This is a genomic window from Leeuwenhoekiella parthenopeia, assembly GCF_020782115.1.
In the GTDB taxonomy this organism is placed as follows: Bacteria; Bacteroidota; Bacteroidia; order Flavobacteriales; family Flavobacteriaceae; genus Leeuwenhoekiella; species Leeuwenhoekiella parthenopeia.
This window is the reverse complement of the sequence record NZ_JAJGMW010000004.1, coordinates 115,343-173,013: the sequence shown is the minus strand read 5'-3', so window position 1 is coordinate 173,013 and position 57,671 is coordinate 115,343. Positions and strand designations below refer to the sequence as shown.

The 57,671-nt window shown below is 38.9% G+C and carries 36 protein-coding genes and 1 tRNA gene (1 of these 37 cut by a window edge); 19 read left to right on the top strand and 18 right to left on the bottom strand.

All coding sequences use genetic code 11. From position 1 onward, the window contains the following. The first annotated feature begins 82 nt into the window (after positions 1–82). The 3 genes from LLW17_RS04760 (at position 83) to LLW17_RS04750 (ending at position 3,613) form a co-directional block, all read left to right on the top strand. On the top strand, positions 83–1,780 hold the full coding sequence (locus LLW17_RS04760) for a sensor histidine kinase (protein ID WP_228229119.1): 1,698 nt from the start codon (positions 83–85) through the stop codon (positions 1,778–1,780). Between the two features lie 14 nt (positions 1,781–1,794). Further along, positions 1,795–2,460, top strand: coding sequence for a response regulator transcription factor (locus LLW17_RS04755; protein ID WP_228229118.1), 666 nt, complete (start codon positions 1,795–1,797; stop codon positions 2,458–2,460). A 106-nt stretch (positions 2,461–2,566) separates the two neighbouring features. Further along, complete coding sequence (locus LLW17_RS04750; RefSeq protein ID WP_228229117.1) at positions 2,567–3,613, top strand: type I restriction endonuclease; 1,047 nt, start codon at positions 2,567–2,569, stop codon at positions 3,611–3,613. A 76-nt stretch (positions 3,614–3,689) separates the two neighbouring features. Here the strand turns inward: LLW17_RS04750 and LLW17_RS04745 are convergent, their stop codons facing one another. Beyond that, positions 3,690–4,499, bottom strand: coding sequence for an endonuclease/exonuclease/phosphatase family protein (locus LLW17_RS04745; protein ID WP_228229116.1), 810 nt, complete (start codon positions 4,497–4,499; stop codon positions 3,690–3,692). 228 nt (positions 4,500–4,727) lie between these two features. Between LLW17_RS04745 and LLW17_RS18950 the strand changes: the two genes are divergently transcribed. The 8 genes from LLW17_RS18950 (at position 4,728) to LLW17_RS18945 (ending at position 12,429) form a co-directional block, all read left to right on the top strand. Continuing rightward, a complete protein-coding gene (locus LLW17_RS18950) occupies positions 4,728–5,006 on the top strand; it encodes a carboxypeptidase-like regulatory domain-containing protein (RefSeq protein ID WP_350355196.1) in 279 nt (92 codons plus the stop codon). An 18-nt stretch (positions 5,007–5,024) separates the two neighbouring features. Beyond that, positions 5,025–5,600, top strand: a complete 576-nt coding sequence (locus tag LLW17_RS04740) for a hypothetical protein (protein WP_228229115.1) — start codon at positions 5,025–5,027, stop codon at positions 5,598–5,600. 240 nt (positions 5,601–5,840) lie between these two features. Further along, positions 5,841–6,404 (top strand): helix-turn-helix domain-containing protein, encoded by a 564-nt coding sequence (locus LLW17_RS04735; RefSeq protein ID WP_228229114.1) that lies wholly within the window; start codon positions 5,841–5,843, stop codon positions 6,402–6,404. Positions 6,405–6,587: 183 nt separating this feature from the next. Then, positions 6,588–7,193: a hypothetical protein gene (locus tag LLW17_RS04730; protein ID WP_228229113.1), complete on the top strand. Its 606-nt coding sequence runs from the start codon at positions 6,588–6,590 to the stop codon at positions 7,191–7,193. An 803-nt stretch (positions 7,194–7,996) separates the two neighbouring features. Then, entirely contained in the window at positions 7,997–9,442 is a 1,446-nt protein-coding gene (locus LLW17_RS04725) for a S41 family peptidase (protein WP_228229112.1), read from the top strand. 388 nt (positions 9,443–9,830) lie between these two features. Beyond that, entirely contained in the window at positions 9,831–10,577 is a 747-nt protein-coding gene (locus LLW17_RS04720; protein WP_228229111.1) for a hypothetical protein, read from the top strand. 56 nt (positions 10,578–10,633) lie between these two features. Beyond that, a complete protein-coding gene (locus LLW17_RS04715) occupies positions 10,634–11,668 on the top strand; it encodes a sensor histidine kinase (RefSeq protein WP_228229110.1) in 1,035 nt (344 codons plus the stop codon). Continuing rightward, positions 11,665–12,429 carry a LytR/AlgR family response regulator transcription factor gene (locus LLW17_RS18945; RefSeq protein ID WP_228229109.1) on the top strand — a complete coding sequence of 255 codons (765 nt, stop codon included), beginning with the start codon at positions 11,665–11,667 and terminating at the stop codon, positions 12,427–12,429. The genes LLW17_RS04715 and LLW17_RS18945 overlap by 4 nt, the downstream gene beginning before the upstream one ends. Before the next feature lie 878 nt (positions 12,430–13,307). Here the strand turns inward: LLW17_RS18945 and LLW17_RS04705 are convergent. Further along, a complete protein-coding gene (locus LLW17_RS04705; RefSeq protein ID WP_228229108.1) occupies positions 13,308–16,220 on the bottom strand; it encodes a helix-turn-helix and ligand-binding sensor domain-containing protein in 2,913 nt (970 codons plus the stop codon). Between the two features lie 262 nt (positions 16,221–16,482). On the opposite strand from LLW17_RS04705, the gene LLW17_RS04700 reads away from it, so the two are divergent. The 6 genes from LLW17_RS04700 (at position 16,483) to LLW17_RS04675 (ending at position 26,460) form a co-directional block, all read left to right on the top strand. Beyond that, entirely contained in the window at positions 16,483–19,599 is a 3,117-nt protein-coding gene (locus tag LLW17_RS04700; protein WP_228229107.1) for a SusC/RagA family TonB-linked outer membrane protein, read from the top strand. An 11-nt stretch (positions 19,600–19,610) separates the two neighbouring features. After that, positions 19,611–21,125, top strand: a complete 1,515-nt coding sequence (locus tag LLW17_RS04695; protein WP_228229106.1) for a RagB/SusD family nutrient uptake outer membrane protein — start codon at positions 19,611–19,613, stop codon at positions 21,123–21,125. An 18-nt stretch (positions 21,126–21,143) separates the two neighbouring features. Further along, positions 21,144–22,010, top strand: a complete 867-nt coding sequence (locus LLW17_RS04690; RefSeq protein WP_228229105.1) for a hypothetical protein — start codon at positions 21,144–21,146, stop codon at positions 22,008–22,010. Between the two features lie 73 nt (positions 22,011–22,083). Continuing rightward, entirely contained in the window at positions 22,084–23,553 is a 1,470-nt protein-coding gene (locus LLW17_RS04685) for a glycoside hydrolase family 30 protein (protein WP_228229104.1), read from the top strand. A gap of 120 nt (positions 23,554–23,673) precedes the next feature. Continuing rightward, a complete protein-coding gene (locus tag LLW17_RS04680) occupies positions 23,674–25,002 on the top strand; it encodes a glycoside hydrolase family 30 protein (RefSeq protein WP_228229103.1) in 1,329 nt (442 codons plus the stop codon). A 12-nt stretch (positions 25,003–25,014) separates the two neighbouring features. Then, positions 25,015–26,460 carry a glycoside hydrolase family 30 protein gene (locus LLW17_RS04675; protein WP_228229102.1) on the top strand — a complete coding sequence of 482 codons (1,446 nt, stop codon included), beginning with the start codon at positions 25,015–25,017 and terminating at the stop codon, positions 26,458–26,460. A 1,789-nt stretch (positions 26,461–28,249) separates the two neighbouring features. Here LLW17_RS04675 and LLW17_RS04670 read toward each other — a convergent pair. The 9 genes from LLW17_RS04670 to LLW17_RS04630 all read right to left on the bottom strand — a co-directional run bounded on the left by LLW17_RS04670 (position 28,250) and on the right by LLW17_RS04630 (position 44,501). Beyond that, positions 28,250–28,963, bottom strand: coding sequence for a sialate O-acetylesterase (locus LLW17_RS04670; protein WP_228229101.1), 714 nt, complete (start codon positions 28,961–28,963; stop codon positions 28,250–28,252). A gap of 3 nt (positions 28,964–28,966) precedes the next feature. Next, positions 28,967–30,538, bottom strand: coding sequence for a sulfatase family protein (locus LLW17_RS04665; RefSeq protein ID WP_228229100.1), 1,572 nt, complete (start codon positions 30,536–30,538; stop codon positions 28,967–28,969). A 15-nt stretch (positions 30,539–30,553) separates the two neighbouring features. Then, a complete protein-coding gene (locus LLW17_RS04660; protein ID WP_228229099.1) occupies positions 30,554–31,957 on the bottom strand; it encodes a sulfatase in 1,404 nt (467 codons plus the stop codon). Between the two features lie 27 nt (positions 31,958–31,984). Then, positions 31,985–33,757: a right-handed parallel beta-helix repeat-containing protein gene (locus LLW17_RS04655; protein ID WP_228229098.1), complete on the bottom strand. Its 1,773-nt coding sequence runs from the start codon at positions 33,755–33,757 to the stop codon at positions 31,985–31,987. Positions 33,758–33,824: 67 nt separating this feature from the next. Then, positions 33,825–35,660, bottom strand: a complete 1,836-nt coding sequence (locus tag LLW17_RS04650) for a right-handed parallel beta-helix repeat-containing protein (RefSeq protein WP_228229097.1) — start codon at positions 35,658–35,660, stop codon at positions 33,825–33,827. 29 nt (positions 35,661–35,689) lie between these two features. Continuing rightward, positions 35,690–37,750: a hypothetical protein gene (locus LLW17_RS04645; protein WP_228229096.1), complete on the bottom strand. Its 2,061-nt coding sequence runs from the start codon at positions 37,748–37,750 to the stop codon at positions 35,690–35,692. Between the two features lie 69 nt (positions 37,751–37,819). After that, complete coding sequence (locus LLW17_RS04640; RefSeq protein WP_228229095.1) at positions 37,820–39,463, bottom strand: RagB/SusD family nutrient uptake outer membrane protein; 1,644 nt, start codon at positions 39,461–39,463, stop codon at positions 37,820–37,822. Between the two features lie 9 nt (positions 39,464–39,472). Then, positions 39,473–42,592, bottom strand: coding sequence for a SusC/RagA family TonB-linked outer membrane protein (locus tag LLW17_RS04635; protein ID WP_228229094.1), 3,120 nt, complete (start codon positions 42,590–42,592; stop codon positions 39,473–39,475). Positions 42,593–42,614: 22 nt separating this feature from the next. Beyond that, the gene (locus tag LLW17_RS04630; RefSeq protein ID WP_228229093.1) at positions 42,615–44,501 is read right to left on the bottom strand and encodes a right-handed parallel beta-helix repeat-containing protein; all 1,887 of its coding nucleotides are present in this window, start codon (positions 44,499–44,501) and stop codon (positions 42,615–42,617) included. Positions 44,502–44,701: 200 nt separating this feature from the next. On the opposite strand from LLW17_RS04630, the gene LLW17_RS04625 reads away from it, so the two are divergent. After that, positions 44,702–48,691 carry a hybrid sensor histidine kinase/response regulator transcription factor gene (locus LLW17_RS04625; RefSeq protein ID WP_228229092.1) on the top strand — a complete coding sequence of 1,330 codons (3,990 nt, stop codon included), beginning with the start codon at positions 44,702–44,704 and terminating at the stop codon, positions 48,689–48,691. Positions 48,692–48,709: 18 nt separating this feature from the next. Then, positions 48,710–50,269 carry a sulfatase family protein gene (locus LLW17_RS04620; protein WP_228229091.1) on the top strand — a complete coding sequence of 520 codons (1,560 nt, stop codon included), beginning with the start codon at positions 48,710–48,712 and terminating at the stop codon, positions 50,267–50,269. Between the two features lie 519 nt (positions 50,270–50,788). On the opposite strand, the gene LLW17_RS04615 is transcribed toward LLW17_RS04620, so the two are convergent. The 7 genes from LLW17_RS04615 to LLW17_RS04585 all read right to left on the bottom strand — a co-directional run. Beyond that, on the bottom strand, positions 50,789–52,018 hold the full coding sequence (locus tag LLW17_RS04615; RefSeq protein ID WP_228229090.1) for a site-specific integrase: 1,230 nt from the start codon (positions 52,016–52,018) through the stop codon (positions 50,789–50,791). 254 nt (positions 52,019–52,272) lie between these two features. Next, a tRNA-Asp gene (locus LLW17_RS04610) sits at positions 52,273–52,346 on the bottom strand. Between the two features lie 113 nt (positions 52,347–52,459). Continuing rightward, positions 52,460–53,392, bottom strand: a complete 933-nt coding sequence (locus LLW17_RS04605; RefSeq protein ID WP_228229089.1) for a DUF58 domain-containing protein — start codon at positions 53,390–53,392, stop codon at positions 52,460–52,462. A gap of 860 nt (positions 53,393–54,252) precedes the next feature. Then, positions 54,253–54,798: a ClpP family protease gene (locus LLW17_RS04600; RefSeq protein ID WP_228229088.1), complete on the bottom strand. Its 546-nt coding sequence runs from the start codon at positions 54,796–54,798 to the stop codon at positions 54,253–54,255. 277 nt (positions 54,799–55,075) lie between these two features. Beyond that, positions 55,076–55,393, bottom strand: coding sequence for a thioredoxin (trxA, locus tag LLW17_RS04595; protein ID WP_099645772.1), 318 nt, complete (start codon positions 55,391–55,393; stop codon positions 55,076–55,078). A gap of 264 nt (positions 55,394–55,657) precedes the next feature. Further along, entirely contained in the window at positions 55,658–57,460 is a 1,803-nt protein-coding gene (locus tag LLW17_RS04590) for an alpha-amylase family glycosyl hydrolase (protein ID WP_228229087.1), read from the bottom strand. A gap of 191 nt (positions 57,461–57,651) precedes the next feature. Then, positions 57,652–57,671, bottom strand: partial view of a choice-of-anchor I family protein gene (locus LLW17_RS04585; RefSeq protein ID WP_228229086.1) — the final stretch only. 1,534 nt of this gene lie beyond the right edge of the window; only the last 20 of its 1,554 coding nucleotides appear in the window; its start codon lies off the right edge, out of view; its stop codon occupies positions 57,652–57,654.

Genomic DNA, 57,671 nt, shown 5'->3' with positions numbered 1-57,671 from the left:
ATTTACCAATCAGGCACTTCAATCCTTAGAGAACCAAAAATCCGATTCTCTGTACCCAAAGCTCCTGTATCAAAAGAGTTGGTTGCAGTTTTCATTGGGGCAATACGACAGCCTTATAAAAAGTGACCGGCTCCTTCACGATACCGCTAATCCCACTGAGGCAGCAGCAATTTTGGGTATGCAGAATTATCTCATGGGGTATTATTTTGAGCAGGTGGTTCAGAAACCGGATAGTGCTTTTAAACGCTACAACAGATCCAGATTTTATTACAGAAAAAACAACGACAGCAGCTGGATTGGTAAAAACCTGCTGAATATGGCTAATATTCAACAAACTCAAAGTGATTTTTTTGGAAGTAAAGAAACGCTTACCGAGGCCATTCAATATATAGAAGCAGGGGAGGATCCTAACACGATTGCTTCGGTTTACAATAGTCTTGGCACCAATCACCGCAAACTATTTAACTATACTGATGCCCTTGATTACTACTTAGAGGCCATTAAAACTTCAGATGATAAAGCAGCCATTAGTACCTATAAAAATAACCTGGCTACGGTATATATAGATCTGAAATCCCTTGATAAAGCCCGGTCGATTTTAGAGGCGATCGCAGTTGATAGTCTGGACATGGCAGATACCCGGGCGCGCGTTTTGGATAACCTGGCCTATGCAAATTGGTTGTCTGGCAGAGTGGTTTCAGCTAATGCTTTTTTAGAGCCCCTGGGGTTGCGCAAACAGGAGCAGGACAAACGCGGATTATTAGCCAGTTACACACATCTTGGCGAATATTACAGCAAGACCCAACCGCAACGCGCGATGAGCTATTTAGATTCGGTTATTGATCTTTCTAAAGAGCTTAAAGCTCCCCGCGCAGAATATGACGCGCTTGGGTTTTTTATGAAACTCAAACCCAGCGATATGGGCATTCGGGACCGGTATATTCACCTGCAGGATAGTTTGTATAAGCAGGAGTTGAAGGTCAAAACCCAATTTGCCAAGTACAAGTATGACGACCGGCTTAAGGAAGAGTCTATACTAAGGCTTGAAAAGGAAAATGCCCACGCCGAGCTTGAAGCAATCCGGGAGCGCAACTACAGGTATTGGCTTCTGGCAGGTGTTATGGGGCTTGTTGCGTTAATTATACTGGGTTTTTATACGTATCAACAGCGCATTAAGCGCTTAAAAGCGCAAAATCGGGCAGATCGTCTGGAAGCATCCTATGCTAGCGAAGCGGCTTTATCCCAACGTTTGCACGATGATTTTGGGGCAGGTTTGCATCACGTAATGCTTCTGGTTCAAAGTAATGCCGATGCGGGGAAAGTACTTGACGAACTCGATAAACTCTATCAGCAAAGCCGAAACTTTTCGCGCGAAATCAATGCGGTTGACACCGGGGTAAACTTTAAAGAGGCCCTCTACGCTATGCTTGACCAGCATAAACCGGAAGAAACCCGCCTGCTTATTAGCGGGAGTAAAGAGGTTGCCTGGCAATCTTTGAGTAATGTGACCAAAATCACATTGTACAAAATATTACGCGAGTTGTTTATCAATATGAGCAAGCACAGCCGGGCGGGTTTGGTTACCTTAAATATGAAGCAGCACCCCGATAGACTTGAAATTTGGTACTCCGATAACGGTGTGGGAATTGATTCTTCTGTACGATTTGAGAAAAACGGTCTTTTGATTACAGAAAAGCGTATGGAAGCCATAGGAGGAACTATTATTTTTGAATCAGATCAGGGCAAAGGATTTAAGGCAGTGATCAGTATTCCAAATTAGTAAAGGGTTCTTTTATGTTTAAAAAAGTATTGATTGCAGAAGATTTTCAGGGGGATAACAAGAGTATTGTAGACACGCTTAAGGCCGAATTAAACATACCTCAGGTTCAGGAAGAGTTTTACTGTGATAAAGCCTACAACCGTATTCAGCTCACCCACAATACCCCCGAAGCTTTTGAGCTGCTCATTACAGATCTTTCCTTTAAAGAAAATCACACACCCCGAACCTTTACATCCGGAGTTGAATTGATTGAAGCTGCGCGAAAGCTTCAGCCCGACCTTAAGATCATCGTAAATTCTATGGAAGAGCAGGCGGTTAAGATAAAACCGCTTTTTGATACCTATCATATTAATGCCTATGTGTGTAAAGGCCGGCAAAGTCTTGACGAACTCGTAAAAGCGATTCAGGCAGTAGCTTCGGGTAACACCTATCTTTCACCACAAATTGACCTGAATACCGCCAGAAATGTTTTTGAACTGGATGAGGTTGATTTGTTTATTCTAAAACACCTTTCGGAAGGTTTTAACAAAAAGGAGATTCGCGACAAATTAAAATTGAAAGATTTAAGGCCCAACAGTGAAAGCTCTATTGACAAACGCGTGAGTAAATTATTTGATGAATTTGGCGCTAAAAATTCAACTGAACTGGTTGCAAAGCTTATTCGGGAAGGGTTGATTTAAAACTCAATATCATTTTAGTTAAAAAAAATCAATGCCTTACAGATATCTGTAAGGCATTGATTTTTAATAGCCTTAGGTTTGATTTTAATTTATTCAATATTAGCTTATGGAACTCAACAATCAACTTAAGGCACTCGCTGATAAGATAGATAGACTGAAAGATCAAATCGAAACAGAAGAGTCTACTAAACATGCTTTTGTCTTACCCTTTATTAATTTATTGGGCTATGATACCTTCAATCCCTTAGAAGTAGTACCCGAGTTTACAGCAGATCTTGGACTAAAAAAGGGCGAAAAAGTAGATTATGCGATTTTTCAGGACGGACAACCCATTATAATTATAGAATGTAAAAACTGGAAAGAGAAAATGGATCCACATAATTCTCAGTTGTTCCGTTATTTTCACGTTTCTAAAACCCGTTTTGCACTATTAACCAATGGCATCGAATATCGTTTTTACACTGATTTGGAGAACCCAAACAAAATGGATGAAAAGCCTTTTCTGGAATTTGATATTACCAGACTAAAGGAAAATGTGATTCCTGAGATAGCTAAATTTCATAAATCCAATTTTGATGTACATAAGATTGTAGATAACACAAGCTCTTTAAAATACACAAAAGAAATACGAAAGCTAATCTCGAGAGAAATACAAACTCCGTCTTTCAATTTTGTAAAACTTTTCGCGAGTGAGGTTTATAGTGGGAGGTTAACGGAAAAAGTTATGACTGAATTTACCGGTTTAGTTGAGAAGGCTTTTAGTCAGACAATTAGTGATCGAGTGAATGATCGTCTCAATGCCGCATTAAATAAAGAAGCTGAAGGGCAACACGAGGTTACGCCAGAACCTCAGGAAATAAGTAAAGTAGTTACCACAGAAGAGGAAATGGAAGGATACAGAATTGTGGTGGCTATTTTACGTCGTAAACTGGATGTAAGCCGAATCGTTCATCGGGACACTCAGTCTTATTTCGGAATTTTACTGGATGATAACAATCGTAAACCGCTATGCCGACTACATTTTAATGGAAGTACAAAATATTTGGGAATATTCGATGCAAAGAAAAATGAACATCGTCATGCCCTTGAATCTCTTGAAGATATATACCAATATGAAGAACAGCTTTTAGAAACCGCAGCTAATTATGAGTAATACCTTTTGTGATGGGATGGCTCATTAGAGTTTCTACTCTAAAAGAAAAGCTTATATTTTCATTTTACAGAAGAATTCAATTCAGGCTAAACCTGAAAAAAACCGGTAAGTGATCTGAAAGTTTACGCGCCTTTTCCAGTTGATCACAGGTTAATACAAAGTCGAGCACTCCGCTTTTCAGATATTTTAGATCCTTAGAATAGAAAATATTGTCAATCGCATAATTAAGATAGTCCACACCGGTACAGGTTTTTTTAAGGGTAGTCTTTTGGTCGATTAAAGCGGGAGTAAAGCCATTACTTTTTAGTTCATTAAATACCGGGTCTTCATTGGTAACATTGAAATCCCCGGCAAAAATCACGGAACCCTTCATAGCTTTGACCAGATGTTGGGATATGGCCTTTATCTCAGCCTGTGGATTTTGATTGTAAGGCCGGGAATGAAAGTTTACGATCTGTAAAACCTTTTGATCTAGATAAAAGTTAATTGCAAAGGGTTCACGATCTACTTTAGAATCCAGAGCGGCGATTAGCGCACCTCTGTTTTTTATTTTGATATTCGCGGTTTTCCAAATAAACGCATAACGCTCGGTCACGTATTTTGAACTATGGGTAGGATCGCTTATGACGTAGTCCCATTTAGAGCCTTTACGGTTTAGAATAGCAGCAAGTCTGGCCACGGCCTGAGCTCCCCCGTAACCCGCAACCACCTCCTGAATGGCGAGTATATCTGCGTCTCGTACAATTTCTGCAATTTGATCCAGTTCTTCGGCGCTTTTGGTCTTTCCAAAATCCCGAATATTCCAGGAAACCAGGGTGAGTTCGTGTTGTTGAGAAAAGCATGTTAAAGAACAGAGCAGTAAAAACAGGCGTAAGTAGGTTTGCATAGTTAAGTTGTGAGCTTTTGAAATTAAAAATACAGATAATGGGTGTAGCCTGCCTTACAGAAATCTGTACTTCAGGAATGTTTCGGGTCTTATGGTCAAACAGCACGCAGGAGCGCTAGTTGGATACTCATGGCGGTAAATATAGGCTTGATCTGCAACACATCCGCTGAATCGGGGTATTTCAGATAACATCAACAGCTTCCATGTTGCTGTATCTTAATATAAGCTATGAAAAAATTTTTACTCATCTTCTCCCTATTGGTAGTGTCTTATGTGGGTTTTTGTCAAAGCATGCAACTCACAGGCGAAGTGAAGAGTTCATCTACCAATCATTCTTTACCCTATGTAAATATTGGAATTTCAAATAAAACAGTAGGTACCGTATCAAACGAGAAGGGTGAATTTAGGCTGAATTTAAACGAAAAAGTCAGTCCCGGCGACACAATACTATTTTCCTATATCGGCTTTAAAACAGAGAAGTATCTGGTGTCCGACTTAAGTAATTAGGAAAAAGTTATTTTTTTAATGCCTCAAAGCACCGTACTGGATGAGGTTGTATTGAGTGCCCAAAAGCTTAAGTTAAAACCTAAGAGTATAGGCAGGTCGTCTAAAGGATTGGGTTTAATGCATTCCAATTTTTATTCTTACTACGAAAAAGATGTAGATGATCGCTTAAGCAAAGAGCGGGGGATGAAATTCAAGATCCGCCGTGCCTGTTATTTACAGGATTTAAATTTCAATATTACTTCTAACGACTTTAAATCTTTAAAATTCAGGGTCAACATATACAAAGTTGAAAATGGACTTCCCACAGATTTAATCATCAACCAAAACATCATTTTTGAAATCAGGGATACTTATTTGGGTTGGTTTAAAGTCGATCTGCAACCTTATGATATCTACATCAAAGACGGGATTGAAGAAATTGCGGTTACCATACAATGGCTTGAAAGTGTCAAGACCCGCGCGAACAGTAAATACTTTGCCCTGTCAACAGCCAGCTCGTTAACGCATACGGCTTACTTTAGAGATAAGGCAATGGATAGCTGGAAGGATGGCGGTCAAAATTTAAGTTTTTACCTGAATGCCATATGTGAGTAAGTTTATAACCATAGACTTATGGAGCTTGGGGCGGTAAAAGTAAAATCCGTTACCAGCTATTCTTCGGTTGCATCTGGAAACAGAAACGTTTAGTTTTGAGAAAGTCTGCCGTAGCTAATAGCTAAAAGTCTAACGAAATCAATAGCTTGACAAGTATGCCGTAAACATGTCGTAAATAAACCGTTATCAAAAGGATAGTTTCAGAAGTAGTTTTGTCAAAACAATAAACGAACATCCACTATGAACGAAATTGGAAAGAAAATTAGGGAAATACGAAAGAAAAGGGGACTATCTCAGGAGGAATTGGCTGAATCTGCAAAGGTAAATTTGCGAACAATTCAGCGAATCGAAAATAACGAAAGTGAACCTCGTGGAAGAACGTTGAATTTGATTTGCGAAGTTCTCGCTATTAATGCAGAAGAGCTTTTAGACTATGGTAAGGAACCGGATAAAGGTTACCTCACGATATTCCATCTTACGGTGCTAACTTTTTTGGCAATTCCTGTTGGAAACCTAATTATCCCGCTAATTATGTGGATGAATAAAAAGGATAAAATCGTGGGACTTAAAAAAGCAGGAGCAAATTTATTGAACTATCAGATAATCTGGTCTATTCTGGCTTTTACATCAATAAGTGCTTTTGCTTTTTTAAAAATTATGCATTACGGGCATTATCCCATTTTATTGTACTTATTCATTGCGCTTTATGCTTTGAATGTAATTTTACCAGTAGTTTTTGCGATTAAAACAAGTAAGGGAAAAACTCAAAACCTGTATCCGAATATAATAAAGCTGATAAAATAACTGCTGTCAATATGAGCCAGTGCGGTTGATGAAGGCTTTACGGTAGTATATGGGGAATCGAACCTGAAGTCTGTGTTGACTCAGCCGATTCTTAAGCGCACCTTCAAAACAGATTAAACTTTAAATTAGATTAGGTTCAGAAACTGGCAATCAAGAACTGTTATTAAAAACCTCGGGCGTAAAATGAAAAGCATCTGTTTACTTCTACTGTTTCTTCCTTTAGGATCATTTGCACAGGAACAGCACGTGTTATTGAAAGATAAACAGTTGATTTATACTCAACTTGTCGAACGTGTAATTGGACCTAAGGAATATTTGGTAAATGAAACGATTGCGTATTTCAAAAATTACGACTTAGATGGTAATTATGATAACTGGTTTCGTGCAGAATTTCCAGGTAATTCTATAGTATGCGTAGAGCCCGTGCAATATGAAAGTAATCCTTTAGATTTTCTCTTATCGGTTGATCCGGAATTCAAAGTCAAAAATCTTTTGGAACAGATAGCGCTTCAAAGTTTAGACCAGCTGGGTCGGTATATTGAATCAGACAGAATTATTAGCTATACAAAAGCACCTTTCAGGAATTCTGAATTTGGGAATCTGTTCAAAAAGAAAGAAGCTTTCGTACTCAGTACTATTTTAGGTGACTCTGATTTTGCTTTGGTGAAAATAGATAAAGTAGCAAAAGCCAAAAAGTTATCTGATAATAGTTCAAGAATAGTTATTCTCAAGCGTTTAAACTCAGACTGGGAAATTTTAAAAGTTATAGCTGCTAAAACTGGGGCGTAGCATTAATCGAAATCCAGATTTAGCATGTGCCCGACTTCCTCTAATCTTTTAAAGATTAAGCGCAAAATAGATTCGATATAAAGGCTTAGGGAACTGGTTGTCTATAACCCCTCCTGGAATAGCTGTACAAAGCTAATATTATCTGATTAAGCCTATTTCAAGTGGTTTTTACATCTATACTCCGCCTCCAAAAAGACCATTCAAAAGCCCTGATACCGCTATATGCTTTCTTGTTCACACCATTATGAAACTATGCTCACCCACTAAAAGTGTGGTAAAGTGTGGTTGGAGTGTGGTTTCACTGTGGTAGCAGTGTGGTTTTACCCGGTCGTTTCTGAGAAGCCTGGTATCTCTGGTCAGCTATCAAATCAGCACAATTCAGGTTTTCGGATTAAACTTAATCGGGTTCAGAAGAAAAGGATTTACTTGTTCTGATTACCTGACCACATGCAGTCAGTTGAGCCTCTCCCTTGGTAAAAGGTAGATTAAAAATGAACGCTCAGGATGATAGGAATTGTGGAATCATCTATTCTAAGGATCAACTACTTGTGCATATAATTGATTTTGGGGCAGACTTTTTAAGGAATTCTGTAAAAACGCCTCGATTCATTATGGGATTCTGTTAACTTCCTGTAAGACAAAAGCCTATTTTTATACGCGCAATGCTAACATGTTGATTTACTGATAATTTTGAGTAGGTCAGCAGCTGTTGAGTGTTGAATTAACGAGTTGGCACCAGGCTAAGCTTGCGTGCCGATTTATTTTGGAATACAACCTCAAATTAAACACGATAAAAGCGCTCTATGAAAACACCCTCTAAACCATTGCTCACGCTCGCTGTTTTAATATGGAGCATTTGCTATTCAAGGGCTCAGGAGTGTACCTGTGCCGAAACTTTCGAGCAGGTTGTTCAGGTTTATGAGCAAGATTATGCACTGTTTACTATAAAGGTTACCGAAGCTAATAGAGCACTTTATACGGCCAATAAAGACGTTTTCAGGAAAAAAGCCGCTAAGATTTCCGATTTGGAAGAGTGTCTTCCGGTACTGGAACACTGGTTGCAGTTTTTCAGAGATGGCCATAATTACATACGTTTTACAGGCAATAGTGCCGGTAAAGAAACCCGCAAAAGTATCGCGATTGATAAAGAAAGGTTTCTTGATGAATTAGACAGCATTAACAAGATAGAAGATAATATTCAAAATGATCTTTTAGGGATCTGGAAATATGGGGAGTATCAAGTGGGTATTCTGCCCAAAAAAGGGGCGGCTGAGGGCGAATTTATAGGTGTCGTTTTAGACATTAAGAATGTGGTTTGGAAGCCGGGAGACGTAAAATTTGAGCTTAGTCAGATTTATGGAAATGATTACGAGGTAGTTTATTACTTGAATGATAACACGAAAAGGAAGTTGAAGGGCAAACTTCAAAATGCTCAAAATTTAGAACTTGTAGATTTTAATAATTGGGTAAAGCTCTGGCCTTCCGATCCTAATGCAACAACTGCTACAGAAACAGATCTTTACGGCGATTTCCATATACGCCTGATAGATGAAAAAATACCCTACATACGTTTCCCGAATTTCTACGAAAAGGAACCTGCCTTTGTAGACAGCCTTATTAAATCGCATCATCAGGAATTGGTTAATGCAGAATTTTTTATTGTTGACGTGAGAGATAACAATGGGGGGAACGACGTGGTATACAAGCCTCTTTTCCCCTATATACTCTCCGGTCCAATAGAAACACCCAATTATGGCCTCTGGATTTCTGAAGGAAATATTGATATTTTTCTGGAGGGCAGAAATCCGGAAGAGCTGGATGAAGAGAGCAAAGCGGAATACGATTACCTCTCTTCATTGAAAGGAGCCTTATTCTGGCCCGATGGTGATCAATATGCCAGTACTTCAGTTCCCGACACCCTTTTTGCGCCAAATCAAAAAGTAGCCGTTCTTATGAATGAAAAAACCATCAGCTCCGGAGAAACCTTTGTCTACAGGACCAGGCAAAGCGAAAAGGTAGTGCTCTACGGCCAAAATACTGCAGGTATAATCGATGGGTTTAATGTGCTTACCCGAAAGATAAACTGTTTTGAATTGCATTATCCTTCTTCGGTAAGAGCAAAGGATGTTGCTGAAAATCCTATAGATCCTTATGGGATGCCACCGGATGTATACGTTGATGAAGATCTGGATGTGTTAAGATTCGCTATAGAACATATGACCCATCTGATCGATAACACCAAAAACTGAATACGTTCTTTTAAAACCCCGAATGGTAACAGCGTCTATTAGCACTGCTTATACAGGTTCTGGTCTTATTGATTCCCGGTCGTTCTAAGGATGCGTGATTTTTAGTTTAAGCCGGTACCTCGCTGGTCAACTATCAGGAGCATTAAAGTGGCTTGATGGTCTTGCTCCGGGACCTTCCTAACTAATATTGATTGGAGCATTCCTGATTCTTCCCCCTTTTACCTAGCCTTATACCTTATATAAGGTGCAACTAGATAATTTTCTTTTTCCACTCAAACCGGAATTTCCTTAGCTCATAAGCTTTTTTCCCTGACTCCGTGTTTTGTTGTTTAGTAGTGCGTGACCTTTAAATAGGTTTGCCTCATCAATAAGATAAATACTTAAAACCATGAAAAGAGAACTAATTTTTTTAAGAGCTTTTGCAGTAGCGACTGTAGCCGGAATGATTTTGATAAGCACTTCAGGTTTCCAGAAAAACGAGAATCAAAAATTCAGAGAAATTGATGTGGAAAGAATCAATATTGTAGAAGCAGATGGAACCGTAAAAATGATTATCACAAACGTGGAACGCTTTCCTAACGGAATGGATAAGATCAATGAAAGACCTACAAATGAAGAGCGCAAAAAACGTTCAGGCATGTTATTTTACAATGAAGATGGGATTGAATGTGGCGGATTTATTTATGATGGGCACAAAAATGGAAATGGCCACAGCTCAGGACTATCGCTTACTTATGACCAGTATGATGGGGATCAGGTGATGCAATTGCTGACTCAGGATTATCAAAAAGGCGATGAACGATTTGTGAGTAGCAGCCTGGCATTTAACGACCGTCCGGGTAAAGAGTCTCAAATCAAAACAGCGGCAATTATGAAGGAGTTACAAGAACTTCGTAAAAAAGACCCCGAGGCGATGCGTCAAAAACAAAAAGAATACGAAAATCAAGGTCTGATAGGGGGTGTTCCCCGAATAATGCTTGGAAAAACACGTAGTCAGAATAACGGTTTATTCCTTTTTGATGATAAGGGTATGCCCAGAGCGATGTTTTATGTTGATAAAGAAAACAATGCCAAACTCGATTTTTATGATGAGCAGGGAAACACGATTGCTTCGTTCCCGGAAAAAGAAAAATAATCAATCTCATAAAATAGCACTGTAGAGATATAGTGCTATTTTTAATTTTTGACGTGATGAAAAACCTGCTACATATTCTGAGTGCTAACCGATATTTTTTACTGTTTATTCTATTGTTTGCCTATTTTCAATCTATATACACGCGTATCGTAGGAAGAGGAGTTGTTGATGCCTATATTTTTACGCCAGAAGCGGCATTTGCAACGCTCATTTCAGTAAGTATCCTTTTTGTAATAATGCTTTTTTTTATCAGAAAACGGCACAAGTCTGTTGTTCTGGGAGTGCGTGAAATGTTTAAAATATTCAGTCTTTCGCTTCTTGCTTTTTTAATTGCTATGCATTTAATAGGCTTTGTGATAGCCTTCTCTTTTGATACTATTGAACGTAATTTTAATCAGGAAACGCTTACGTTATCTACGTTTTCTAATCTGTTAGACGGGATCATTTACGGAAGCTTTTTTCTAACCTATTACTATCACAAACAAAACAGAACGAAACAGGAGCAGCTTATGAGTTACCATAAGGCCATATCAGAAAGTAAAATCAACCAGCTTAAAACGCAACTCAACCCTCATTTTCTTTTCAATAATCTGAATGTATTGGATCAACTGATCGAGGAAGACAAAAACAAAGCATCCGATTTTTTAAATGAATTTGCAGAAATGTACAGATATGTTTTACAGGTCTCGGATCAAAAATTCATTAGCCTAAGCGAAGAATTGATCTTTGCCAAAAACTACTTTGAATTGATAAAACATAAATACGGCGATGCATATCAATTGCAAATTGAAAATCATAAAAGTGACGGATATATTGTTCCGCTTACCTTACAATTACTTATTGAAAATGCCATTCAACATAATTTGGGAACTGTAAAAAAGCCTATTAAGATTCAGATTACTATTGATGAAAACATCAGGGTAATCAACACGTATATGCCCAAACGAAATGCAAAATTGACTTCTGGAAGAGCTTTGAATAACTTAAAGGAGCAATATGAATTACTAACCAAAACTCCTATTAGCATTGAGCAAACTAACAGCATGTTTTCTGTAAAACTTCCTGTAATTAAAACATTAGACCCGTGGTGAAAATACTAATTATTGAAGACGAAATACCGGCAAGAAAAAAGCTGAAGCGTTTCTTACAGGATATGGATATCAAAACGGAAGTCGTAGCAGAACTTGATACTGTAGCAGAAGCAATTGACTTTCTTGATACGGCTGGCGTAGATCTTATTTTTTCGGATATCGAATTATTAGACGGTAATGCTTTTGAGATCTACAGAGAGGTTCAGGTTTTTTGTCCAATTATTTTCACCACAGCTTACGATCAGTTTTTGATGAATGCTTTTGAAACTAACGGAATAGCCTATTTGCTGAAGCCGTTTTCGAAAGATCGATTTCAAAACGCCTGGGATAAATTTTTACGTTTAAAAAAATCAGCTTCCGAAGAAAACCAGCAACTGAATAGAATTACAAATCTTATTCAACAAACGTTTGCAAAAAGGGCTTATAAAGAGCAGTTTACCATTCACGCCCAACAGGGAATTTATTTTTTAAAAACAGAACTGATCAGTTACTTTGAGGCTGATGAGGGTGTTATTTTCGCTTTTGATACAATGGGAAAGAAACACCTATTAAACGAGTCTTCCTTAAAAAGTGTTGAAGCCTATCTCAATCCGGATGACTTTTTTAGAATCAACCGCAGCGTGCTGTTAAAAAAGCACCACATTGAAAAAATAGAGCGCTACACCAAAAATACAGTAGCCATAAGCGTTAAAGGCACAAAAAACCACCTTAAAACCAGTCAAAGCAATACAGCCCCATTTATGCAGTGGATTGAAGTATAAAAGCAGGAACTTTTTTAGGAAGTATACCCCGACTGAAGTTAAGCAAGCAACTCTAATCTTACCCCGACCTACTTATTTTCCTGAGGCTTTTTTATCGTCTTAGGTTTTCATTGTGTTGGATGGCGTGAAGCTTTACCTATTGCACAGGTGCTCATTTACCCGGTTAATCCTGGGGAAGATAGGCGTCGTAATGAGTATTGGGTTGCTCGATTTGCAATAAATTCAGGCCTATTATTTATTCTGATTCGATAGGGTTGGCCCCAGGCAGGATAGTCAACGATTAAAACTACGTGCTTACTTATCAAAGCAAGGTATGGTTCAATTAAAACTTAGAAGAACTCTTTGGAAATGGGTGATCACTTTTCTCTAAATCCATTCATTCGTTTTTAAAACGCCAAAACCTTTATAGTCGGAATTTTAAGGCATTTTAAAAACGATTTTAAAATTTAAAGTGCACTTGCCTTAATTTTGTGATTTAAAGCCTAAAATGGCTTTAAACATGAATTAGAGCCTCATCTGAAATTCTTTTTGTCAAAGCCAATAGGCTAAACATATACATTTAGCCTATTGGCTTTTTAATGTTTGTGTTTTAAATGTTTATAGGTGCATAGAAGGTACCAATATTGGGACACTAGCGTAGCAGAACCAGTCTAAAATTGCGTACGTTGTGTACCATCTGAAGTCTACATCAGGTCCAGTACAGGGACCAGTACTGGGACGCAAAACGCATCAAATTTTAGGAGGCTATTTTCATTTATTTTGAGGGTATTTGAATGAGGGGTTCCTGTTGTTGTAAAGCTTCTCCTCGATAGTTTTAAAAAGATGTAACGTTGATAAGCCAAGTCCCCACTTGTGCAACGATTTAAAGCAAGTTAAATTCAGGAATCGTTGAGTGTTTCTAAATATACCTGAAAGCTTTCGTCGGTTACATTGAGTTTTTTGCGTATTCGGTAACGAGCCGTTTCAACTCCCCGGGTGGAAATGTTCAAGAGAGGTGCGATTTCCTTATTGGTAAGATTCATCTTAACAAACGCACACAACCTTAGCTCTCTCTTACTGATACCGGGATCTATATCTTTTAAACGGTTGAAGAAGTTGTGATGTACCTTTTCAAAATGTACATCAAACACATTGAGATATTCTTCCCCCATACGATGTTGATTGAGGTTGAATAATACTTCCTGAAGTCGCTTACGTGCAGCCTGAGTTTTTAAAGAATTTCTAAAATCTTTTAGGGCGTTGAATGTGTCACTAAAAATTTCCTTCTTTTTGACCAGCAACATCGTATAGTTTGCCAATTCTTTACTCTTGATAAGGCTTTCTTCTTCTAAAACTTCTTTAGCTCTTTTTATCTGAGCCTTATCTTTTTCTAATTTAAGCTGCTCTATCTCAAGCTCCAGGAGTTTTTTTGACTTTTGTGCAGCGAGTTTTTCTTTTAGTCGTTCCCTTTCAATTTTTTTATTGATGAGTTTAGTCAAAAGAATTATCAGAGATGTAACACCCAAAACATAGAGTATAAGAGCAAAAGTGCTTCTATACCAGGGATAGGGGATGCTTAAAGCGAAAGCAGCCTCGTCTGCTTTTTGACCTAACAGATTACGACTTCGTACTCTGAAGACATAATCGCCAGGAGCAGGATGGGTATATTCTTTAAATGCGTTTGCAGACCAGGACGACCATTCCTTGTCTGCCCCTTCCAATTTATACTGAAATTCTTTTTGAGAGGAAGGGGTTAGTGCGGGTGCTGCAAATTCAAACCGGAGCACATCTGGAGATAAGGGAGTCTCCAGATTTTGAATGATTGGCAGTTGAAACGTATTTTGCTGATCTTTCTGATACGTTAGGCGCGTGATTAAGGTTTTTGAAGAAGTTTTTGCTTTTTGATTATCTAAATTGTACAAAAACAAACCGTTTGTTGCGCCTATGAGAACCTGATCAGTAGTTATAGGTAGTATGCTTTCCAGGCCTCTGTTCAAATTACCTTTAAGGTTTAAAAAGAGGCTTTTATTTATTTTGATTTGACCCTTGTCTTCAATGAAATAGCCCGGTTCATCATCCTGCACAAACCAGGTTTTGTCAGCAACCTTCATCAATTTGCGGGTATTAAGTTCTGGGCTTAAAATGCTATTTAACGGGCGATAGGGTTCAAATTGAGATTGTTGTGCATTAAAGGTGTATATCCCTGTATTTGTGGTAAACACTACTTCCCCTTCGTATTCGGTTACATTCACATTAAAGGCTGATTGCAGGCCATTTGTATTGGTAAAATGTTCTAGAGCAAAGACCCGTTCTAAGTTTTTATCTATTTTCAAACGATAAATACCCTTATAACCATGGCAAACCCAATAGTCATTGCCCTGATCAATCTGTAAGATATCTCTGCTTGATTCATCAAAGCCTTTAATTTTTTGAGAAAGCCTCCAGTTTCCAGACTCATAATACAGCGGGTAAATGCCTGAATAACTGGTTGCAAGAAACGTATTTTCTTTACCGTCAACGGGTATAACTTTCCAAATCCCGTTGGGTATACCTATGCGTATGGGCATAAAGTCAATGAGTTCAAAAAGTCCTTTATCGTGCCCTACCAGAATACTACCCTCATGTTCCTTAACAGACCAGGCCTGACCCTCGAGATCAGGAACCTTTTTAAAGTTTAATGATTTAAGACTGTAGTTGCCACTGTCAAATGGAGCATAGAATACCCCGGTATTTGTGGTGAGGTAAAGTATGTTGTTATAAACGAGTATATCTGAGACCGATGCATTCTCAAAAATCTGGGAAACAGGAGAATCAAACTCGATAAGATCAATACCATTATTCAGCATTACCCAAATTCGGCTTTCTTCCTCCTGGGGATTTATACTTAGTATGGTTGAGCTTGAAAGGTTTTTAAAGAGGGAAGGATTCCGGTCTAATTCAAGTTCAGCATTCATCAGGATCATCTTCGATGTAAGTGTTCCCAGTAAATAAATCCCTTTGTAGGCTACCGCTGTTAATATTTCTTCCTGATCATTTTCTTTGAAAACAGATTTGATAAACCGAACCGTATTAAGGGTTCGGTTTGCCATATAGATGCCTCCCTGTTTGGTGATAATCAGTAATTCGTCCTTATTTTTTGCAGGTAAAAAGGCACAAATACTCTCCTCTGAGAATGTACTGTTAAATGCTTTTGTAAGGCTTGAGTTTTCGGGATTATATTCAAAAACTCCCAGATTTTGATCCTGTACATAAAAGTGATCATTTACAATACCTGAAAATATAAAGTTGGAACCAGAGTTTACGCGTTTGGCATTAGTGCCATTTACTACCGTGAGCTCTTTAAAGGAGCGGTAAATGATGTTACCCTTGAATTCGTGAACCTGCCACAAATTCTCCAGGTTTTCCGAGTCGAGTTGCAGGCTGTCATTTTGAGAGATAAAGTTGAAATTTCCCTGGATATCCTGCTTTACAATGCCAATTTCATTAAAGCCTCCGGCGTGGATTGTATTGTTTGAATCCCGTATCAGGCTGCGTACTCCAGAGTGATTGGGTAGCGTCACTTTTTCCCAGCGCTCCCCGTCAAAAACTAAAATCCCATCATTGTTTCCGAAGTAGAGCTTACCCTTTTCATCTTCAGTCATAGTCCAGAACTGCCCGTCAGCTTCAAAATCAGAACGGGTATAATGGGTGATTTTTGGAATTACTTTTTCAAATGCAGGTATCTGCTGCGCATACGAAACGGTTTGTATCAAAAACAGGACGAATACGTAAAAGAAGAAATGATTAATGCGCTTATCTGCTCTAGTGTGCATAAGGAAGTGAATATTTAATAAAATTAGCAAAATATTACCATATTAATGCATTGAAAATCAGTTGTATTTGGTTTTTGACGTAGTGCTGACGAATGGCTTTAACATTCTGGCGTAATGCAAGTGTAGTGTATTTTGAGAACTAAGCATTGTTAAATTATAGTTTTGGAGGATATTATCTTGACAAGAAAACGTTTTCGTCCTCCTTATTTTTAGGAATATGGTAATGAAGTTTTCTCAATTATTAACTAAATCTTTTCATTGAATGCGAGTTAAAAATTACTTACTAGCACTGAGCCTATTTATTTTTGGCTTTGCTCACGCCCAACTCAATACAATAAACGGAAACGTATTGGATTCAAATGGAATGCCATTGCCGGGTGCCAGCATCCTTGTTGAAGGAACCAACAGAGGAACCCAATCTGATTTTGACGGTAACTTTAGTATTGAAGCATCTGCTGAGGATATTCTACAAATTTCATACGTCGGTTTTACTACTCAGAAGGTCAACGTAGGGCAGCAAACCAATTTGAGGATTACCTTATCTGAAGATGCGGCGGCTCTTGATGAAGTAGTCGTAGTAGGTTATGGCACGCAAAAAAAGAGTGTGGTGACAGGGGCTATTTCCAGTGTAAAAGCCAGTGAGCTTGAAAGCTTACCCAACAACCGGATTGAGCAATCTTTACAGGGTAGAGCTTCAGGTATAACCATCGCTGCGAACTCTGGTCAGCCCGGCGCCTCATCCACTATACGTGTTAGAGGTATTACCAGTTTTGGGAACAACGAACCTCTTTGGGTTGTTGACGGGGTGATAGTAGATGCCGGGGGTATCGGGTATTTAAACCAGTCTGATATAGAATCTATTGAGGTGCTTAAAGATGCCGCTTCTCAGGCTATTTATGGTGCACGTGCTGCAGCTGGGGTTATTTTGGTCACAACCAAAAAAGGAAAACTTGGTAAACTTACCGTGAGTTATAATGGGTTTTCAGGAATTTCGGGCCCTGCGCGAAAGCTTGATCTCTTAAATGCCACAGAATATGCTACTTTATTTAACGAGAAGTACGCAAATGATTTCAATGGGTCTCCGCAGGATTTTTCATTACCCTTTTCCAATCCTCAGGAACTCGGTGCCGGGACAGACTGGCAGGATGTTATTTTTAATAGCAACGCAAAGAAAGAAAACCATGAGTTCAGCTTAAGCGGAGGGAATGATGTATCCACATTCTATATGTCTTTTGGATACTTTGATCAGGAGGGTATAGTTGCTAAAGATATATCAAAATACCGCAGACAGAACATCCGTCTCAATTCTACACACCATATAAATGACTTCCTTACACTTGGTGAAACTATTGGTTATTCTAACGAGAAAAGCACCGGTATTGGTAATACAAACAGTGAATTTGGCGGGCCCTTAAGTTCGGCTATAAATCTGGATCCTACCACCCCATTAATTATTACAGATCCGGCGGTTGCAAACTCTGGTCTGTATACAAACGAAGGTATTATAAGAGATCCCAATGGAAACCCCTATGGTATTTCAAATCTGGTAATTCAGGAAATGACCAATCCTTTGGCTTACATACAAACCCGATTGGGTAACTACGACTGGGCAGATAATTTTGTAGGTAATGTTTATTTAAATCTCGAACCCCTTGAAGGTTTAAACTTCAGAAGTACTCTGGGGGGTAAACTCGCGTACTACGGCTATGAAAGCTTTACACCGGTATCTTTTTTAAATACTTCTACGGTAACTGCTCAGAATAATATTTCAAGAGGTTCAAACAGAGGTTTTGGGTGGAATATTGAAAACACCCTGTCTTATACCAAACAATTAGGAGATCATGATTTTACGATACTTCTTGGTCAGGGTTCTTACACCGAAAATGATACCAAAGGGGAGACGGTTACTTACAATGATATTCCTGTAAATAGCCGGAAGGATGCGGCTTTTATTCAGGTGCCGGATGATCAAATTATTGCCAGTGCCTACATAGGCACCGAGCATCGCGTGACGTCACTTTTCTCTCGTGTAAGCTACAACTACAAAGAGAAATATTTATTTACCGGAATTATTCGTCGGGATGGTTCATCACGTTTTGGAGCAAATAATAAATACGGATACTTCCCCTCTTTTTCTTTAGGTTGGAATCCGTTGAAAGAGGGCTTCTGGAACGAGAATGACCTGGTAAATCAATTCAAGCTGCGAGGAGGTTATGGAGTGGTAGGAAGTGACGCCATTGGGGACTTCCGATACCTGTCAACGATAGGTGCTGGTCGCAATTACACCTTTGGGAATGTCTCTGCAGTGGTGATAGGTAATAGCCCTAATGCACCCGCAAACCCCGATTTAAAGTGGGAAGAAACCAGACAAAGCAACTTGGGTTTTGATGCCCGGTTTTTTAATGATCTCACCATGACTGTTGATTTTTACAATAAAAAAACCGTCGGAATTTTACAGGATGTGCGTCTTCCGGGATATGTGGGGGCGACCGGTAGCCCTGCTGCTAATGTTGCAGACATGGTAAATAAGGGATTTGATATTGAAATGTCCTATTCCAAACGCTTTGGCGAGTTGAACGCTTCTTTAAGGGGTAATTTTTCATACCTGCAAAATGAAGTGGTTTTCTTAGGAAATAATATTGATTTTCTTTCCGGCGGAGCAAGCTTTCAGTCGAGTACCTATCCCATTACCAGGACTGCAGTGGGGCAACCTTTAAACTCCTTTTTTGGCTTCCAGACTCAGGGTATATTTCAAAATCAGGAAGAGATCGACTCGTATGTAAATTCTGAAGGTGTTGTTATTCAGCCTAACGCTGTTCCGGGTGATTTTAGATATGCCGATTTAGATGATAGCGGTTCTATAAATGCAGATGACCGAAAATTTTTAGGAAGCTCAATACCTAAATACACGTTTGGCCTGACCCTAAATCTCGATTATAAGAATTTTGATCTTCTGGTGTTCTCTCAGGGAGCCGGTGGTAATAAGATTTTTCAGGGTCTTCGCAGACTTGATATAAGCAATGCCAATTACCAGACAGAGGCATTAAATCGCTGGACCGGGGAAGGAACATCAAACACCTTTCCCCGTTTGAGTAATATAGATGCCAACAACAACTTCACCAATCCTTCCGATTTTTATCTGGAAGATGGGGATTACTTCAGAATTAAGACGGTTCAGTTAGGCTATTCTTTGAACCAAAGCCTAATAGAAAAAATAGGTCTTACCCGTCTGCGCATCTATGTCACGGGAGAAAATCTGGTGACCTTCACACGGTATACCGGTTTTGATCCGGAAATAGGCGGAGGCATTTTTGGGATAGATCGTGGGTATTATCCACAGGCCAGAACCGGACTTTTAGGTGTTAACGTACAATTTTAAAAAATAGCGATATGAAACTAAAATCGATAATTTATTTAGCATTCGTGCTTTTGATAACAGGATCTTTATTTTCTTGTTCTAAAGACTTTATAGAGCTTGATCCATTAGGGCAACCTTTAGTAGACAATTACTATTCTAATGAAGATGAAGCGTTCAGTGGGTTAGTAGCTGCTTATGATATTATGGGTAAGCAGTCTAAAACTTTTGAAAACATGATTACCATGATGAACGCCGGTTCTGACGATCATTTCGCCGGAGGTGGCGGTCCGTCAGACGGTATAGGTATTCAGTCCTTTTCAAACTACAGTATTGATGAGTCTACAATCCCTCCCAGCTTTTGGAATGATTACTTTCAGGGAGTATTCCGCACCAATATTCTTCTTGAAAACCTTCCCGAAGTGCCTATGGACGATGCGCTGCGTGCGCGCTTTACCGCGGAGACTAAAATGTTGAGAGGGTATTACTACTTTGAACTGGTAAGACTGTTTAGAAATGTGCCTCTTTTTGACAAGCCTATACTTACCAGTGAAATTTACACTGTTGAGCAGGCGGCTCCTGAAGCTGTTTATGCTCAGATTGAAGCAGATCTTCTTGCAGCAATTCCAGATTTGCCGCCTACAATTACAGATCCTGACACTGAAGCCGGTCGCTTTACCCAGGGAGGAGCGCGTGCACTTTTGGGGAAAGTTTATTTGTATCAGGGTAAAAACCAGGAAGCATCTCAGCAATTGGCAGAAGTTAATGGCACACCCGGAGGAACCAGCCAATACGGCTACAGGTTACTGGATGACTTTGAAGCTCTTTTTGAAGTTAGTAACAAATTCAATTCGGAATCTATTATTGAAGTTGCGGCAACAAGCCAGGCAAATGTGAGCTACGATATCTGGGGTGGTGGTCAGAATGAAGGCAATACCGTGAATCAGATGGTAGGACCAAGAGGTTACTCGAGAACAGCCGGTTCAACTGCGCCGGATTATGCAGGCGGCTGGAGTTTTAATACTGTAACTCAGGGTTTATATGATGTTCTGAAAGATGACCCCAGATTTGATGCTACGATAGCAGATTTGAAGGCTCTGGAAGAAGCCGGTGAAGCCAGTTATACCCCAGGGAACAGGGATACGGGCTACTTCCTAAAGAAATTTATGCCGCTCAATGAAGATAAATCTACGGGTGGAGGAAATGTTGAGCTCAATTATACCCAAAGCGTTTATGTCATTAGACTTGCAGATACGTATTTAATGGAGGCTGAGGCACTGGGTGCTTCCGGAGCACGTGCTCAGGCCTTGCTTGACGCTGTGCGTGCCCGTGTTGGCCTTGATCCTGTGCCAGTAACTATGGATAATATTATGCTGGAGCGCAGACGTGAACTTGCAGGAGAAGGGCATCGCTGGTTTGATTTGGTTCGTACCGGAAGGGCTGCTTCTGCTCTCGCAGATCGTGGTTTTACAGCGGGTAAGAATGAAATTTTCCCAATACCACTTAACGAACTCGAAAATACACTCATAGTACAAAACCCTAATTATTAATCTTAAAAACGTTCTTATATGAAAGTCAATTTTAAATTCATAAACAGCGTTACGTATACGTTGCTAGGAGCAGTAATCCTTGCTGCTACTTCCTGTCAACCCGAAGAAGTTGAATCTGGAAACGGACTTACCGATCCCAATGTAGATGCTTCGTTTACAATTGAGACCATACCTGGTGAGCCCAATCGTTTTATGCTCAATGCCAATAGAGAAAATATTTTAAAATCTATGTGGAATATTGGCGATGGTTATTACACCGGGGTGCTTACAGAGGAAATCTTTTTGCCTGATGCAGGAGATTATACCATTTCTCATCAGGTCTTTGGAAGAGGAGGAAGTGTTACCGAAACTTCTCAGGAAATTAATGTAGCGGTTTCAGATCCTGAAGCAGGAAATCTTATTAAAGGCGGAAGTTTTATGACGACTGAAGATCAGGCTGAATGGACTATACTACAAATCAGTAACTCCGGGGCTAATTGGACTTTTAGTGAGGGTAGTGCTACCATAACCGGTTCAGGATATAACCAACAGGGAATCTATCAGGCAGTTGAAGTAGAAGCCGGTAAGGAATATACTCTGGATATGAAAGTATTTGGCAGCGGTTCAACCAACACCTGGTTTGAGGTTTATGCATCTCCCACAGCACCGGTTCAGAATCAGGACTATACTGCAGATGGCCGACGAATGGGTTTGAGCACCTGGGATGGCTGTGCTAATGGTCCTTTTGAAGGAAAACTTTCTAATGTAGGTTGTGTAGGATCTGGACGCACGGTGAGTTTTGACCAGTCAGGGACCGTGTATATAGTTATTAAAAGTGGGGGAGAGAACATTGGCTCAACGGGAATATCTGTTACTAATATTGAGTTTAGAGGGAAGCCCAATTAATTGCACCTAACAAATAGGTGCGGTGTCTGGTTTCTTTAGATAAGTCATATATCTATTTTAAAAATTGCTTGAGATGAAAAATTTAATGAACTACGTTTTGATAACGCTGTTATTCAGCTTTATACTTAGCTGTTCTCCTTCTTCAAATGATGAGGTAAGTGAAACTCCCAATCAACCCGAAAATCCGGAAACACCCGGCAATCCTTCTGGGAATACCAATGAGATGGACTTTTGGTTAACAAAAGGAGATCAAAGTGTTAAGCTGTCAAAGCAGTCGGGTAACTTAGTGTTTGGCACCAGCCCAAACAGCTACCAGACAATTGAAGTTGATGAAAGCAGAACGTTTCAGAGTGTTGATGGTTTTGGTTTTAGTCTGACGGGAGGCAGCGCACAGGTAATAAATAGCCTGCCTGAGGATGCAAAAACCAATCTTCTTAAGGAGTTGTTTGGAAAAGGAGCCAATGAAATTGGGATCAGTTATTTGAGAATTAGTGTGGGGGCATCTGATCTCAATGAAAGTCCGTTTACCTACAATGATATTCCTGAAGGGGAAACCGATGAAGATCTTTCGGAGTTTAGTATCGAAAAAGACCGGGAAGTCCTTGATTTATTAAAGCAGATTCTGGTTATAAATCCCAATATCAAGATAATGGCTTCACCCTGGACAGCCCCTGTATGGATGAAAGACAAAAACAGTTTTGTTGGTGGAAGCTTGAAACCGGAATATTATGGGGTATACGCAGATTACTGGCTAAAATACCTGCAGGCTATGAAGACTGAAGGCATCAAGATTGATGCGCTTACTCCACAAAATGAACCTTTACACGGGGGTAATAATCCAAGCATGGAAATGACGGCGCTGGAGCAGGCCGATTTTATTAAGAATCATCTGGGGCCCAGGCTTCAGAATTCTTCTGTAGAAACCAAAATCGTGATTTATGATCATAATTGTGACAATCCTCAATATCCGATTTCGATTCTGGATGATGCGCAGGCCCGCCCATTCATTGCCGGTTCAGCATTTCACCTCTATGCCGGAGATATAGCAGCCTTAACAACTGTGCACAATGCATTTCCTGATAAAGAGGTCTTTTTTACGGAGCAATATATCTCTTCCAATGACGACTTTGCCGGGACCTTAAAATGGCATCTTAGAAACGTAATCATAGGTTCGATGCGCAACTGGAGTAAAAATGCGCTTCAATGGAATTTAGCTAATGATGCAAGCTTTGGGCCTCATACTGATGGAGGTTGTACTACATGCAAAGGTGGCTTAACGATTAATGGTTCGACGATTACTCGTAATGTAGGTTATTACATAATGGCACACGCTTCAAAATTTGTACCGGCAGGGTCAGTTCGAATAGAAAGTAAAATCCCCGGAAGTTTGCAAAATGTTGCGTTTAAGACTCCCGACGGTAGTAAGGTGCTGATTGTTTTAAATGATGGCACAACTAATCTCCCCTTCAATATAAAATATAAAGGAAGGTGGGTTTCTACATCCTTAGATGCCGGTGCGGTGGGAACCTATAAATGGGAGTAAATCGCCAGAGCCTATCAGAAAATTCATCCCTAAGAATAACATTTCATGAAATTAGTTCAACACTTTTTTTGCCTTTTCGCAGTAGTCATATTTGTACTTGGCTGCGCTGAATCCCCTAAAATGTCAGATCCTGCGGTGATGTGGCTTACATCACCAGACCAGAAATCCTTACTGGAGAGACTTGAAATCTCAAGTCAGAATATCGACACCAATCGAATACAGGAAATAATAACTGTAAATGATACTTTAAGATATCAAACCATTGATGGCTTTGGATATACCCTTACGGGAGGCAGTGCTATGCATATTCATAAAATGAGTGATAGCGCGCGCAGCAGGCTTTTAGATGAATTATTTGCCAGAGAAGGGCTTGGAGTAAGCTATTTAAGAGTGAGTATTGGTGCCTCAGATCTTGATCAAGCCCCTTTCTCTTATAATGATATTCCTCCCGGAGAAACCGATCTGAATTTGGACAATTTTTCCCTGGCAAATGACACGATACATCTGGTGCCGGTATTAAAGGAAATTTTAAGTATAAATCCGGATCTGAAGATTTTAGGCTCTCCCTGGTCTCCCCCCGTTTGGATGAAAGATAATAAAGACACCAGAGGAGGTGAACTCTTACCTCAATTTGAGGAAGTATACGCTTCCTATTTTGTAAAATATCTGCAGGCGATGAAGGCAGAGGGTATATCCATTGATGCCGTAACTATTCAAAATGAACCCCTGCACCCCGGCAATAATCCCAGTTTACTTATGCTTCCCGACCAGCAGGCAGCTTTTATAAAAGAGCATCTGGGACCCGCGCTTAAACGTGAAGGCCTAAAGACGAAAATTATTATTTATGATCACAATGCAGATCGACCTGATTATCCTATAACCATACTAAGTGACCCGGAAGCGGCCCAGTACATTGACGGTTCAGCTTTTCATTTATATGGCGGTGAAATTGATGCATTGTCAGAAGTGCATCAGGCTTTCCCTGATAAGAATATTTACTTTACAGAGCAGTGGGTGGGTGCACCCGGTGATTTTGCGCAGGAAATCAGCTGGCACATGAATAATTTGATCATAGGCGCAACGCGTAATTGGGCTAAAACGGTTTTAGAATGGAATCTGGCTGCAGATGAAAATCAAGAGCCACATACAGACCGTGGAGGCTGTGACCGTTGTTTGGGTGCAGTGACTATTACCGGAGATGAGGTTATCCGTGAACCGGCGTATTACATCATAGGTCAGGCTTCAAAATTTGTACCTCCGGGATCTGTACGCATTGCCTCAACTATGTCTAATGATTTACCCAACGTGGCGTTTAAAACTCCGGAAGGAAAAACGGTATTGATCGTTCAAAATAGTTCTGAAGAAAAGAAATCAATCGCGATTGATGTAAATAATTCCAGAGTGCTACTCAGTCTGAATGCAGGCCACATTGGCACAGTTGTTCTTTAATTTTTTTACCAAATGAGATATCATATACGTTACACGGCTTTTTTAATTTGTTTTTTAAGTGTTCTTTCCGGCAAGGCTCAGGAGCGTGATTTTTTAAATCAAAAGCTTACGATGTATACTACTGCAAAAGATTCTCAATTACGTTTGGAAAAAGCAGGTGAGTATGTTTTTACAAAAGCAGATCAGCCGCTTGAAACTGAAATATCCATTTTTGTTAATCCCTCAAAAAAATACCAGCGCTTTTTGGGAGTTGGCGGTGCAATAACCGATGCCAGTGCTGTGGTTTTTGCATCACTTTCAAAAGAGAAACAGCAGCATCTGATAGATGCTTATTTTGATCCCAATACAGGTATAGGATATACGCTCTTAAGAACCACCATTCACAGTTCTGATTTTAGCCCTGAAAGCTACACCTATGTCGAGGAGGGCGATGCAGATTTAACCACATTTTCTATAGATCACGATAAACAGTATCGAATTCCTATGATTAAACGGGCGATGAACGCTGCAGGCAATAATCTTACATTTTACGTAAGTCCATGGAGTCCGCCTGCCTTTATGAAAACTAACGGCAGTATGTTAAAAGGAGGTAAAATTAAAAATGTGTTTCGTCAAAATTGGGCAAACTATTACGTCAGGTTTATTAAAGCTTATGAAGCCGAAGGATTACCCATTTGGGGTTTAACCATTCAAAATGAACCGATGGCCACTCAAACCTGGGAATCTTGTATTTATACCGCAGAGGAAGAACGTGATTTTCTGAAAGACTTTCTGGGGCCTACATTGGAGAAATCAGGCTTAGGCTCGAAAAATATTGTGGTTTGGGATCATAACAGGGACCTTATGGTTAATCGTGCTAATGTGATTTTTGAAGATCCAGAAGCATCAAAGTATGCCTGGGGTACGGGATTTCACTGGTACGAGACCTGGACGGGTGCAAATCCTCTCTATGAAAACGTGAATCGGGTTCAGGAGGCGTATCCTGATAAGAACCTGATGTTTACCGAAGGCTGTATCGAGAAGTTTGATGCTACCAGGTATCAGTTTTGGCCTAATGCGGAACGCTATGGAGAACAAATGATAAACGACTTTAATAATGGTACGGTTGCCTGGACCGATTGGAATATTCTTCTGGATCAAAATGGAGGACCTAATCACGTGGGTAACTTTTGCTTTGCTCCTGTGCATGCAGATTTACAAACTGGGGAATTGATTTTTACGCCTTCGTATTATTATATAGGCCATTTCTCAAAGTTTATACGTCCCGGTGCTCGTCGTTTGAGTACCGCTGTAAGCAGAAGTGTTCTGTTGAGTACTTCGTTTTTAAATGAGGATGGTTCAATAGTCACTTTGGTAATGAATAAGACTAATGAAGAGCAGGTATTTAATTTACGGGTAGATAACTCCGAAACTCATTTAACTATACCGGCGCACAGTATCCAAAGTTTGATGTATTAAAAGGAAACGGCTCGAATGTAATCAGCCTATTTTTAATAAAAATCCATCAAACTTTTTTGAAACGCCAAAACCTTTGTAAACGGAATTTTAAAGCGATTTGAAGGCTTAAAATACACTTGCCTCAATTTTGTGATTTAAAGCCTAAAATGGCTTTAAACATGAATCAGAGCCTTATCTTGTACACTTCTCGTTCCTGATATTTCAGAAATAAAGCGCTATAAACGAAAAAAGCTCCTCAATTTCTTGAAGAGCTTTTTGCGGTCTGGACGGGACTCGAACTAATCTGGGAGTACCAGTGTTTTCAGGGGTTTAGAAATGGGTGTTTTTAATGACTCACCGAATCGTACACCGGATTTTAAACTTTAACATTTTTAACGTTTTGTTACTATTTTACCATTATTGATATGTAGGTTTTGTAATTGGCTTCAGAATTATTCTGAAAGCAATTCACAATTAGGATTATTTCGTTATGAAAATATTTGGAGCGGAATTTACTTCACTTTTCAATATCTCACGACTTGGTATTCAAGGGTAGGGGAATAAACCCCATTTCCTTCCATTCCGCGAAAGGCTCCATTATAGGAAAAGAGGTTCATTTCAAAATCTTGAACCCAATCCTGAAAAAGAATTGCGTTCGCCTGATCCTGCTGACTTCAAGGTTGCGTTTCTCCAGGAAACTTTTTAACCAACTTTAAACCGGTAGTTCAACATCCTGCACAGCACCCGTTTCCTTTTCGTTTAAGAACTAAAATTTAGCCGGAGCCGCTTTGCATAACCAGGCTCCCCTGTCGCACTTTTTATAAAAGCTCTTCCTTGCTAAATTTTAAATAGGGTAGGGTCGAAAAGGAAACGCGATGGCGCTATGGGAAGTAAGTGGAACTGCATTTGTGATTGCCTTTTGCGTTGGCCTGATACTAAAATACCCGGTAGTTGATGCGTTCTGCGCTGATACGTTCAGTTAGAAAAACGCTCCGGATATAATAAGTAAATGGCTTTGCTTCTCATTTAATTTACGGGCATTTGCAATCAAAATTAATGAGAATTTTTTTATCTAAATTGGAGTAGAAAAAGTAACATTTTAGTGAGCGAAGCGAAGGAAAATGATTAGCAAGAGGGTAACACGCTGCGCGATGTTACGGGATACATTTTCAGACTCAAGTTGTTGATAATCATATTGTTACGATTTATCGTAGTTGATTGATCTTCAGAGTTTTGCGACAAAAGCGCTGCGAGTCCTTAGTTTCAGTGAAGATTTTGCGACAAATAAATCTAATCTGTTGGCGTTTCAAGGCTGATGTCTTCTTTCAGAAAACCGATGAGTTCCGAATTCTGATGATTATTTCCAGATGATATAAAATGCTGAAGTGAACTCGATGATTCCCGTTTTGTGGATTGGGAAGGAAAGGATTTCTATGTGTAATTTATTAATTACTGGAGTCAGCTATATGTTCTTTTATTTAATTTTGAGCAACAGCGTTCAAAATGCTCAGTTTTAAAAAAAAATTGCTTGTTATGAAAGCCCATTCACATTTCGTGGACCTCATAAATATACATGAGAAATCAATAGATTTAATACTATATCGAGCTAACTAATTTACATTCTGCGAGACTATTAAGTCTTAGTCAAATTCGATAGCGTTAATCACCAATTAGAATTAAAACATATATAGATTCATTATTATTTGAAATGTGCCGAACTAATGTCTTCACAATAATTAGAGCTAATTGCTCGATTATTATTTAAGCATCTTTATTCTTTTCACACTAATAGGTAATGTTTTTTCAACTATTATGGGTTTGATTCGATAAGTTCTATTGCTTTACGTGCAAAACGTTCTCCCATAACAATATATCCGGTTCTAGACATATGGATGTCATTTTGTATAATTTCACCTTTTCTATTTACACCTTCATTTAAATCATCGGTATTTATCCAGCCAAATCGTGGATGGGATTCAGCTACTTTCACCTGTATTTCACGTATCATAGACCAATCTGGCCATCCTTTTTTGGTTAAGCCGCAGTCGCTCAACCTTCCTATAATGAAATTAACATCATTCCTGTTTAGGTCATTAGACAATTGTTGATAAAGACCTAATAGGCTTTTTTCATATACATTACCCAAGGACTCATGTGCATCCCGTTCACCTTGCATCCATACAAAAGTAACTGTAGAGAAATCCTCCCTGTTTATACTTTGACTGACTCTTATCATTAAAGAATCATATAGAATAGGGTCTGCTTTTGGTTCTTTGCCTTCTAAGGGTTTCCAGTCTCTATACCATTTCCTAATGGGCTGCGTACCCTTCGCAAATTTTACAACCGTAATACTCTTCTTTCCAAACCTCTTGCTTAAGATAGGAATAAATGATTCATTGGGTTGTAATAGCTCCATATTTGATTGTCCTGATAAAATGAAAAGATGTTTTTCACGATCTTTCTCTTGAAATGAGGCGAAGAAAATAATTAAGCCCAGTAAAACTAAAAAGTTTCTATATCTCATGATCTAATTTTTTTCGAAGTCCGATTCGTTTATCCATCCAGAATTTACCTGCTCACCCTTCATATATTTTTCGTAAAAATTTACATTTCTATCAGGAATGTAGTTGTCAAAAACAGCACCGTGGCCAAATATTCGTGGGTCATTTTGCTTTCTTAATTCCTTTTCTAAAAGGAATTTTAAAGAATCTTGAATAACTTTAAATTCTTCGATGCCTGCTAAATTCGTCATACAGGATTCATCGACACTAATTTGAAAGAGTTCTTCCTTTGGATGTTTTCCAAAATTATAGTCCCAATATTCTGAATTTTTTCCGCTCCTATTCCATTCCAAAATTTGGGTTTTAGTAGGGCTGCCATCAGTATTGGTATAACCTGTTTCCGGATTTCCTGCAGGCCAACGATCTTCTTCATAATTAATTAAATACATAAAGCCATCTTTCACGATGCCCCTAACGGGATATCCAACATCATTGGGTCGACCTACATCGTGACGTTCCTGTCCTAATAAAACGTAATCTTGTTTAGGTGAAGCATATTCATTTATCTGATTGTTAAAATAGGGTCTTAAACTATTACCCTGAATAGTCTGCATACCCAAATCTTGGTAAGTAAAACCGGCCAAATCAACAAAAGTGGCTGCAATATCTATGAAGCTAACATAATCATCAATTACTCTTCCCGGATCTTTTATTCCATTTTTCCACATAATGGCCATTGGTAAATGATTGGAGTGTTCGTAACTCAGGCCTTTGACCCTTGGGAAGGGCATTCCATTGTCTGATGTAACGACAATTATTGTATTGTCCAACTCACCCTTTTCTTCTAAGACTTTAAGAATCTCTCCCAATTGCTGGTCAAAATATTCGAGTTCAAAAGCATAGTCAAGCAAGTCGTTCTTGACGATTTCTGTTTGTGGCCAGTACGGAAAAACAGAATCAAGAATTTCTATTTTTTTCTCACCCACACTTATTCCTGTTCCATATTCATACGCTCTGTGAGGCTCGTGCCCGCCGTACCAAAAGCAAAAGGGAGCATCTTTATCTTTTAAATCAAGAAACGATTGAAAATTTGCAGCATAGTCGACTTTAGAGATACCACTTGTAGGCACCTCCTTTTTCACCTTATTATAAGCTTTTACAATTAATTCTCTTGCACTCCCATCTTTATTTAAGGCAGTTCCCGGTGCCCAACCTTTCCCGGTATAACCCGTATGATATCCATTTTCTGAAAGCGCCTCAGGGTAGGTCTTAAATTTTGTGGGAAAATAAGCAAGATGATTGGCAGCCTCCTCCAGTTGCCAGGTATTGCGTCCAGTTAAAATTATGGCTCTGGAGGGTCCACATTTTGCATTTGGGGTGTACGCGTTATTAAATAGCAATCCTTCTTTTGCAATTCTATCAAAAGCAGGTGTGCTAATCCACTTGGTTCCATATGCACTCATATGTTTCCAAGTGGCATCATCAGCAAGGCAAAAAAGAATGTTAGGTGGTTTGCTAGTTTCCTTCTGTTGCAATTCACAGGAAGTCAATGTCTGAAATAAAAAAAATAAGATGAGTTGAGGAATTAGCTGTTTCATAGGTGGTAATGAGATTTATTGAACGCCAGAATAGGATTCCACACCCATCTGTTTCTCCCAAAGTTTTAATTCTTTTAAAAGTTCATTTACCTTTTTTGGATGTTTTTTTGACAATTCATTCGATTCTTTAATATCATTTGCAATATTGAACAATTCTATCTTTCCATTGCGGTATGCCAATAATTTCCAGTCGTTGTCACGCACGGAAACATACAAATCTTCATAAGCGCGGTAACCATAAATGGGTCCCCTTTGAAGAGAATTCCCGTTTTTAATAGTTGACATTAAAGAAATGCCATCTAGATTCTCATATTTACTCACATCACCTCCAGCAATTTCGATCAATGTTGGAAAAATATCGGTTGATTGCACTATAGAAGGGTTTTTAGTTTTGGGTGTTGTAACGCCTGGCCAATAGAAAAAAAACGGTACCCGTGAGCCTCCTTCAAATAGAGTTTCTGCCATTTTACCACCTCTTAACGGACTATTTTCAAAATACCCTCCCTGATCGGATAAAAACAGAATTATGGTTTCTTTTTCTATTCCTTTTTCTTTGACTGCCTGTAAGACCTTACCCACAGATTCATCTGTGGCCTTTACCATTGCGGCATAGTTTGCGTAGCTATCTTCTAAACCTCGTTCTTTATACTCATTTATTAAATCTTTACGGCCCTGGTGAGGAGTATGTACCGAGTAATAAGAAAATGTAAGCATAAAGGGCTGATTCTTTTTATAGTTTTCGATAAATGCTATAGCTTCATTTGTAAGTTTGTTGGTTAAATAAGTGTTATTGTCATCTGTAAATAAATCTTTCCGCTTGAAATAGGGTGGATAATAGGATTTTGGATGGCCATCATTTGAGACACCTATTTGTTGGTCAAAACCCTGTTGTGTTGGATGGTATTTTTCATGTCCTAAATGCCACTTACCAATAAATAAATTGTAATAACCCAATTGAGACAGGGCCTCAGCATATGTGGTTTTTTCTAGTGGCAACCAATTCCTTGATGGAAATTGAGCCGGGTCTCTATCTAAATAATTAAATTCGATGTCGGTACGATCAAACTTATCGAATCCATTTTTTTTGCCGCCAGGAATATGTCGAACCATTTGCAAACGTGCCGGATGTTGACCTGTTAACAAGGTGGCCCTACTTGGGCTACACGTAGGGCTGGCTATATAGGCCTGCGTAAATTCAATACCAGATTCTGCTAATTTATTGATATTAGGTGTGTCGAATATTTCATTGCGAAATCCTAAGTCGGCCCATCCTAAATCATCTACAAAAAACAAGATAATGTTTGGCTTTTTGACATGTTGATTTTGAATTTTAGAGCCTGCAAATCCATACGAGTAGCATATAATAAACGTGAGTATCTTTAATATAGAGCAGGAAGGTTTACTGGTTGATCTTAACATAGCGCAGAAGTATTTTGTTTAAGCCAATTAGGGATTTTCAAAGACTAAATTGGTATTATTTTTTTCCATCAGAATTTCATCTACTTCTGACGGATATTCGGAGTTTCTAATGAATTGATTGGATTTAACAACGGTGTTGATCGTACATTCTACTGCTAATGCTCTTTTATTGTAGGAAAAGGTGTTGTTGGTAATTGTAATATTCTCAATACCTTGCCAACTCACAGTTTCTACTCCGCTCCATTTTTCTTTGCTATCCGGATTTTTCAATTTGCCAATGCTCATTTTAATGGTGGCAGCATTATCCTGTTGTGAATATGCTAGATCATAACCACAATTTTTAAAAAGATTTTTATTGATGAGGATGTCATGCGCTACGAAACCCTCTCCCCAATCCACGCCGTTCTCTATGGTGATTGCAGATTGACTTAAGTTTGCAAAAACATTGCGTTCTATTACCCCATAGGCATTTTGGAGTAGGATGCCATATCTCCTGGCATTTCTAAAGGTATTGTTCCGAATTACAAAAGACTCATTGGCCTGGGTGTCCAAATAAATAAAGTCGTTCTTTTTAGTTTCTCCTGTATTTAGTGTTTCTTCAAGCGGCTTATCGAGCGTTATCGCTACTTCATTATCCCCGAGATACTTATTGTCAATAACCTTAAATTGTCCAATTAATTTTCCCTCTCGTGGATTGAAGACCTTAATAAGTTCACCTTTAGCAATCTGAAACTTTACAATAAGTTCAGTTGAGGACCTCTGTTCTAAAATATACCTTTTAGTTGCTTTCATATTGATTGCGTCATCACTATAACCTTCAAAAAGACTATTTTCTATCCAGGGACCGAATTTCCCACCGTTGACGTGTACACAATCAGCATTTGCACTGTGTATTCTTCCGGGTTTTAACTTAACCTGAGCCCCAATTATATTCCATTCCTCCATGTCGAAGGCATTGTAGCTGCCAGCAGGACTTGAATAATTGGTATTATTTAAATAGGTAATATTTTTACTGTTGCCAGTTTTAAAAATGCTCATACCATTTGTTCTTGCCATGTGTACATATAAGTCTCCAACCTCAATCGAACTTAATAGGTTAAGAGAATTTATTTTTATTTTGAAATGTCCTGGCGAAACTTCTTCAAAATCTTTTGATGCAAATAGATTTGGAGCACCATCTTTTAATTTTCCGGGAATATTAGGATCCATAAGCATACCCCAAACACGTGAAGCCTGTTGAAACATATCTTCTTTTAAACTTGGAAAACCTGCATTGATCTTAAGTTTAAAAAATTTATTTTCTTTATCTACTTCGGTAATTTTTCCTTGAGTAAAAGGTAAAGGGTCATAGTCAATAAAGAAGTTCTTAATGATAATATTTTCACTTTTGAATAAAGAGAAAAATCCTTTCAAAGGATCGTGTACAATGATTTCCGCCCCGTTACCATCAACGATAATGTTTTTAGTATTGGCTAAATCAAGGATATGCGTTCTTTTTGGAGCATTGGGGTTGCTGTGCAAATCATATATTCCTTTCTCAAATAGGAGCCTAACGCCAGGACCTGACTGCGAAATTTTTTTACAGAAATTAAGTGCCTTCATAATGGCTGGTGTATCATTTTTACCATCATTTGGAACTGCCCCAAAGTCTATTAAATTTACATCTAATCCTGTTGGTATATCTGTCAAAGGCAGGTCTCTCGCCGTTCTAAAATGATCCGGTAGAGAGAATTGATACTGCGCGTTGACATAAGGTGCGGTTAAAAGCATCAATAAAAAATAGGCGCAAAATCGGTTCATAATTAGTTTTATTATTTGTTGAATCTTGTTTTAATTATTAGAAAAGGAATTGGCTATTTAATCAGGATTAGGGTTTGTTACTGTTTTTGTTTTTTATAGAATCAAAACCCTCATTGTCTTTTGTAAGGAGTGTTTGAAGGCTGTGCTCGTCAGCTTTTATTGCAACTTTACAATCACCTTCATAAAAGTTGTCTTTTATCTTGGTGTTTTGGCAATTAATTAGTTCAATAAGAGGTGCTTCCGGATATAATTCTTCAATGCCGCCAGTTTTTAAAATAGTGTTGTTTTTTATGACTAAGCCATCGACTCTGTCTGCACTTACAATTCTATTATCAAAGGTGTGGATGGTATTGTTTATGAACCGTATATTTTTATCGTAAACTGTAGTGGTATCGAAGGCATTAGAAAGCCTTGGCGTTATATTTAAAACAGCATGTTCCATGCCACTGTAAGCGCAATATTCAAAAATATTATTCTGAATAAGTACATCTTCTACAGCACCAGATTCATACCAGAAAAATGTTTCTCCTCTGAAAAATATCGAAGACATCATAGAAGAAAAATAGTTGTCTTCAATTACAGTTGCTAGGGGTGTCTTAAGAACCACATTCCTTGCCCTGTGGTTTTTAATGATACATCCTCTCATCGTAAAGGTTGGATTCCAGGTCTTATTTTCCAGAATATCACCAGGTTGAAGATCGATAGGAACATCTGAAACAAAATGTACTTCTAAATACTCGTCATTTACAGTTTTAACGAGGCTAACTACAGCAGTCTCTCTTCGTTCGGGAGACGGCTGTTTTATAAACCAAACCTCGTCCCCAGGAATGACAAAATCAAAGCCTCTTTGCTCAAAGTGGCCCAATTTTACCCTTAAAGTTTTCTGGTCAATTACTTCATCTAATTCAACATAAGTGCCGTGAACATTTGTTCCATCGTCCAGCATATTTTCAAACCTGCAGCTTTCTATTAAAATAGCTCCTTTGCAATTGGCAAAATGGGTAGCGTCAGCAGTTGTAGATATGACACGATTAGTTCCTTCTCTAAGGTAAATCCCAGAATTTCCCAATTTGATATTTTCAGATCGTTCAAAAAGAAAACCCATTCCTAAGGCGTGGTGTATTACAATATTGTCAAGCTCAATATTGTTACACTTTTTAAAATCGAAAGCTGGAGCATAGCGATCGTGTTCGCGATCACCCTTTGAACTTAGTAAGGATCCAATAGGAGGGTAATAGTTAAGTTTCTCATGAAACCTTAAAATACCTCCAGGCAATTTTTCTACTTTTTCTGGTTTACTATTTATATCCCAGGTTCCGTGAACAGGTCGTTTTTCTATAGGATCAAAGGCAAGCGTACTCCCAGGGTATTCGTAGCTAAAATCATCGATATTAGGAAACTCTAAAAAACCATTTTTAACTTTCCACGAAAATCCTTCGTGAAATGGTTTAATGTCTCGCCATCCTTCTTTTTCATTTACGGCAACTACTTCTCCAAGAAATGTGAATGGGATGTCCCAATCAAGAGTTAGGTTACTTACTTTTATGTTTTTAGAATTTTCAAACAGAAAGGGCATAAGCTGACCGTGAAAAACGAACTCAGCTCCATTACCTTCAATGATAACAGAACGAAACTTACTGAAATCAAAAATAATTCGCTTATAGCCATTACCGTGATTAGTAATATCCATGTATTTTCCACGGGCGTAATCGGGCTTGAATCTATAAACTCCTTTTTCAAAAATAAGATGAATATCTTCGGTTTGAACTTCTTCAAGAGTCTTAGCGATTATAGCTGTCATATCACCTTTTTTAGGGCTAATAACGATTGGATTGGTTGTTTTTCCAATTGCCGAAACGGTTGAAAAAATGAGGAGATATAAAAAGAATGTTGTTTTTTTCATAGTGTTAAGTAAACTTCCGTTTAAGAAAGCTAGAGATCTTTTTTTATTATAAATAAAGCGTCTAATGCGGGGATATTTATAGGAATATCGGCATTGGTCTTTAGCGTTTCAATTTTATTCGGTATTTCCAGGCCCTGGTATTTAAATTGATCGGAAAAAATTTGATTACTGTTCAAGTTTATAGGCTGTAACGATGGATTTGCTATTACCAGTCCGTTTTGAAACTCCCGTGTTATCAGACAAGATGAATTGAAAATCTGAAGATTTTTGATAACAAACTCTCCTTGTTCCTCAACCTCAAAAATCAGCTGTAAGTTGGTGTTCCCCACATTCCTGAAATAATACATTAGAGGAGTGTACCCTTTTACACCCATAAATCCAGAAAGATCATTATAAAGGAGATGTGAATTCATGGGTTCTTCGGGATATTTTGGTAGTCCTTCCAATCTAATATTGATCTTTCTAGGCACCAGGCTTTCGGCATCAACATCAAGCAATCCATCAACTGCTTTGGCTTCCAATAAAATAAGTAAGTCTCCGGAGTAAGCTTTTATTTCTGGTCCTTTAAGAACCATATCTTTGCGATGATTTAGGTCTGTTCCTTTCAAAAAGAGTTGACCATTATCAGTTTTGTAAGTTGTTTTTTCTAAATCAAAGCGTTTAATGATTGCATTGCTCATGGTCACGCCACTATCTTCCAAAAGGTCAATTTTATTATCAAGCACATATCTCATAGGACCAGTTGGTTGCCCCAGCCAATTAGGTTGATTTAGAATTCCTCCTACTGTTTCAGGTATTTTAAGATTTGCAGACGGGGAGTAAGTTACCCCTAGACAACTGCTTATTCCTAAACCAAGTCTTCTCAATTGGTCAGCCATCAAAATATCGTTAGGATTTCTAAGTTTAGAGGTGATGTAGCTAAATTTGTAAGCAGCGGAATTGTGAATATTCCAATACATATGCTGGTTTATGGTTCTTGAAATTTGTCGAAATCCATCATTCCACCTACAAAGTCCTTCTGACTCCATCCCGTTCAAAATTCCAACAGCCCTTTGCATTCCATCATTCCATCCATCGGCTGTAATTATAAATTCCGGACCAAAGGTTTTACGAATATTTTCTAGAAAATGTAGGTCTCCTTCTTGCCATATGTTTTTACCGTTTATGAGGCCATTATCTATAATGCCATCATTATTACAATCCCAGGTTTTATGTTTGACTTTAAAATAATTGACATCAAAACCAATTCCATCAATATTTTCTAGTTGACCGCCTTTTCCAAACCATTCTTTCATTTCACATAAAAAAACATCTGCAGCTGTTTGACCATTGTGATCTAATGGACAAGCGGAGGATAAATTATAGTAAAACATCAGATTGCCTCCCCAAATATCTCCAGCAACTGGAGCGATATAGGTGTTTGACTTGCTGAAGCTTCTTGCTTTTGTTCCGTGTTGCCCTCTTTTAATTACAATTGCATTAGTTTGATAATCAACAGCTTCTAGGGTTGCAAATTCATAGTCGTCCCAAATACGATTGCCCTCCTGATCAATTTTTACCAACAGAATATCGTGTGGTCTAAAGGCGATAGTTGTATTATGACCGTGAACCTGATACGCCTTGAGTGAGAAGGGAGATGCATCGTCCAATAAAATTGTTTTTTGATTCTTTTGTATGTCTTCTTTTAATTCACTTCCTTTTTCATAGACCCAATGACCGGGGAAATATTTATTGAAAGTCGCTTTATCATTTACTGATCTGGCCTCACCATTTAAATGAACCAGCATCAATTTTTCGGGATGATCCTGAACATAATTACTGGCCCATTGAGCTGCAATTGGAGGCATATTTGTCTCTTCTTGCAGATATTTTTTAGTGATTCCATTAGTTTGGATATGGCCTTTTTCCCATTGTTCATAGTTTGAAGTAAGAAGCCATTTGTCATTTCTAAAAGAAAGCGTTTTAGGAAATCCCAATTCAAAAACCTCCTTGTCTTCAAGCGATTTATCGGACACAGCTTGCTGAGCCCTTAAGCTTGTTGATTCAAGCAAAATGGATATCAATGTGATTAAAAAAATAAGGTGTTTCAACTTTCTGTTTAATAAATTATTTGAATCAAGTGTTGCAAAATGGGGATTATTCAAAGCTGTCAGGCCATATTAGTACCCAGGATTCTGTACAAGATTTGGGTTCAAATCGATTTGTTGTAATGGTATTGGAAACCATACTTTTTCTGATATCCAATTTTGCTGCAGTAGCACTACGTCATCATTATAGAACCCATTATCTGTATCGAGTGAGTTTATGGTTTCATCAAATATGTTAAATCGCGCTAGATCAAATCTTCTCCATATTTCAAAGCAGAGCTCTCTTGAACGCTCTTCCTGTAGTTCTTTAATAAAGTCTGGATTGAAATAGGCTGTGTCAAGATCATCAACCAGAGCTGGTTCAACCACTGATCGCTGCCTCAGTTCTGATAAAATTGCTCTTGCTCCAGGCTCGTCTCCGGTATAAAAAAGGGCTTCTGCTCTTAAAAGAAGTATATCTGCATAACGCAACAGTGGAAATGAAATTCCTGAAGCCCAGGGAGCATAGGTTTTTTGATCCGGGTCTTTCATTCGGTACTTACCAATACTCATAAAGCCATTATTTTTTCCGGGTAATATACGGGGTTGATAATATCTTATTCCATCAATTTCTACAACATCAAGTATGTTAGGATTGCCTCCAAGATTGCCAGAAACATTATGACTAAAGCGGAAATCATTTGAGCTGTAAAGATCATAAAGCTCTCCCGTTGGACGAGTCCACCCTGAGCCACCTCCCACAGTTTGTGGGTTTCCCTGAGGAATAAAATTATTTACCACAATATTAATCACCTGTTGTGATGCATCTGACGACGCTTCGGCTGCAAACAATACTTCCTCTGCTTGAGCTGATTTGGTTGATTCTCTAAATAAGCGATCGTAATTTGGAGTTAATATATATCCGCTATTGGCAACTATATCATTAGATATCGTTACCGCATTGCCATAACTGGTATTGGCATCAACCCACTCAAAAGAATTTGGTGAATAACCAAAATCACTGAGCCCATTGGTTTTCATACTGGCTAAGTACGTATGAACTTTTACCAATAAACCCGCTGCCGTCCATTTATTAACGCTTGCTGCCAAAGGTCCCCTGTCCTGAAGATTTTGGTAGGCAAATTCATAATCTTCAAGTATTTGGGTATACACTTCTTGAACAGGCTGTCTCCCTTTTGTAGGATCTTCATCTGTTCTGGTATAAATGGGTATAGCTCCGTGCATCATAGACAATATCGTGTGGAAAAAGCCTCTTAATAATTTAGCTTCTGCCTCAATTTCAACTTTTCTTGTACCGATAAAATCATCATCCGGAATGTTGGGTAAATTTTCAATAAGACTATTTGCTCTACTAATACCGGCATATAGGAAAAACCAGGTAAAGTTGATCTCGTTATCCTGGCTGGTGAAAGCCGCAGTGCCAAACTGGCCTCCTCTATTATTTGCAAATCTCAGCGGTACAACACCTTCGCCAGTACCACCAACTAACATTTCATAAAGGTCTCTTCTAAAGGAATCAGCATTACCTTCTCCCTGAATACTACCTGCGGTAAGGGTATTGTAGACACCCACTAATGCAATTTCTGCATCTTGAGCAGATTGATAAAAATTTTCAGGAGATGTGAATGAATATGGTGTTGGCTCTAAAGTATCTTCACAAGAATAGATTGTAAGAATCAGAATTAAAAAGGCTAGATTTTTTATAAATATTTTCATGATTGTTGTTTAAAAAGTTGCGTTTATACTTAAGGTAAAATTTTTCGCTCTGGGATAAGCAATTCTGTCAAGTCCTGAAAGTAGAGGATTATTGAAATTGATTTCTGGATCCCAGCCCGAGTAATTAGTCCACGTAGCTAAATTGTTTCCAATAAGATTAAGTCTTAAGGAATTAAAACCTAATCGTTTAGTAAGATCTTTGGGAATTCGGTAACCTAGCGAAACGGTTCTGAGTCTAAGATAAGATCCATCCTCAACATAATATGAGCTTGCAATTTGTTGATCAATGGCTCCATAGGCAGGAGCAGTATTGCTTGGATTGTCAGGAGTCCAGTGATTTTCGAAATAATCGGGCGAAATGTTCATCCACGGCAGCACTCCATTTAGTCTAACCTTGGTAGCATTATAAATCTCATTGCCGTAGGACCATTGGAAAAACACTGATAAATCAAAATTCTTATAGGTGAAGGTGTTGTTGATACCTCCAAAATGAAGTGGGTTGCTATTTCCAATAACTTTCCTGTCTTCATCGTTTACAAAGCCATCTCCATTTACATCTTTATATTTCATTCTGCCTGGCAAAGCGGTTCCAGAATAAACAGGCAGTTCTTCTTTTAAAACAAAATTCCTATCATCAAAAGGTATGTTTGGGTCGCTGTCATTTTGCCAAGTAAAATCATCGATCTGATAAATTCCCTCAAAATCATATCCATACATAGTCCCGATTGGTTCTCCGACAATTACACGGCCAACGTTGCTTTGCCAGCCACCAAAAGTGCTAATTGGTATAAATTCGGCTCCTCCAAGATCCTTAACTTCATTTTTATTAAAAGAGATATTAAAATCTGTTTTCCATTTGAAATTATTCTTGTTTATGTTGAAAGTAGTTACTTGTAATTCAAAACCGGTGTTATCTATTCTACCTATATTTTGCCACTGAGAATTAAATCCGCTTTGTGATGGAATGGGTGCGTTTAACAATAAGTCTGTAGTAATTTTCTGATAAAAATCAGCGCCTAAACTTATCCTCCCCTTAAAAAGTCCAACATCCAAACCAACATTTGATTGCTTAGTGGTTTCCCACTTCAAATTTGGATTGGGAAGTGAAGAAGGGGCTAGGCCAAAAATAAGATTATCATTACTGGCATAAAACGCGGGGTCTAATTGTGCAAGATATGTGTAGGGTGGGATTCTTTCATTACCAGTGGCACCGTAGCTCAGTCTTAATTTTAAATTAGAAATAGTTCTACTGTCTTTCAAAAAAGATTCTTCAGATATTTTCCAAGCCAGAGCTGCAGAAGGGAAGTAACCCCATCGATTGTTTTTTCCAAACTTATCAGATCCATCAGCTCTCATAGACGCGGTTAAAAGATATCTTTCAAATAGGGTGTAATTTACCCTGCCAAGAAATGAAAGTCGATTTGTATTCCAACGTTGTGTGCTGTATTCACTTACTGAAGTTCCTACACTAATATTATTAACTCCAGTAGTTTGGTTCTCAAAGCCAATAACTTCGTTTAAAAAATCTTCATAGTTATAGTGGAAAATTTCAAGGGCACCTAAAGCGTCAAATTGATGGTTTTGACTAAAGTTCTTTTTGAAGTTTAACTGCGAGGAGTGGTTGACGGAGTAAGTACCAACTTCTCGAACTATTGCACGACCATTTTGTAATCTACCCCATCCAGTGTTCGAATTATAAAACTCCTTCACTTTAGAATGACTAATATTAGCCCCGGTAAAGGCTGTGTAGGTTAAATTATCGGTAATCTTATAGTCAATATTAAGATTGCCCAAAAATCGTAATATACTGGTTTGCTTATCTGATTCCTCAATTAATGCTATTGGGCTTATGAAGGCATCATCAGCAAAGTCGATGTCATCTGTTCTTATATTCCAGGGATTACCCAATACTAGCTGTTGAGTTACCCCGGTAAAACTATCTGGACCACCACTATTTGCAATTCCACTTAATACGGAATAAGAGCCATTAGTAGAAAATGTAAGACTCAGTCTATCATTAACATCCCCTTTCAATCGCAATCTTAAGTTGTATTGATCGTAATCATTGTTAATGACAAGCCCTTCCTGATTAAGGTATCCTAATCCCGCAGAAAAATTGGTTGTTTTATTCCCGCCTCTCATATTCAATTGATGTTGATGGCTAATGGCGGTTCTCAAACCTTCCTCTTGCCAATCAAAAGAAGGTAATTCATCAAAATTTCTTGGAGTTTCAAAAACCCCATCATTATCTGTGTCTTCATTTAAAAACTGTCCATTTCCTCTTTCCTGCTGGTATATTAGATAATCTTGAGCAGATAGAACGGGCAATTTTTTAATAATGTTAGAAACTCCTAAGTTATATGTGTAGTCCGCAACTAAGCGACCATCTGTTCCTCCCGATTTTGTTGTAATTATTACTACACCATTTGCACCTCTTGATCCATATATAGCCGTCGCAGATGCATCTTTAAGTATGTCGACCGATTCTATATCAGCAGGGTTAATACCGGTAAGAGGATTTATTCTAGCCTGAGAAGAACCCGTGGTTGCTACCTCATTATAATTAACGTCAATTTGTACTCCATCAATAACAAATAGTGGAGATGAGGTGCCATTCAAGGAAGTTTGACCTCGAATAGTAATATTACTTCCTCCACCAGGTTGGCCAGAATCAGAAGATATTTGAACGCCAGACATTCTCCCTTGCATTGCAGAGAAGACATCGGTGGTCTGGGATTCGACCAGGGTTTCGGAATCCATACCCGACACAGAACCGGTCAAATCACTTTTTTTCTGTGTTCCATAGCCAATAACGACCACTTCGTTTAATTTGGAAATATCAACTTCTAAATTAATTTGAAGATTTGATCCAGCTGCTAACTCTAACGTTTGATATCCAGAATATGAAATTTCTAGGGTTACATCCTGATCGGGGACTGTTAATTGAAATGCTCCGTCAAAATCAGTAACAGTTCCAATGTTGGTACCCTTCACCATAACAGTTGCTCCGAGTAGGGGCTCGCCTGTTTCGGAATCCTTGACAGTTCCGCTTGCTTGAAATTGCGCTATGGCACTATAGACCATTAGCAAGTAAAGAATTGTAGAGAATAGTAATTTTTTGATTTTCATGAGTATAATTTATATAGGTCAATTACTTAATTGTATTTTGATTCTTATAGACGGTTAGATCTTTTTGCTCACCAGTTAATGATATGTAGGTGTTGTCTTTTAAGTCTACGTTTTTACAGTGTATGATGGTCAGGTTTGGTTCATCAGGAAAAATAGGCTTGTAATAATCAGATTGGATAATTTTGTTTGACTTAAAAATCAATCCATCAATAGAAATTGCCTTTAATATGGGAGAATCAAAACTGTAAAATTCATTGTTTTTGATGATGATGTTCCGGTGATAAAACTGGTTTGGAATAAATTCAGATTGTTCTATTTCGGGATCAATAAGTATAACAGCCTGCTTGTTACCTCCATAAAGGTTATTAATGAACGTGTTTTTCTCTATAATTAACCCATCAATTGGTCCGGATTCATTCCATAATTTGAGGTCACCAGATATACGCATTCCTGCCATTTGAGAAGCAATCCTATTATTACGTACCTCAACTCTACCTGAGCTTGAAATAAGAAAGCCTCTAGCTCGGTTGTTTCTAACAATATTATTTTCAATTAGTGCTGAAGCGTGCCAGGTAGTATTATCGACCCCATCATACACGTTTACTTTATCGGAAATAGGCTCTTCAAAAGTTAAGTATGCAATTTTTTCATTTACACGTTCAACCTTAGTTAATAATATGGCCTCAGTTTTTGGTTGTAAACTATGTTGGTCAGTTATTCTTACCAGATCCCCTTTTTCGGCAAATAAATAACCGTTTTGGTGAGGGTGAAAGGTTTCTACTGCAAGGGTTCGCTCATCAATAATTTTGTTTACACGTACGTAAGTACCGTGAATATTGGTAGCATCGTCAAGCATATTCTCAAAGATGCAGTTCTTGATAGTGATAGTTCCTTTTGTATTGCAAAAATGAGTGGCATCAGCGGTAGTAGTTATCATTCGCCCCGAACCTTCTCTTAAAACTACATTAAATCCATCTAGGGTTATGTCTTGAGATCTTTCAGCAATCAACCCCATTGCTCCGGCATGATGTACATTAACATCTTTAAAGATTAATTCTTTTGATTTAAAAACCCTAAAGGCTGGGGATGTTCTGTTTTGCAAATACTCTCCTTTTGAGACCATCACAGATCCTAGTGGCGGTAGTGTATTAATATTGGTTGATATTCTGACTAAGCCTTTATCTAATTCAACAGCATTAATACCTTTCTCTGGCATATTGTATAGTCTTGTATTATACAATGGCGCCATAGTTTTAGGATCCCAAAATATATTTTGTCCAACCTCTAAATTGTAATGTTCCATAGTGGCAAATCTTTTACCATATGTTTTTTCATAGGGTGAGTCTTCACGCTCAAGGGATAAATAAAGATGCCCGTATTGTACTAAGTAGGGTGAGTCAACTTTAATATCAAAAGTATGTGAAGTAGAATCTCTGGCGACAACCAAACCTTCTAAGGCAAACGGAACTTCCCAGTCTATGCTTAAATTTGAAATTTTGAGGGTAGAACTTTCTTCAATGATAAAGGGTATCATTTTACCGTGAAAAATAAAATCAGAACCATTGGCATCAATCTCAAAGTCGTTGAAATTAATTAAAGGGAAGGCGGTTCTTTTTAAACCATTATCGTTGTTGGTTATTTCGCAATATCTTTCAGGAGCGAATGTTGGATAAAAGTGATAAGTTCCTTGTGGAAAAACAATTTTGGTATAGCCTTCTTCTTGGCATTTTTCTAATGCTTTTACAACTATAGGTGTCACGTCTTTTTCATCTTGAATACCAAATTCTTCAAGATTCAAAGTCTTTTGCCCAAAAGTGCTCGTACAGCTAAAAACTACTGCAATAAGAACATAAAGATCCAAATGGGATAGGAGTATTTTAATTCTAAAAGAAGAAAAAATCTTAATCATTTAAATAGTATTTTGCGAATTCATCAATGAATGCGTATTATATTTTCAAATCTATTAAAATTGTAATCCAGAACTATTTTGGTATGTAACATTAATCTACCCATATGTAACATCCTTGATATTTATAGATTTTGGAAACTTGCAGACTATTTTTAATTGATAAATTTGAGTAGCAGCCTTAAGGATTTTATTCAAAGTAAATGTCAAAGAAACTTTTAAGCGTACTTGTATTCTGCATTATTGCAGTCGGCGTTTTTGGACAAAGAATGCATTTCAAGGCATTAACGGTTCAAGATGGATTATCCCAACACGACGTTAGCGCCATATTGCAAGATTCTGAAGGATTTGTGTGGATTGGTACTTACGATGGATTAAATCGTTTTGATGGTTTTGAAGTCAATAGCTTTTTTCACGAAAACAACAATAGTTCAAGTTTATCTAGCAATCGTATTAGCTGTCTATTCGAAGATAATAAAAAGCGCATATGGGCTGGTACCGATGGCTATGGCTTAAATTATTACTCTCTTGAAGATGGTAAGATTAACAGGGTTGCAGTTCCAGAAAATTTTGGGATTATCAATGATATTGTTCAGGATCGCAAGGGGAACATTTTTGTAGCAACGAGTCAAGGACTACTTAAATTAATTGAACAGAACAATAGATTTTCTGTTGAGATTATGCAGACCGCCCTGACCAGTTTCAATATTAGAGATATTGAGATATTAAACGATGAGAGTTTTCTATATGCGACTGACAACGGAATTTGGCAAAGTAGAGGACAAGCTTACAAATTGATCAAAGGATCAGAAGATGCCAGTTTTAATACTCTTATTCAAAGTAAGGATTATGGTGTTTGGATAGGAAGCCCCCTAGGACTTTACCAATTGGTTGATGGAAAGCTGATATCAAAATTTGAGATTTTGAATAGCAATATTTTGACCCTATCTAAAGGGACATCTAATGATCTGTGGTTATCTACATTTAAAGAAGGGCTATATAGTTTAAATCTTGAGACGTTGCAAATAACTACTGTAGAGGCATCAGATGAGAATTTGCAAAATTCTCTAGTAAACAATCCTTTACTATATGTATATGTAGATGCCTCTAGCACACTTTGGGTTTCAAATAAAAAGGGTCTGGTATATACAAATCTCGAAAACAAAAAATTTAGAAGCTTACCCATCTCAGAAAAAGGTCATGTCAGGACTTTATTCGCAACGAATAAATCTGTTTACTACGGTATTCAAGCCGATAGATTTTATATCTACACTTTCAAAAATGAATTGACAGAGCCAGTTCTTTTACCTGAAGGAGCAAAACCTTTTAAGGTAGACACCTTAAAAGGAATAGTACATTTGGCAACTACAAAAGGTCTCTTTAAACAGAACAGTCCCGATGAAAAAAAGTTTATCCGGTCTTCAATCTTTAGAGATGCCAAAAAGGATAATGAACTGCTTATTACAAGCTTTTGTGAGGATATGTTCGGGAATGAATACTACGGATCTTTTAATGGTTTGATTTTAAAAACAAAAGATTATGTCGGATTTATTCAAGATAGATTTGAAAATCTGGGAAGCCTGAGAAATCTGAGGATCGTTACATTAAAAGTAGATCATTTTAATTCTTGCATATGGGTAGGTACCATCTCTAATGGATTGTTTAAATTAAATCTCGATTTTAGTGGAAACGTCTTGTCTATGGAAACCTATAAGGAGCAGATAGCTGGTGCTTATAATATTCCAAACAACTCCATTTGGTGCTTTTACCAGAGTGAAAACGGATCACTATATATTGGCACTGACACAGGCCTATTACTGAAAAAACAGAATCAGAACAAGATAGAGACTGTTGTTATTGAAGATTTTCCAGATAAAAAAATAATGGGCATCATTAGTGATAATTTTTCCAATTTATGGCTGAATAATTCTCAGGGCATTATTAAATACTCGCCACAAAGCAATCAAGCAAAATTATACAATTATGATGATGGATTATTGACCAACACCTTTACTGAAGCAATCTCAAAAAACAGAAGGGGAGAACTATTCTTTGGAAATATTGCTGGCATAAATTATTTTCAGTCAGGAGAAATGAAGGACAATAGTCACCCTTCAAAAATATTGTTTACAGAACTTGAGGTGAATAATACATCTGTAAGTGTAGATGAAGAAATAGGAGGAACGAAGATACTTAAGAAAAGGCTTAACAATACAAATGATTTAACATTTAATCATAAGCAAAATGATTTTACAATTAAGTTTTCAAGTTCTAATTATGCCAATATACGGGCAACTAAATACAGATATAAACTTGAGGATTATGATGATGATTGGATAAAGGTAGGTAGTAGTGATAGATATGCCAGTTATTCTAACCTTCCAAGCGGTAATTTTAGCTTTGTGGTTGAGGCAACTAATCCAAATGGAGAGTGGTCAGGTTTGGAGAGAACTATAGAGATAAATATTCGACCGGCTCCCTGGCTAAGTTGGTGGGCTTATTTACTTTACGTTGTTTTGGTATTGGTAATAATTTTCACCCTGATTTATTTTTGGTTTAATAAAGAACGATTAAGAACCCAGATCAAACTTTCTAATTTTAAAAATGAGCAAGAGAAGGAGATTAATGAAATGAAGCTTGTATTTTTCACCGACATAGCTCACGAATTTAAGACCCCACTTTCCTTAATCGTTGGGCCTATTGACGATCTGCATAGGGGCAATATAACGAACAAGCATAGAGAGTTTTGCCATAATATTTTGTTGAGAAACACCAATAGAATGATGAATTTGGTAGACCAACTTCTGGATTTCCGAAAAATTAATTCGGGATTAAGCATTCTCAGGATTTCTAGAAATGACATCTGTATTCTAGTTAAGGAAATTAAGGAATCCTTTTCTTGGCAGGCCAAAAACACCAATGTCACCTTTTCTTTAATCGCACCGGAAAGCTATTATTGTCATTTTGACGGAGATATTTTGGAAAAAGTCATTTACAATTTGCTGTCAAACGCATTTAAATATACCCCATATGGCGGGACGGTTGAGATAGAAGTAAAACCCACATGGAAAGAGGATATGGAGTATTTAATCATCCTTGTAAAAGACAGTGGTAAAGGCATTTCTGCAGAAGATAAAAGAAGAATTTTTGATAGACATTTTCACGGAAAGGACCGATCTTCTTCTGGTATTGGGCTTCATTTGTCATCCACTTTGATTAAAGCTCATAAAGGAGAAATAAATGTGCTCAGCAGTTCATTGGGAGGTACTGAGTTTATGATAACGCTACCAGTATCATCAAAAGCTTTCATTGAAGAGGAATATGCAACAGAAGATGAAATTGTATCTGTAATTATCAACAAAACAGCACCCGGAAAAGCTCACGATTTTGAAGAAGACTTAGCTGATAATAATAAAGAGAAAATCCTTATTGTTGAAGATGATTATGATTTAAGAAAATACCTGAAAAACATTTTAATAAACGATTATTCAATTATTGAAGCTTCTAATGGCCTTGAGGGTTTAGATCTCTGTTTAGAAGACCAGCCAGACTTAATAATTACCGATGTAATGATGCCTGAAATGGATGGTATTGAAATGTGCCGTGCAATTAAAAGCAATATTCTTATTTCACATATTCCTGTCTTAATGCTGACTGCGAAGGCTGGAGAGGAGTTCAAAAATCAAGGCCTCAATGTTGGGGCCTGGGACTATATTGACAAACCTTTTAACAGCTACCAGTTCCTCCAAAAAATCAAGAATATTTCTGAAACCCGAAATGATTTCAGAAAACAAATAATAAATGGATCAACTGAAAAAACGGAAAGCCATTACATTTCTTACGATCAAAAATTTGTACAAAATGCAAGTGCGATAATTTCTGATAAAATTTCCGATTCAGATTTTTCAGTCGAAGACTTGTGCCAGGAGCTTGGATTGAGCCGAATGCATTTGCATCGAAAAATCAAGTCATTAACCGGTTTGAGTACGACGGCTTTCATCAACACTATAAGAATAAAAAAAGCCATAAATCTTTTTGAAAACGGTTGCGACAGGGTACAGGAAGCAATGGACGCTGTAGGAATTTCAAGTTACGCACATTTCAATTTGTTGTTTAAAAAAGAAAAAGATATCACTCCTGGGAAATATATCGAAATGCTAAGAAGGCGCAATAAATCAAGAATAGAAAAATAGAAAAACAAATTTGAAAAAATGAAAAGTTATAATTTACTCCTGCTGCTGATCTTTATAATTTCGTGTAAAAAATCAAAAACTGAAAGCGAACAACAGGTTAGAAGTGACAACTCGAAACCCAATATTGTGATTATTTATCTCGATGATTTAGGTTACGGAGACGTCAGCGCATATGGTGCTACAGAATTGGAAACACCAAATATTGATGCTCTTGCTGGAGAAGGAATAAAATTCACCAATGGTTATGCCTCTTCTGCAACTTGTACCCCCAGCAGATATGCGTTGCTTACCGGGATTTACCCATGGCGCAACGAAAAAGCTAAAATTCTACCCGGAACGGCACCGCTCCTCATAGATACAATGCAATTAACATTGCCCAAATTATTGAAAAATAAAGGCTATAACACTGCAATAATTGGAAAGTGGCATTTAGGTTTAGGCGAGGGAATGATCAATTGGAATGGCCATATTTCCCCGGGACCTAATGAAGTTGGTTTTGAGGAATCATATATTTTAGCTGCAACTCAAGATCGAGTGCCAACAGTATATATCCAAAATGGGAATGTAGTTGGTTTAGACTCAGAAGACCCAATAGAAGTAGATTATCTAAACAACATTGACGATGAGCCTACAGCATTAAGTCACCCTGAGCTCGTAGAAATGAAATGGCACCATGGTCACAACAATAGTATCGTTAATGGTATACCTCGAATTGGATATATGAAAGGTGGGGAATCAGCCAAATGGAGTGATGAGGATATGGCAGACCATTTTTTAAAGAAGGCTCAAGATTATGTAGCCTCACATAAAGACAATCCTTTCTTCTTATACTATGCAATGCAACAGCCCCACGTCCCAAGAACACCGCATCCAAGATTTAAGGGTAAGTCTGGCTTAGGACCCCGAGGTGATGTTATTTTAGAGGCAGATTGGTGTGTTGGGGAATTTATGAAAACCTTGCAAAAAGAGGGTCTTTTGGAAAATACATTAATCATTTTTTCAAGCGACAATGGCCCTGTATTGAATGATGGCTATTATGATGATGCTGTTGAAAAGGTAGGTCGTCACGATCCGATGGGAGGACTCAGGGGAGGAAAATATAGTATTTTTGAGGCTGGTACGAGAGTACCATTTATAACCTACTGGAAAGGAAAAATTGAGCCCTCGGTTTCGGACGCTCTAGTATGCCAAATGGACATCCTTTCTTCTGTTGCCGAACTTTTAGGGATAAAGGTCGAAAGCAAAGAAATGGACAGTACAAATTTATTAAACACCTTATTGGGTAAGTCTAGACAAGGTCGCGACCACTTAATCCTTGAAGCGACGGGCAAAACGGCTCTAAGAAGTGGCGACTGGGTTTATATACCTGCTTATGCAGGGAGAAATTTCAGGGAAGAAGTGGGAATAGAAGTTGGCAATTTATCAGAAGAACAACTATATAATCTTTCTGAAGATCAAGGTCAACAAAATAATCTAGCAAAGACAAATCCTGAAAAACTTGAGGAGTTGAAGTCCATTTTTCTAAAACTACGAGGGGAGGATTATAAAAATGATGTGAAAGAAGTTGTTTTTAAATAGAAAGCTATTTAACCCGTCTTAAAATGGCTATACCAATTAATTGCACTAAACTTCAAATACTATTAATTACAAACTGATATTATCTATAAACTCGTGTCGAGGCTCAAGTGTAGTCAGCCCATTTTGCATTAAAACATCTCAAACTTTATTAAAAACGGCTAAACGTTTGTAGTCGGAATTTTAAAGCGTTTTAAAAAAAGATTTTAAGGCGCAAAGTATACTTGCCTCAATTTTGTGATTTAAAGCCTAAAAATGGCCTTGAAAATGATTCAGAACCTAACCTGAATTTCTTTTTGTTAAAGCCAAATTGCTTAATATATATTTAACCTATTTGGCTTTTTAGTGTTTGTGTTTTAAATGTTTATATGTTAATAAAAGGTACCATTTTTGGGACAACTACCGTATTAGAACTTGTCCAAAATTGATTACGCTGTGTCCCATCAGAAGTCTACATCAGGTCCATTTATGGGACCAGTACTGGGACGCAAAATGCATCAAATTTTAGGAGGCTATTTTCATTTATTTTGAGGGTATTTGAATGAGGGGTTCCTGTTGTTGTAAAGCCTCCATATCTGCTCCAATCTTAGAATCGATTACCTGTGCATAAATCTGTGTAGTCTTTAGAGAGGAATGGCCTAACATCTTACTTACCGTTTCCATAGGTACGCCCCGAGATAAGGTTACGGTGGTGGCAAAGGTATGCCGGGCCAGGTGGGTAGTAAGGCTTTTGGTGATTCCACATAAATCAGCTATTTCTTTGAGGTAGGCATTAGACTTCTGATTGCTTAAAACCGGCAGCAGTTTGTTATCCTGAGTTCTGCATGCGTGGGTTTCGTATTTTTTCAATATTCCGGCAGCGGTGGGCAGGAGGGGAATGCTACTAAGAGTTTTGGTTTTTTGACGTCTGGTTTTGATCCAGGTTTCGCCATTGAGACCCGGTACTAAATCGTTTTTAGTGAGTTTGTTTACATCAGCATATGCCAGACCGGTAAAGCAACAAAACAAAAAGATGTCGCGTACCTGCTCCAGACGTCCGATAGAAAATTCTTTTTGGGACAGGGCATTGAGTTCGTTCCGGGTTAAAAATTCCCGTTCCTTGGTTTTCCAATTGGACTTCCAGTGAAAGAACGGATCTTTCTCAATGTACTGATGGGCCAAAGCCATGCGCATGATCTTCTTAAAGTTTACGATGTATTTGGTGGCCGTATTGTGTGCGCAGTTTTTCTCTGATTTCAGATAATGCTCAAAACCGGAAATAAATTCATAGTCTATTTCGCCAAGGGGAATATCGGTTCTCTTTTTGGTAAACTGCAGGTAATGCTTCAGATGGGTGCGAGCGGCATTATAGCGCTGCAGGGTGCCGCTGGAATAGCCTTTGCCAATAAGACTCTCCATTTTATCGTTGTGTTCCTTAAAAAGCTCTAGGAGCATTTTGTGTTCCTGGTCTTTGCCCTGATAGATATCCCGAATGATTTGCGCAGAAACCGGTTTGTCTTCCCGAAGTAACCTGTCGTAGATCTCGTAGATTTTGGTTCGTAAATCGTCGAGGTGTCGGTTAACCATTCGGGCCTCTGCACTCGAACCCGCCATTTTTCCAAGTTTAGAATCCCACTTATTTGTGGCCTTATGTTGGGTTGAAAACTCGCTACGCTTTGAATCTACTGTGATGCGCGCGTAAATGGTTGCGGGTTTGGTCGTTTTTGAAGCGGTGCTTTTTTGATAGAAAAGAATTGAAATAGAATGTGCCATCAGAATTGCCTTTAAATTTGAGGGATTTAAAGTACAAAAGTCTGTTTTAAAAAGTGTTAAAGGAATCGTGTAACGCCTTTAATTTTAACACTTTAAAAGCTTGCGCGGTGAGTGTTTTTTCGATTCAAAAACACTCACCGAATCAGACACCTTTTATTTGCAATTAAAGGCCATTATTTGACATCAACTAAAACAAAAAAGCCTGTAAATCATATGATTTACAGGCTTTTAGAGGAATTTGGAATAACTCCTAGCGGTCTGGACGGGACTCGAACCCGCGACCCCATGCGTGACAGGCATGTATTCTAACCAACTGAACTACCAGACCAATATTTTAAGAACTTTTGCAAGCGTGAAGTGCTTATCATTTCCTTTCTTGCGGGTGCAAATATACACCCATTTTTAAAGTACGCAAACAAATTTTAAAAGTTTTTTTAAATCCTATAAAAACTGTCTGCGTTCCACCAGAAAACTGCTCAGGATCGGAGCGAAGCCGCGCTGTATATCTGCCGGAACATAACTGATGCGGTATTGGGCACAGCGCAGTTTAACCGCCTCAAAATAAGCGGTGACCACATCCTTATAGCTTTCCTTTACCGTGTCTGAAAACACATCAATGCGTTTGCCGGTCTCCACATCTTCAAAACGCTTGGGCGCATTATCAAAATCAAAATTTAATTCGGTAGCGCTGTCGTAGGTGTGAAAGAGTACAACTTCGTGCTTGTTGTATTTTAAATGCTGAAGCGCTTCAAAAGTTTTCTCCTGCTGCACTTCATTTTGAAACAAATCACTGAATAAAAATACCAGCGAACGCCGTTTCAGCTTTTCGGCAATAAAATGCAGATTGGCGTAGGTATCGGTCTTAATCGATTTGTTGGCATTTTCCAATACCCCATTGAGCTGATCAAGCAGCATATGATGATGCCGCTCGCTGCCTTTTTCCGGAGCGTAATACTCAAAATGTTCAGCGTAAATACTCAGGCCTACCGCATCGCGCTGTTTTTTCATCAACTGCATAATCGCAGCCGACGCGAGTACCGCAAAAGCAATCTTATTAGGCTTGTTGAGATCAGCCTGCTTTAGCGCCGGGTAGTGCATGCTGCTGCTGTTATCCAAAATCAGATGACAACGCAGGTTGGTCTCCTCCTCATAGCGTTTGGTATACAGCTTATCGGTGCGGGCATAGAGCTTCCAGTCTATGTGTTTGGTGCTTTCGCCGCTGTTGTAGACCTTATGCTCTGCAAACTCAGCCGAAAACCCGTGAAACGGACTCTTGTGCATCCCACTGATAAAGCCTTCAACAACCTGACCTGCGAGCAGCTCCAAATTATTAAATCCGGCAATACTGTTTAAATGGGTTTGAATGTCTAGCACTTTTTGAGTTTAGAGTTCGGTTTTCAGTTTTCAGTTCACAGTCTCAGTCGGCAGTAATTTTAATCACACTTTGTATCTTCAAACTGCCCACTGCTACTGCCTGCTGTTTTGTGGTATCAAGCCGTTCCCTTCGATACACCGCTCCTTGGGTCGCAGCACTCGGTGACCGGTTTTCAGTTCACAGTTCACAGTCTCAGTCGGCAGTAATTGTCATCACACTTTGTATTTCAAACTGCCCATTGCTACTGCCTGCTGTTTTGTGGTATCAAGCCGTTCCCTTCGATACACCGCTCCTTGGGTCGCAGCACTCAGTGACCGGTTTTCAGTTCACAGTTCACAGTTTACAGTCTCAGTCGGCAGTAATTTTAATCACACTTTGTATTTCAAACTGCCCACTGCTACTGCCTGCTGTTTTGTGGTATCAAGCCGTTCCCTTCGATACACCGCTCCTTGGGTCGCGGCACTCAGTGACCGGTTTTCAGTTCACAGTTCACAGTTTCAGTCGGCAGTAATTGTCATCACAATTTGTATTTCAAACTGCCCACTGCTACTGCCCACTGTCTTGTGGTATCAAGCCGTTCCCTTCGATACACCGCTCCTTGGATCGCAGCACTCAGTGACCGGTTTTCAGTTCACAGTTCACAGTTTACAGTCTCAGTCGGCAGTAATTTTAATCACACTTTGTATTTCAAACTGCCCACTGCTACTGCCAACTGTCTTGTGGTATCAAGCCGTTCCCTTCGATACACCGCTCCTTTGGTCGCGGCACTCAGTGACCGGTTTTCAGTTTTCAGTTCACAGTCTCAGTCGGCAGAGATTTGTTTTCAATCTGCCAACTGAGACTGCCCGCTGCCTACTGATTAAAGTATTCCGTCTACGATACCGTAATCTACAGACTCTTCAGCACCCATCCAGTGGTCGCGGTTAAAGTCTTTCATCACTTTATCATAGTCCTGACTGCAGTTTTCGGCAAGAATACGCGCGCTTAATTCTTTGGTCTTTAAAATTTCCTGAGCGGTGATTTCGATATCACTCGCCTGGCCGCGTGCACCGCCGCTGGGCTGATGAATCATCACACGGGCGTGAGGCTGTATAAAACGACGCCCTTTTTCGCCCACACTCAATAAAATACTACCCATACTGGCAGCCAGACCGGTGCAAATGGTAGAAACCGGACTCTTGATAGACTTGATTGTATCGTAGATTGAAAATCCCGAAGTCACATAACCTCCCGGACTGTTGATGTAAAACTGAATTTCGTCATTGCTAATCGCATCCAGGTACAGCAGGCGGTCTACAACGTGCCTGGCACTTTTGTCGTCTACCTGCCCCCATAAAAAGACTTTGCGCTCTTCAAGCAATTTAGCATCAATAATATCTTGTGGTTTTCCTTTTTTGGTTTCCATTGTTCTTTTTTATTTTCTAATTAAAGCTGTTTGGGCTTCGGCTTTAGGGCCCGTATCCCACGGTTTCCCGGTTTTTGAGATATGCCGGGCAGCAATTTTACTAACCCAGTAAATTTCGGAACATTTTTTCAGCCCCCCAACAAGTATACAGAATATGTTTGGGAAAAGCTTGTAAAAACATTCCGCTCCCGGCGGGATAAAAATACCACCAAAACCCAATAAAAAAGGCCTGACCCTGCGGTCAAACCTTCTTTATCTTTTTCAAATGCTTTGCGGATTATAGTAAACCGTCTATAGCTTCTGTATATACATTTTTAGGAGCAACACCTACCTGGCGGCCTACAACTTCACCACCTTTAAACATCAATACCGTTGGGATGTTACGCACGCCGTATTTCGCTGCAAATTCCTGATTGGCATCTACATCAAGCTTACCTACAACTGCCTTGCCTTCGTATTCTTTGCTTATTTCTTCAATTACGGGTCCTACCATTCTGCAGGGACCACACCAGGCTGCCCAAAAGTCAACCAATACCGGCTTGTCTGATTGCAATACCGCTTCTTCAAAATTTGCGTCTGTTATTTCTAGTGCCATTTTTCGTTATTTTAGTGGATTAAAACACAAAATTAGTCATTTATTTTTCCAAAGCTTACAAAAGCCAAATCAGATTTGGCTATCCGTTTATCACTTTAATTGATTTTTAAGGCTTTATCAGGCCAGCTTTGGGCGTGCCCCCGCAAAAGGCGGGGTCGGGCTGTACGCTATATCTTTTTTACGGCAATTTAAATCCGTTTGCTCAATTTAAGCATCTTGTAATTGCCGTAAAAAAGGATGCCGCTGCCATCCCTCACGCGGGCATTAGCCTTCCGTTCCTGATACCGTATAAATCAGGGCACCATAACTGGGGATGTTAAATACTCCCGTAAAAGGCTTGCCGTCTGTCTCGCGCTCCTCTTTAACCAGATCCCGTACCTCCAAATCTGAAAGGGCTTCGTCATAACCTTTCCAGTCTGCGTTGATGCGTAGTTTCCAGTTTTTATGGGTGTCAATGCCTATTCCATAGTCGGTATAATCCTGGTTCCTGAAATTCAAAATTACCAGCACCTGTTCTTCTTCAGCCCCGCCGCGTTTATAGGCCAGTACTTTGGTTTCCGTATTAAAATGGATGATTTGCAGGTGTTGCCCGTTAAGTCCGTTTGCACCTTCCAGCGCTCCGGTTCTGAGTCTGATGATATCGCCCAGCAATTGGGCAATGCCCTGATGTCTGTCGTGTTTGTCCCAATCCAGCGCTTCGGTATCCTGAAAATACTCGTCCTCAATAAACTCCTGCCCCTGAAACAGCATCGGGATTCCCGGTGCCGTCAGCGTAAGTACCATGCCCAAAATCGCACGGCGTTTCGCAAATTCGCTCTCCGCATCCCCCGGCTGAATTTCCTCAGGCACGCGGGCTTTTCCGTTGGCCACCTCGTCGTGCGATTCGGTATAGACCACCCGTTTAAACACGTTTCCGCTGTACGTGTATTCCAGCGCATCTACAATCTTCTGAAGATCACGACCGTCATCGCTGGTATTCTGCAAAACTTCACGCGCCGGGTGTACAAAATGCATATCCCATTGCGTGCCGTAGCCTATTCCGCCGTAGGCGATACCGTTGGTGACAAACTCGTCGCCCTTTAAATCCTCGGCAATGGTGAGCACTTTAGGATATTTGGCTTGTAATTCCTGATTGATATCGCGCATCATCTGGTTGCCTTCGTCAATTGCGGTATCTGCCCCCAGACCGCCGCCTTCATAGCGAATGTAGGACGTGGCATCCATACGCAGGCCGTCACAATGGTATTTTTCAATCCACATCAGGGCGTTATCGCGTAAATACTGGCGCACTTCGGGTCTGTCGTAATCTGGGCGCGTGTCTCCCCAGGGTGTTGTGCTGCGGTGGTCGTTGTAAAAGTAAATACCACCCTTTTCGTTAGCGCTCCAGCCGTCAAACTGCCACAAATCCACATCGCTGGGGCCAAAATGGTTGTACACCACATCCATAATCACCGCGATACCATGTTGGTGCGCCTCGTTAACCAGCTTCGCAAAACCGTCCGGACCTCCATAATCGGTTTCAACAGCAAAGGGCTGGGCGGGATTATAACCCCACGAAATACCCCCGGCAAATTCCGCCACCGGTAGCAATTCAATACAGTTGATGCCTAGTTCCTGGAGATACGGTAATTTTTCAATCACATCCTCAAAGGTGCCTACACGATCCGGGTCTTTGCGGTTAAAGGTGCCCACGTGCAGTTCATAGATCACGAGTTTATTCCAGTCGGCGATTTCAAAATTCTCATCATCCCAGTCAAAATCGAGACTTCTGATGATGCTGTTGCCGTTACTGTTTGTCATTTCAAACGCATAGGGATCGTTGCGAAAGAGCTTTTGCTCCCCGTTGTGAATGATGTATTTGTATTCATTGCCTTCCTGCGCATCTGCAGAGGCACCTGCCCAGTAGCCGTTTTCCTCGGCTTCGAGGGCAAAATCAGTTTCCTGCCAGTTATTAAAATCCCCGGTAACGTAGACTTTATCGGCGTTGGGCGCCCAAACGCGAAAGGTAGTTACCCCGTCAAGCAAAACGGCTCCCATTCCGGCCGATTTTTCAATTGTAGTTTGCATAATTAACAGCTTTATCCTGTCGAAATTACTAAAGCATCCCGGCTGTAACCACTTTGTTGTGATATGCTTAACTGCCAAATAAAGCATAAAAAAACCACCCGGAATGGGTGGTTCTCTTTTCTTATTGTCAGTCTGCCCCGACCTTTCGGGGCAGTTTGACATCGTCTTCAGGACAAATTCAAATAAGCAGGTTAATTATTCTGATAAATAC

Coding starts and splice junctions, on each gene's coding strand:
- LLW17_RS04615 (WP_228229090.1), bottom strand. CDS start 52,018: ATGGCACATTCTATTTCAATTCTTTTCTATCAAAAAAGCACCGCTTCA.
- LLW17_RS04715 (WP_228229110.1), top strand. CDS start 10,634: ATGAAAAACCTGCTACATATTCTGAGTGCTAACCGATATTTTTTACTG.
- LLW17_RS04730 (WP_228229113.1), top strand. CDS start 6,588: ATGAAAAGCATCTGTTTACTTCTACTGTTTCTTCCTTTAGGATCATTT.
- LLW17_RS04675 (WP_228229102.1), top strand. CDS start 25,015: ATGAGATATCATATACGTTACACGGCTTTTTTAATTTGTTTTTTAAGT.
- LLW17_RS04695 (WP_228229106.1), top strand. CDS start 19,611: ATGAAACTAAAATCGATAATTTATTTAGCATTCGTGCTTTTGATAACA.
- LLW17_RS04705 (WP_228229108.1), bottom strand. CDS start 16,220: ATGCACACTAGAGCAGATAAGCGCATTAATCATTTCTTCTTTTACGTA.
- LLW17_RS04625 (WP_228229092.1), top strand. CDS start 44,702: ATGTCAAAGAAACTTTTAAGCGTACTTGTATTCTGCATTATTGCAGTC.
- LLW17_RS04655 (WP_228229098.1), bottom strand. CDS start 33,757: ATGAACCGATTTTGCGCCTATTTTTTATTGATGCTTTTAACCGCACCT.
- LLW17_RS04665 (WP_228229100.1), bottom strand. CDS start 30,538: ATGAAACAGCTAATTCCTCAACTCATCTTATTTTTTTTATTTCAGACA.
- LLW17_RS04670 (WP_228229101.1), bottom strand. CDS start 28,963: ATGAGATATAGAAACTTTTTAGTTTTACTGGGCTTAATTATTTTCTTC.
- LLW17_RS04680 (WP_228229103.1), top strand. CDS start 23,674: ATGTCAGATCCTGCGGTGATGTGGCTTACATCACCAGACCAGAAATCC.
- LLW17_RS04735 (WP_228229114.1), top strand. CDS start 5,841: ATGAACGAAATTGGAAAGAAAATTAGGGAAATACGAAAGAAAAGGGGA.
- LLW17_RS04740 (WP_228229115.1), top strand. CDS start 5,025: ATGCCTCAAAGCACCGTACTGGATGAGGTTGTATTGAGTGCCCAAAAG.
- LLW17_RS04690 (WP_228229105.1), top strand. CDS start 21,144: ATGAAAGTCAATTTTAAATTCATAAACAGCGTTACGTATACGTTGCTA.
- LLW17_RS04750 (WP_228229117.1), top strand. CDS start 2,567: ATGGAACTCAACAATCAACTTAAGGCACTCGCTGATAAGATAGATAGA.
- LLW17_RS04600 (WP_228229088.1), bottom strand. CDS start 54,798: ATGGAAACCAAAAAAGGAAAACCACAAGATATTATTGATGCTAAATTG.
- LLW17_RS04635 (WP_228229094.1), bottom strand. CDS start 42,592: ATGAAAATCAAAAAATTACTATTCTCTACAATTCTTTACTTGCTAATG.
- LLW17_RS18950 (WP_350355196.1), top strand. CDS start 4,728: ATGAAAAAATTTTTACTCATCTTCTCCCTATTGGTAGTGTCTTATGTG.
- LLW17_RS04620 (WP_228229091.1), top strand. CDS start 48,710: ATGAAAAGTTATAATTTACTCCTGCTGCTGATCTTTATAATTTCGTGT.
- LLW17_RS04700 (WP_228229107.1), top strand. CDS start 16,483: ATGCGAGTTAAAAATTACTTACTAGCACTGAGCCTATTTATTTTTGGC.
- LLW17_RS04685 (WP_228229104.1), top strand. CDS start 22,084: ATGAAAAATTTAATGAACTACGTTTTGATAACGCTGTTATTCAGCTTT.
- LLW17_RS04755 (WP_228229118.1), top strand. CDS start 1,795: ATGTTTAAAAAAGTATTGATTGCAGAAGATTTTCAGGGGGATAACAAG.
- LLW17_RS04640 (WP_228229095.1), bottom strand. CDS start 39,463: ATGAAAATATTTATAAAAAATCTAGCCTTTTTAATTCTGATTCTTACA.
- LLW17_RS04650 (WP_228229097.1), bottom strand. CDS start 35,660: ATGAAAAAAACAACATTCTTTTTATATCTCCTCATTTTTTCAACCGTT.
- LLW17_RS04745 (WP_228229116.1), bottom strand. CDS start 4,499: ATGCAAACCTACTTACGCCTGTTTTTACTGCTCTGTTCTTTAACATGC.
- trxA (WP_099645772.1), bottom strand. CDS start 55,393: ATGGCACTAGAAATAACAGACGCAAATTTTGAAGAAGCGGTATTGCAA.
- LLW17_RS04720 (WP_228229111.1), top strand. CDS start 9,831: ATGAAAAGAGAACTAATTTTTTTAAGAGCTTTTGCAGTAGCGACTGTA.
- LLW17_RS04725 (WP_228229112.1), top strand. CDS start 7,997: ATGAAAACACCCTCTAAACCATTGCTCACGCTCGCTGTTTTAATATGG.
- LLW17_RS04630 (WP_228229093.1), bottom strand. CDS start 44,501: ATGATTAAGATTTTTTCTTCTTTTAGAATTAAAATACTCCTATCCCAT.
- LLW17_RS04660 (WP_228229099.1), bottom strand. CDS start 31,957: ATGTTAAGATCAACCAGTAAACCTTCCTGCTCTATATTAAAGATACTC.
- LLW17_RS04590 (WP_228229087.1), bottom strand. CDS start 57,460: ATGCAAACTACAATTGAAAAATCGGCCGGAATGGGAGCCGTTTTGCTT.